Genomic DNA, 57,671 nt, shown 5'->3' with positions numbered 1-57,671 from the left:
CAAGCTGGCGTGGAGATTTCAGACTGAGAAACTCTTTAAGCTGGGAGGAATGCGGGTAATCCTTTAGTTTTATGCCGCCCATGGCAGCCTGAGAATTCCCAAGCAGTGCAAGGGAAACAATCATAATTGTAAATGTAAGTGCCATTTTGCGCATGTTAAAAGCCCCTTCTGCTAGTCTAAGATGTATAATTTGCGGGCAACAGAGCTCTTTGAAGTATATAAGCTGCGGAACTGCCTGAATGGAGAAAAAATCTTTAACCGATCTGATAATCTATTAAAATTATAACATATGAAAGGATGATTAAAAGGAAACAAATGATGGGAAACTTTTATGAAAATTCAAAAAGGGCCCGAGTAATTTCGGACCCCTTCGAAGTTGATTTTTATTAAGAATAAGAGCGCACTACATCTGAAAGGCCTGGAGAAGCCGTCCCAGTACCCACTGCTGCAAACTTCCAATCGCTTCCATGGCGATAAATCTCTCCAACTATTAAGCTGGTACTTCCGCTGTAGTTGTCAGTCAGGTTGTAATGAATCAGTTCCTGATTGTTGCCGGAGTTTACTACTCTGATGAAGGCATTTTGGATCATTCCGAAATGCTGCTTTCTCTTTACACTGTCATAAATGTTTACAACGAATACCATTTTGTGAATGTGTGCAGGCACTCTGCTTAAATCAATCAGCACCTGCTCGTCGTCTCCATCTCCTGCTCCTGTCAGATTGTCCCCCGTATGCTGGACACTTCCGTCGCTGCTTTTTAAATTGCCGAAGTAAATGACATCTTTATTGCTTTTAAGCTTTCCATTTTCACCAAGCATGATTACAGAAGCGTCACAGTCGATATTTGCTCCGCCGCCGCCTCCGAATAAAGATCCCAGGAGACCGCCGCCTCCGCTTTTTTGAACTGGATCCCAGCCTAATCCTACCATAATTTTAGATAATCCCGGATTTCCTTTAGTTAAGTCAACACGCTGGCCTTTTTGAAGATTTATTGCCATATCAATTCCACCTCGTCAATAATTTATATTTTATTTAAAAATGTGCAGCTGACTAACCCTGCTGCTTCATTTTTTTAAAATTGTCCTGGAGCTGTTCCAGTCTCCTGGTTCCTTCTTCCCGCAGACGTTTGTTTTCTTCTTCTATTGATTTTGTCTCCTGCATACCTTTCATGATGATATTCCAGGATTCCTCAATCGTTTCAATCTTAATGCTTGGACCGCCTGCCAATCTTGCAATATCAGCACTTTGGTTTGAAATATTCTGCGCATTGCGCACCAGCATTTCATTTGTCCGTCTGTCCAGCTCGCTCATAGAATCAGCAACAAGCTTTTGTCTTTTCGCTGCGACTGCCTGAATCAGACCGTTTTTAAAGATTGGAATAGTGGTTACAAAGGCAGAATTAATCTTACCGATAAGCTTGGTATTTCCTCTCTGAAGCAGCCGGATTTGCGGTGCTGTCTGAAGGGCAACCATTTTAGCCATTTCAAGATCATAAACTCTTTGCTCGAGTAAATCGACGGCATTTCTTAACGTATCAAGCTGCATCGAAGCCATCTGATCCCCCTGAGCCGCCCGCGCTTCCAGCTGTGGAAGCTGATTGGCCTTTAAATCATCGGCTTTCATTTGTCCTGCAACAGCATATTTTTCGAGCGTCAGATAGTACTGATAATTCTGCTCATACATTTGTTCAAGCATGGTTGTAGAATCGACCATTTCACTTTGGTATTTGGAAATTTCAACATACACTTTATCAATTTCCGCACCCATTGTCTGGTATTTTCCGAAAAGCTTCTCAATCATTTTTTCTCCGCGCTTGAAAAGCTTGCCAAATATGCCTTTAGGTCCCTGCTCGAAATCCTTCTTGTCAAATTTGTCCATGATTCTGCCGAGCTGCTTTAAAAGTTCACCTGAATCTTCAACCTTCGTTGTTCTCATGTTGCTCAATATCTGGTCAGAGAAGCGGGAAATCTGAACAGCAGGCTCTTTGCCGAATTCAAGTATTTGAATTTGATCCTTCTCATCAATGGACCTGGCCAGATTTTGCACCTCAGGCTCCTGTCTTAGAGCAAGCTTAATTTCTGAAACGTTATTTTCGGTTAATTTATCATCCTGCAGCTGGGCTGTTAAATTTTGTTCTGCTGATTTGGTCGGATTCATTTTCAATCACCCTTTAAATTTTTTAATAATCCTTGAAAGAGAACCTTTTTAAGAAAGGATGGCTCCTTAAATTCCTGTTCAAAAACAACATCCTCAAGCCAGTGAACATCATATAAATCTTCCTCAATGAAGTTTTCAATGTCGTTATGGCCCGGCGGATTATACAGTACAATATCTATCCCAAACTGATTAAGCAGCAAAAGGAGTGCTGCATCCGATCTTACCATCGTCCCGTTCAGTTCGTTATTATAGAGGATAATCTTAGGAACTTCCTGCGAGTAATCAAATTGCTGCATTAATTTTAGAATGCTCGGCGGAATTTGCAGGCTTTGGCTGAACAGATAAATCTTCAATTCTTCTTCCGATTCACCAGGCAGCGGCTTTAATCGCGGACGTTCACACATATTTCTAATGGCCTTTGCAATCCCATTTTGAAGACCGCCAGGAAGCTGCTGATACCTCCAATAGTGCCCTGAAATGATTTTTTCAGGGTCTAGTTTTCCTTCCCTGTTCAGTGCATTGCGATAATGGAACCGAAAATCATTGTTGACGCTGTTTGTAAAAGGAAATCTCCTTATCAGCAGACTTTCTTCATATTGGCTGATCGTTTGTATTCGATCCCAGTATTCCTTGCGGTTCCTGCTTACTCCCTGGATCTTTGAAAAAATGGACGGTATCATGACCCTTCCATCCTTCACCTCAAAGTTTGGACGGATCATGGCTTTCTCTTTAATTAAAATAAAAAGTTCATCATAAGTAGTTTTCAGGGTCACAGAAGAAGGAGTATACTCCCTAAGCTGCCAGGGTTTATAAAGGCCTGAACCCTCATGGTTAAGGATGGTTTCTATTTCCCTGGATGCCCTATAAGCGACTGTAGCACTCCTTCTTCTCTTTTCCTGCGGGAAAGGTTCAGGCTTTTTCTTTTCTGGATAATGATGTACAAAAGAATCCTGAACTTCCTGACCCATCTCTGCAAAAAGGTCTTCTCCTGAAGGAGAAAAATAAAGAATATCGCACCCGATTTGTATTAGGTAGTACAAAAAGTAATAATGACTCTTTTTCCCATTCCCGTACCAAAGGACTTTTGGCATGCCCAATTTCGGATCAATATCTTTAAGTTCTGTGCCAAAATGATTAGCGGACCACTTAATCACATCAACAAGCACTCTTCTTATATCCTGGTTTTTTAAGCCGCCCGTTTCCTTTTCAGAAAAAAGGTTCAGCATACTAATCATCGCTTCTCTTATTTTCCTGTGCAGAGAAGGTGAGGAAGATTTGAGCAGCAGCTGTTCTCCATCTAGAAAAGCAGCAAATCGGTTTATGGATAAATTCTGTTCCCGGTTAATATTAAGGACTTTTTGTATCGCCTGAAACTGCTGGTTATTAATGGTTTTATCCAGATGTTCTTCACTGAGGAGGAGAAGCCCTGAATTCTGTGTGTGAATTAGATCAAAAAGACGATTATAATATTCATCTTCATCAAGGGGAACTCCAAGAAATCTGGCAACAATTTGGCCAACATGCAGCGTTTGCTGTTCCTCTCTGTAACTTTCACGTTCATGATTAGGCTTTGTTAACTGAGAGCTCCAGTTCTCATATGTAACCTTTAAGATGTGAGTTTTAATTTGACTGTACGACAAGTTCAATTTTTATCCCTTCCCTCTATGAGCGAAAGATGCATTCTTATCATTTCATTCAAAAATTGCGTTTCAGTTCCCGGATAATGGCACGGGACAATAAATATGTAAACTTATTACCATCATATCATAGGAATACAGCCTTTTTCTAAAATGGTTTACTTTCTTTACGAATTAACAGGCAGAAAGTTTCATTTCAGTATTATTTTTCATTGCTGAATGAACTCAGATGGACTTTTTCACCTTTATTCCTGTCCCCGCATAAAGTGGAGTACCCTGGAAGAGGAAGGTGAATCAGCATGAGGCTGCTTTTTCGAAGAGTGAGATATCGGGGGATTGATCATGATCTGGATATAATCAGGAATACTTTATGTTCAAGTTCCTTTGTTTTTATAGACATCTTTTTCTTGTCAATGATCCTTGCCATCTTCTCTTTTGCCAGTTACCAGTCTATTTCCATCAGCAGTTTAATCTTTACAGGAAGCTATACTTTTTGCTTTTGCTTATTTATCGTTTTAAAAAAATGGCTGAGGGACCAGCCGGACTAAACTTTTTCTTTAATACTATTTGATATATTTTTTAGAATTTCTTCCCCTGCCGCTGTCCCTACATTAGCAGTAATCAAGTATGGAGATGTGATGGACTTTTCGGCTACGAGTTCTCCGTGGCTGGGGACAAATGCATAGTCGCAGTACTTTAAAAAGTCATGATCAAGCATGGAATCGCCTGCCCCAAAAACTATATTTATATCTTCCCGTTCCTGAATGAATTTCACTGCCTCGCCCTTACAGATGGGATTTGGCATAAAATACAGCTTCCTTCCCTGATGGGATATCCTCCACCCAAAGGATTCTGCCAGATCAGCAATTGCTTTTTTGGCTTCAGCTGTTAATTTTTCTTCAAGAATATAATAAAAGAAAAGATTTTCAGCCATTTTTATTTTCCCGTTCAGTTCCAGGCTTTTTAATCTGTCCATCATTTCCTCAAGCAAAGCACACTCCGTCTTCAGACGCTTTCGGACTATGACAGACCACTCCTCAAGAGGTTTTCCATAATAATGGATATTGGCACCATTGGATGTGACAGCGTAAGGAATGTTAAGGGCATCTTTAAAAATGAAAATACGTTTATATTGCTCATAAGTTCTCGTTGTAACAGGCACAAAGAGCATTTGAGCAGCTATCTCTTCCAGTAATCTTCGAGCTTCTTGTGTCATAAAGGCAATTTCCCTGCCATCTTTACGCTCAACACCTATTAAATCTTCTCCTGACTGCCCAAAATCAGCGAGTGCTTTATTTGAGTAGATCAGTGTCCTGTCCAAATCTGATGCAAACATCCTCATGAATTTTCTCCAGTCTTTTTAATTAATCCGCAGCAGGTATAACTCATATCAGGATAATGAATAACCTCAACATTCCGCTCCCGGGCCAGCATGACAATATGGCCAACATATGGACTTTCCGGATCTTTCATCAAAATTTTCCATGGAAGCCTTCTTAGAAGAACTCTGGTTGTTTCGCCTACTCCCGGCTTTACAAAGTTAATAGATTCAATATTAAATTCTTCTTGTATTCTCTGAATCTCTTCCATGCCCTTAAAACTTGCTTCCCCCGGGTTTTCCATAATCCTTTTCGCAAGTTCGAAAGCTTCCTGCTTAATAGCCGGGAACTCCTCTGCTACAGCTGAGAGATAATGGTTTGAAACATCTGCTTCTTCCAGCTCGCTATAATATTTGGCGCCATGGAAATCTTCCGGCCCAATTAAGGATTTATTGAATACTGTTCTGCTGACTAATCCTGAAACAGTTGAGTTGAGACAGGCACTTGGAATCAGAAAATCTTCCCTCGTTCCATATAGGGTTGTGCAATAACCAGGATCAGCAAGAACGGCCAAGGTATCATCGAGAATAACACCATAAGTTTCCTGGAATTGTCTGCAGGCCTTGGTTAATTCAATGGAAATAGCCCCTTTTCCTGTCCATCCGTCCACAAATTGAATTTCACATCCGGGATGTGAGTTCAGAATATGCTTTATGGCATTTTCGTCAATCCCCCGGTCCCTGATAATGGATATGCTGTAATGCGGCAAACTCACACCATAAACTTCAGAAAGATACCTCTTTATCAGAATTCCAACAGGTGTTCCGGCTCTCGCGAGAGAAACTAAAACAGTATTTTTTCCTTTTTTCTTCCAGATCTGCTCAGAAACCGCTCCTGTTGACAATGCTGTTTTCCGTTTATAAACATCAAGTGTCTCCCAAAACAGAGAAAGGTATTTTTCAGGCGGCTGATATTCAATAGGAAGTGTTTCACTATAATGCTGACCGGACTGAATGTTTTTTTCTCTTTGCTCAATGGATCCTTCAAGTGAATATCCGCTTAAATCCTTCAATAAAAAGACAACATCATCTTTACTATATGAACCAAATTTATCTGCTGTTTTATTCATTTTTTCCACCTCCGTTAAAGTAGACTACTTTTACATTTTTAATATATTTTTTTAATTGATTGATAAAAGGCATAAGGGAATCTTTTTCCGGTTCTCTTTCAAAAAACAGGAACACTTCTTCATAACAGCCGTCTGGAATGTTATAAACAAATTGTGCCATTTCAGGGTCTTCAGGATTTTGAAAGGAAATGCCGTATTGCGCTCCATAGTCTTTATCATTTCTTACAAAGATGGGACTGCGTGTTGTTGAGTGGAACTTTACGCCTTCCCCCATTAAGGAGGCAACCTTCATAGGGATATACATGAACTCCCCGGTTCCAAGACATAATGTATTTCTTCCATCCCGTTTTCGGGATAAGGATTGGCCGATCTCAGCTAATGACACACTTAATCCGGCCTGGCGTTTTGCATCCAGCCCGAATCGGCCCGAATCTTTTAAATAGGGAATATTTCTGATCTCACCGTTTAAAGTAACTGATGGTTCATTCGTCCGGCTTAATAATTCAGGGAATTCTTTACTTATATCAATATAGGAAATATGAGCAGTTTGTCCTGACAGCTCGTCTGCTGACTGACCATTATTCACTTTAGGAGTCCCATATACATCGATCTCCCCTTTTAGAAGAGACACATTGTTAATAATAATGCCCAGCTCTTTTTCCAAATCATCAAACAGTATCTGATCTTTTTGGGAACGCCAATCCAGGATGGAGACGACTGTATACATCTTTCTTGGAAAGCGTTCATGAATGGAGCGGATGATATTAATAGCTGTTTTACCAGTAGTCATTTCATCATCGACAAGTATAATCTCCCTCTTATTATCCAAAAGATCTGCATCTGCATAGCATCTGTGTGAAGTAGCATGAGAATGTTCTTCTTCAAATGTTATGACTGAATTCTGATCTGCCAGCTGCTCTCTAGTTGTATGAAAGTAATCGGCACGTTTAAATGATTGAAAGAAAGCATGTCCGAGTGCAGTTGCTGTTTCAGCAAATCCAATGATAACCGGGTTATAATCTTTATCAATAAATGGACTGCTGTTCATGAAATCTGTACCGTTTATAAAAGCGGATAAAAGCTCTGCGGCCTTTCCGGTCTCCACCTTTTTCGCCTTCTCCATATAAAGGCTGGCGAGCAATTCTCCTGTCAGGAGTCCAATCTTCGGGTCTATCGGTATATGTTTCCCGAGCACTTTGCTGACAAATAAGAAAGATCTTTTCTTGTTTATCCTTGCTGCCATGACAAATAAATCTTCAGGGAGCAGCTCATATGGGTTCTCGGTTATATGAATATCAACGGTTAATGAGTTGAGTATCTGAATTGAATGTTTCGTTTTTGAGTAGGTCAATGTATGTGATCTCATCCTGCAGCACCCCGTATACTTCTGATTTTAATAATATTTTTTTTGCCCAATACAAATGAGGTTTTATTTCATTCATTTTGTTTTGATAATCACTTTTCATAACTCCTATTTTTCCGCCGGCCTGACCGGCGATGCTCTGTGCATCCAGATACTCTTCAAGTGTTACCGTATTCAATGCCTGTACAGGCCTAATATGGGTTGGATGTATAATGGTTTTCCCAGTTAAGCCATTTGAAATATCCATTGCAATTTCTCTAATTAAACCATCCATATGCCGATCAATTAAGTCCGTTCTCATTTTCAGTCCATCCTGTCCGAGACGTTCCATGAATGGTGTTTGCCTTATTTGAGGCTTTAGAAGACGCTCTTTTGAGGAAAAGTATTCCCAGACCGGACCTGAAATGACATACGGCTGGTCCGCACGCAGGAAAATATTAATAATATCTGATATGCAATCTCTAATTACAGCAATATCGTAAACTGTCGTATCAGAATTTCTTCGTATTCCATAGAGTCCGCTAAAATCCGTAGCTCCAATTCTCACATTTAAAATCAGCTCAAAATATTGGTCCAGCACTTTCTTTATGCCGATCAGCTCTTCAAGCCTTGTTTCTTTTTGAATAATTTCTTTCGTCTCCAAAATCGGCATGGCATATAAACAATAACCCTGAGAATTAAGCTCTTTAATTTCTGTTAAAATTCTACTTCCTTCAGCGGGTGAAAACTTAGGCAGGACAAAGCCGGTCAGAAGATGCATGCCATTCGGAATTCTGCTCTTGAGTCTAACAAGCTGCTCATAGCTCCTGATTCGCACGAAGATCAAAGGGAGATCTTCTTCTTCACAAAGACCCTTCACAAGGTCTGAGCTTAAATTTTCCAATTCCGAACAAAGCAGACCCTCTGCCATTTCCACTTCTTCATCACCAATTGCATCTTCAAGGCATATGACCATGGATGAAAGGCCAGCATGTTTTTTTGACAGCAGATCCTGGTGAATATTTGGCCTTGTCGCCGGCATATATAAAGTTGCCCCAAGAGCATATGATAATAGCTCCCTGTCAGATCTCTTGTTAAAATAGCCAGGCTTTTTATAAAACATATTATTTATTTTTTCACCCGGCAGATCGGAAAATAGTCTCATTTTTGCAGCTCCATTCCTTCACTAAAATACTACTTTCTTCCTTTTTCATCCAAAAAAGATAAAAATAAAAGGGAGCGGACAAGTGTCTGTTCCCTTTCTAAATCTATGAAATTACATATTTAGTTCGATCCCTGATCTGCAGCTTCTTTTTTTGCATTCCTCGCATGCACAATAAAAGTAATAGCAAACACGATAACCAATACGATAAAGAAGTAAATATGGTCGATGTGAATACCAGCCGCACTCGCAAGCATTTTAGCAGCAATAAGAAGGATCAGGATATATGAGCTGGTTTCCAGCTCCGGTACCCTGTCAATCAGCTTCAAAAATACGCCAGCTACGCCACGCATCATGATAATACCAAGCATACCGCCTATCAAAAGCACCCAAATTTCCTGGCTGACTCCAAGCGCAGCCAATATACTATCGATTGAAAATGCAATATCCATCAATTCAACTGCAATGACAGTTCCCCAGAAAGTACCGAAAAGACGGATTAATAATCCTCTTTGATTGATGCCTTCTATTGCATGTTCATCGCCTTCCTCTTCTGCTTGCCTCTTATCAATAAAGTACTTAATGGCAAGCCAGGCCAGGTAGGCAGCACCTAAGACCTTGATATACCAGAATTCAATTAAAAATACACCGATGCCGATTGCAATAAATCTGAAGAAGTAAGCACCTAAAAGACCGTAAAAAAGAGCTTTCTTCCGCTGTTTTTCCGGCAGATGTTTTACCATTACTGCAAGAACAAGTGCATTATCAGCAGATAATAGGCCTTCCAGAATTACAAGTGTACCTATCAGTGCCCAGCTTTCCGGCTTTGATAAAGCTTCAACCCACATTTCCCAGTTAAAGAACTGGGAATATGTATGCAAAATAGATTCTAATATTTCCATTCTAAATTATTCCTCCCGGTGATGACTGCTTTTTCATATAAAAGACCCGGCATTGCCGAGCCTTATTAAGCAAATATACCTCTTATTTATCCTACCTGTAAACCAAAATCTTTTGCCAGTGCAGCCAGTCCGCCCTGATATCCGCTTCCGATTGCACTGAATTTCCATTCTCCGTTATGTCTGTATAATTCTCCAACTACAAGTGCAGTTTCAATTGAGAAGTCTTCACCCAGATCATAACGGATCAATTCTTCACCTGTAACTTCATTCAGAATTCTTGCATAGGCATTTGATACCTGTCCAAAGTTCTGATTACGGGCTTCCCCGTCATGAATGGTGATTGTGAATGTAATGCGCTGAATGTTAGCTGGGACATTAGCCAGGTCAATTTTCACCTGCTCATCATCGCCATCCCCTTCACCTGTACGGTTATCTCCAGTATGTACAACTGATCCATTTGCGCCTGATGTATTGTTGTAGAAAACAAAGTCGCTTTCAGAAGTTACTTTTCCAGTATCTCCAAGCAGAAATACAGAAGAATCCAAATCAAAGTCATTTCCGCCATCATATTTGTTCGTGTCCCATCCAAGCCCTACTACTACCTTACTCATTCCTGGATTTGTTTTTGTTAAGTCCACTTTTTGTCCTTTTGATAAGCTTACTGCCATTTCAAATCAAACCTCCATTATGTAGAATAATTGTATTTACGGTATAAATCATGAAAAGTTTCATAATCCATAAAAATATTTTTTCATATTCCAGAGTTTATTTCAATATTTTAACTCATCCATTTTGGCGGAGTATTTTTGTTCCAGTAAATTGACCCGAGTTCATGGTGGGCCTGAAAATGATCATGGTGTGTATGATAGTGAAAATTAAACCAGTACCCCTGCTGAGGTGGATGGTCCCTTCTTACATGGAAGCGAATGACATCTTCGTTTGTCCTGCTGTTGGTTATGTGGAAAATTTTTTCCGATAACCCGCCCCCAGGAGTTTCTGTAACCTTTAATTCAGCAAGGCTTTCTTCCGGAAAGTGCACTGCAACCTCCTGGATGGCTTTCTCAATTTCTGGAAGGATGACCTCGTTAAACTCATCTTCAATAACTGGGCCTATCTTTGCACCAAATTTCTCATACGATTGTGTCTCAGCCTCTATAAGCATTTGCCTGATAAAGTCCTCTTTATCGAAATAACTATTTTCCTCTTCAGCAAGTTCTGCGCCATTCTCTGAGTTTTCCACATCTGAAGCTCTGGAGGCTTTTAGCTGGTTCGTATTTTCATATAGAAATGCCTGAGAAGGTGTGACGAGGCCAAACGTTAAAATGGTAACAAGTACAACAAAGGATTTCCTCAGCCAATTCGGCATTTTTTTCGCCTTCCTTTCTCCTAAGCAAGGATTTTTTTAAATATGCCGCTTCCTTCAATATCAAGGACAGCTTGCCTTAAAACATCTTCGGGCTGTACAAGAGCAATCCGAACGTATCCCTCACCCCACCTTCCAAATGCGCTTCCAGGAGTTACGACTACACTCGCCCGGTTAATTAAGTCAATCGCAAAATCTTTGGAGGAGCTGTACCCTGAAGGGATCTCGGCCCATAAGAACATAGACCCCTCAGGCCGGCTGATATCCCAGCCTATAGTTTCAAGATTTTTTATAAATACATCTCTTCTTTTTCTATATGTCTCTCTCAAGTCCTGCAAAAAATCAGACTGATCATTCAATGCTTTCACCGCAGCTGCCTGTACCGGCAGGAATACACCATAATCCAAATTGGATTTGAAATTGGCAAGCAGCGCTATAAGCTGCTGATTGCCTGCGGCATATGCGACCCTGCAGCCAGCCATATTAAAGCTTTTTGATAGTGAATTCATTTCAATCCCCACATCAGCTGCCCCTTCAACAGACAAAAAACTTAAAGGTTTCTTTTCATAATAAAGTTCCGAATAAGCAAAATCATGCAATACAGCAAAACCGTATTTCTTTGCAAGCCGGATCGCTCGAAAAAAAATATCCTCTGTCGCCATTGCCGGAACGGGGTTGCCTGGGAAGTTTAAGATCATTAATTTCGTGTTTGCAAGGATTTCTTCAGGGATCTCATTAAAATCAGGGAGGAAGCTGTTCTCCTTTTTTAAAGGCATTCCGTACATTTGTGCACCAGCCATTGCTGCACCTGCAGCATAGGCAGTGTATCCGGGGTCTGGAACAAGGATATAATCTCCCGGATCACATAGAATCATCGGCAAATGTACCAGCCCATCCTGGGATCCCATTAAAAGCAGCACCTCTGAAGCAGGATCGAGATCCACTTCAAAATTTCGTTTATAATAGCCGCTGACTGCGGTATGAAATTCATGTGTACCTGTTAACGAGTACCCGTATTGTTCTGGATCACGGGCTCCTCTTGCCAATTCCTCCATAACAAAAGCGGGAGGGGGCATATCAGGACTGCCAATGCTCAAATCAATCACCGAAAACCCGTCTGAAAGTTTCGAATTCTTAATTTGGGCCAATTCCGTAAACACGCTCTCTGTAAAAGAAGCCATTTTTTTTGAAATAGGAAATTCCATCGTATCCTTCCTCGCTATGTATCTCGTTTCTATTTTTCTATTATACTTCTTTTCGAACCAAATTAAAATTGATTTCATGCATCGGCAAAAAGAACAATAGAAATATAGTAATGAGTTAATTGGCGGATTAATTAGGAGCAAAGCGGGGAATAATAAAACAAATCATGTTCTTCAAGTCCAGAAGAATGAATAAGGGGGAAATATCATGGATTGGTCTGTATTCTTTGTCATTGCAAGTCTTTTACTGATGGCTTACTTTGTTTATCTTGCCATTGCAGATTAAAATAAGCAGGTGCCTGATATTAACTGGCACCTGCTCTTATTTTTCAATAATGCCAAAATGAAATTTCGATGACTTTCTTTCAATTACTTTGAAGCCATATTGAGCAAACCTGGAACTTCTAAAGTGATCTTTCAGGATCACTCTTTGCCTCGCTGCTCGTTTTGCATGAAATATAACTTCTTCTGACAAATCCTCATAGACAGCAAAGTTCCTTAAAGCTTTAATCCCTTCTGACTCAATGATTTCTTCTTCAAACATAGGATCAAAATAGACAATATCGTAACTGTCCGAGGGCAGTTTTTTTAAATATGGAAGGGCCATTGATGTCTCAACATTAATTCTTCCCATGGCCTGATTCATAATCTCAAGCCCGGAGTCCCACTGCCTGAGCCCGTTCGCAACGAGAAAGGAAAGGTATTTATTTCCTTCAAGCCCTGTAACTTTACCTTTACTCCCCGCAGCAAAACTGGCTGTTATGCTGTCAGATGCCAGACCAAGAGTACAATCGAGAATACTGCTGCCTTCTTTAAGACCGGCAGCCTCAAGAAAAGGATCACTCTCACCTTTTAGGAGGCGCTTCACTCTGAACATGGCTGAACTCGGATGAAAGAAGAACGGCTGGTTTTCACCAATCGGATAAAGTTCCAGCCGCTCTTTTCCAACTACTATGCAGTCTTCAGGAACTTGTTTTTGAATCGCTCTTACAGACCTTTTATTCCTGTCGATGTATTCTGCTCCCAATTGTTCTGCAATGTTTTTTGCTTTTTCTATCATTGCTTCATTGGTGCGTCCGGATGTCGTAATTAGCATATATGTTCACCTGATTCCTAAAATTGCTATGAAAAAAGGGTGCCAGCAGACACCCCGTTTTTGTATAATTTAATATTCTCAGCAGTTCGCCTCAAAAGCTGCAAGAAGGTTCTCCATGATCGCTTCCATAGAGTGGTCTTCGATATCATGGCGGTGAATGAAGTGCACAACTTTCTTCCCTTTAAAAAGAGCCATAGAAGGTGATGAAGGTTCATATCCATCAAAGTACTCGCGCATTTTGGCTGTTGCTTCTTTGTCCTGTCCCGCAAAAACCGTCACCAGATGATCAGGTTTCTTTTCACTTCTTATAACAGCCTGTGTTGCTGCAGGGCGGGCAAGTCCTGCTGCACAGCCGCAAACTGAATTTACGACTACAAGTGCTGTGCCTTCAAGGTTTTCCATGAATTGCTCTACATCTTCTGAAGCCGTAAGCTCTTTAAAGCCTGCCTGTACAAGCTCCTGACGCATCGGCTTCACCATTTGCTTCATATATTCTTCATATGCCATTGACATAAGATTTGCATCCTCCTTAACGTACAGTTTGTAAAGTAAGCATACTATATCGTATGATCTTAATGCAATTTTTCTATGCCGGTTCTCGTCATAACTCAGCTAATTCAAAGAAAGCCGGTCCTAAAAGACCGGCATCCTTACTATATTTAAATTTTCATAACGCCACCTGTGCTGGCATTGGTGACTAGCTTCGAATAACGGGCAAGATACCCTTTTTTAACCTTTGGCTCGAAGCCCTTCCAATTGGCTTTCCGCTTTTCGAATTCTTCATCCGAAATTTCCAGATTGATTGTACGGTTATTCAGATCCAATTCAATGATGTCTCCATTCTCCACAAATGCAATAGGTCCGCCTTCAGCAGCCTCCGGTGAGATGTGCCCAATGCTGATGCCGCGGGAAGCACCCGAGAAACGGCCATCTGTAATCAGGCCGACTTTTGCACCTAAACCACGGCCGACAATCTGTGAAGTCGGTGCAAGCATCTCCGGCATTCCAGGGCCGCCTTTAGGGCCCTCATAACGAATGACAACAACATGGCCTTCCTGCACCTTGCCAGTAATGATTCCGGATAGTGCATCTTCCTGCGAATCAAAGCAGATGGCTGGCCCTCTATGGTATCCGCCTACTGACTCATCTACTGCACCCACTTTTATAATTGATCCCTCAGGAGCTAGATTCCCAAATAAAACTGCCAGCCCTCCGCGTTCAGAGTGCGGATTCTCCAGTGTCCGGATTACATTTTTATCCTGAATCTCACTGCCTGCTACATTCTCCCTTAGCGGCTTTCCGGTAACTGTCAGACAGTCACCATTCAAGGCGTCCGGCTTTTTAAGCAATTCATTGATGATTGCACTCACCCCACCGGCATTATGAACATCTTCAATATGATAATCTGACGCAGGAGCGATTTTGGCTAAATGAGGAACCCTATTAGCAATCTCATTGATTCGTTCAATCGGATATTCAATTTCAGCTTCGTGAGCAAGCGCCAATGTGTGAAGAACTGTATTGGTTGACCCGCCCATTGCCATATCCAGGGCAAATGCATTGTCAATCGCATCAATGGTAACAATATCGCGCGGTTTAATGTCTTGCTTGATTAATTCCATCAGCTGCTTGGCTGAACGTTTAACAAATTCTTTTCTTTCTTCTGATACAGCCAGAATCGTGCCATTGCCAGGAAGTGCAAGGCCCAGTCCTTCTGCAAGGCAGTTCATGGAATTCGCAGTGAACATCCCTGAACAGGAACCGCAGGTCGGACATGCTACCTGCTCGATTTCCAGGAGCTTTTGTTCGTCTATTTGGCCGGATTCGAAGGCACCTACACCCTCAAAGACCGAGCTTAAGGATAATGGCTTTCCGCTTGAATCTACGCCGGCTTTCATCGGACCGCCGCTGACAAAAAGGGTTGGAATATTAACCCTTAATGCCCCCATCATCATTCCGGGTGTGATTTTATCGCAGTTCGGGATACAGACCATTCCATCAAACCAGTGGGCAGAAACAACTGTTTCAAGTGAGTCTGCAATGATTTCACGGCTTGGCAGAGAATAGCGCATGCCGATATGGCCCATCGCAATTCCATCATCCACACCAATGGTATTAAATTCAAACGGAACGCCGCCTGCTTCACGGATTGCTTCTTTAACAATTTTACCGAATTCCTGCAAATGCACATGGCCAGGAACGATATCAATATAGGAATTGCACACAGCAATAAATGGTTTTCCGAAATCTTCTTCCTTTACTCCGGCAGCACGCAGCAGGCTGCGGTGCGGAGCCCGGTCTGTGCCTTTTTTGATCATATCACTTCTCATCTGTGAGCCAGTCATAGTATGTACCTCCCGTTTTACCCTAGATTCATAATCTCTTATTCTATGGAAAAGATTAACTAACCTCCTGCCCCCCAAATATTTTCTTTCCAATATAGACCCTTTTTCGGATAATTTCAATAATTATTACAAATTTAATTTAATTTTTCGCTTTAAATGAATGAAACTGTAATGCGTGTAAGTTCTAAATTAATCAATTCCAATAAAAAAACCGCTGCAGATCCTAAAATCTGAGCGGCTTTCTTAAAATTATTTATCACCTTTATTCCGGGATTCAGTCATTTGTTTCCAAACTGAACCCTTTGCTTCTTCTCCCTGCTCAATTCTCTCAATAGCCAGTTTGATCTGCAGACTGACTTCGAATTCCGGGTCGTCTTCAGCAGCCTTTAGAGCAGGCAGCGCACTTTCATCACCCACTTCGTAAAGAAACATGGCCGCACGCCAGCGTACAAGCTTACTGTCATCCTGCAGAGCTTCCTTCATGGCGTCCATTGCTTCTGCAAACCCTAAGTCTGATAAACAGTCTCCGGCTGTACGCCTTACAGTGACCGTTTTATCCTTCAATGCTCTGTACAGAAGCGGAAGGACGCTTTTATCTTCAATCATTCCAAGATAAACTGTCGCAAGTCTCCTGATTGAAGCCTTCTCGTCATTGAGAGCTTTTTCAAGAACAGGCAGGTCCTCCAGTTCGGGATTATCCATCTGTTCGAGTTTTTGATAACGCTCCCGCCAATCCGCGGAATCCAAATCTTCGACTGAAAGTTTCAGAAGAGAACGCACATGCTTATCCTCCGTTTTATCTGGGCTTTCAGCCATTTTCACAAGGGTCTGGAGTCTTCCCTCCGGATAGGCAGCCATTAGTTCCTCTACAATATCATGGCCAACTTGGTCAAAGTCTCCGTAGCGGACCCCAAATTCTTTCCACTTGCGGACCATGACAACATTATCAGCAGGATCCTGAGCTTTTGAAACAGCATTAATAAAGTTTTCAGGAAGTCCGAAGCGCTTTTCTTCCGTGCCGTCAGTCAGCTTCACCTGCATCGGAATTCCTTTGTACATTTGGACTAGTACCTGCACTTCACCAAAATGTTCATCAATGCCGTTTTCCTCAGAACCGTCATTTTCCACGTCTTCGCCAAAAGCAGACCGAACTTGAGGAAGCAGCTCTTTCCAGTCATATTTGGCATTTCTTTCTACCGCCAGGAAATCGGCAACATGGTAAACCCCTTTTATGCCTTCAATCTCAAGAATATCAAGGATGATCCTGGGAGCTCCTTCTTTTTTATCTTTTTTATAATTATTGGCTTTCCCCATTGGAAGCTCTTCATCAAGAATAACCTTCATTGTATTCGGACTTGGTGTTGGTTCGATTGCTTTTATTTTCAAAAGTATCACCCTTTTTTTTATATTCACGCTGGTAACTGATTTTATTTTAACATAAGGATAATTTCGAGGCATTTTAGCTGTTTTAACTATAAAAATAACCCGGTGATTCCACCGGGCATCTCATTATTCATTTTCTGCTGCTTCTGAAAGATAGCTCCATCTCTCTATCAGATATTCAAGTTCTTCATTCAGTTTCGATTCTTCATCTACTAAGGCCTGGCCCTTTTCAAAGTCACTGCCAATGGTGGCCATTTCTGAGGAAATTGCTTCGAGACGGGCTTCAGCAGCCTCAATCTTTCCCTCTATTTCTTCCCATTCTTTCTTCTCTTTGTAGCTCATTCTCTTCTTTTTCGGTTTTGTTTCCCTCGTTTTTTTAGGGGCATGGTCCATTTCCTGAACCGGTTTGGCATTTTCACTTTCAAGAAATTCACTGTAATTTCCATAGTAGGATTCGATTTTGCCCTCTCCTTTTAACACGAGCAGCTGCTCAGCCACTTTATCCAGGAAGTAGCGGTCATGCGAAACAGTAATGACTACGCCGGGAAAATCATCTAGGTAATCCTCGAGAACCGTCAGGGTTTGGGTATCAAGGTTATTGGTCGGCTCGTCAAGAAGAAGAACATTAGGCTCTGACATTAAGATTTTCAGTAAATAAAGCCTCCGTTTTTCCCCGCCGGAAAGCTTGCGGATTGGAGTGCCATGGGTATATGGCGGAAAAAGGAAACGCTCCAGCATTTGAGCCGCAGAAATGGTTTTTCCATCTGACGTTTCAACTACTTCAGCTGTTTCTTTGAGGTATTCGATCATGCGTTTACTCTCATCCATATCTTCGCTTTCCTGGGTATAGTAAGCAACTTTTACTGTCTGCCCAATAATGCGCTTACCTGAATCCAGCGGAATCCTGCCTGCCAGTATGTTAAGGAGCGTGGATTTTCCTGTCCCATTTCTTCCAATTATCCCTATTCTATCCCCTGGTTTTACGAGAAGATCAAAATGATCCAGAATTGTCTGGGAGCCATACTTTTTTGTAGCAGCTTCGAGTTCAAACACTTGTTTTCCGAGACGGCTGCCGCTTAGGGACATATCCAATTTTTCAGAGGATTTAACTAAAGAAAGCTGGCTGTCAAGGGTCTCAAACCGCTGGATCCTTGCTTTTTGCTTGGTGGTACGGGCTTTTGCACCTCTCCTGATCCACTCGAGTTCCCTTCTAAACAGATTTTTCTGCTTTTCTATAGTGGCTGCTTCATTTTCCTCTCTTATCGCCTTGGCTTCAAGGAATGCAGCATAATTCCCCTTATAGCTGTAAAGATTTCCGCCCTCAAGCTCAAACATTTTATTGGTAACCCGGTCCAGAAAATAACGGTCATGTGTCACTAGCAGCAGTGCACCCCTATATCTGCCCAGATATTCTTCCAGCCATTTAACCGATTCAAAATCAAGGTGATTTGTCGGCTCATCAAGGATCAGCAAGTCTGGTGACTGGATCAAAGCTTGCGCCAGCGCAACCCGCTTTTTCTGTCCGCCTGAAAGCTCACCGATTTTTCTGCCAAAATCCTCAATGCCCAGTTTAGTGAGAATCGTTTTGGCGTCGGTATTTACTTCCCAGGCATTAAGTGTATCCATTCTTTTTTGAAGTTCAAAAAGGCTTTCCTGGACAGCTGGATCTTCCGGGTGCCGGCTAAGCTCCAGCAGTGCTTGTTCATATTCTCTCTGCAGGACAAGTATTGGCGCATCTCCTGCAAATACCTGCTCGAGAACGGTTAAATCATAATTCAGGTCAGGCTGCTGTGCTGAATATGAAATGGTGTAATCTCTCGGTTTGACTATATCGCCGGAGTCTGGCAGGTCAACTCCCGCAATCACTTTCAGCAGTGAGGATTTTCCTGTACCGTTTACACCGATCAGTCCTGCCCTTTCTTTTTCGGCTATTGTAAATGATATATTGTTAAAAAGTTCTTTCTCACCATAGGTTTTTGTCACATTTTCCACAGAAATCATCTTCATGCTTGACCATTCCATTCTTTAAAAAATTGATGCAGAAACTGTTCCATTAGCTCATGCCGCTTTTCTGCCAATTCCATAGCAGTGTCAGTGTTCAGCAGATCTCTCAGCTTCAAAAGCTTTTCGTAAAAATGATTGATGGATGACGACCTGCCATTCCGGTATTCATCTTCAGTCATTTCTATTCTGATATCAAGGGCAGGATCATAAATCAGCTGTCCTTTTTTGCCTCCGTAGGCAAATGCTCTCGCAATTCCCACGGCACCGATCGCATCCAATCTGTCCGCATCCTGGACTATTTGGGCTTCTGCGCTTAAGATCCTGGTGTTATGGCCGCCTTTAAAGGAAACTGATTCAATAATTGCCTTAATGGAGCTGGATGCTTCCTCTGTTATTTTGAGTTCCTTAAGAAAGTCAGACAGTTTCCTGTCCCCTGCTTCCATAGAAGTGTTCAGCTTTGCATCAGGTATATCATGAAGCAAGGCTGCCATTTCAATTAAGAAAGGATCTCCTTTTTGTTCCTTTTCCGCTATGTAAAGGGCGTTTTTTCGAACCCGATCAATATGTTGCCAGTCATGCCCGGTTGAATCATCTCCGAGTGTATCCCGGACAAATTTTTCTGTTATATGTATAATATTTTCATTCATTATTTCACCCGCTTTCAAACTCCACTGTCCATTTTAACATTAGTACTAAAAAGAAACGATGGCAAGGTCTTACCCTTTAATGTTGTCCGTTGATTTCCGCTCCAGGCTGCTCGCTTTCCGCGGGGCGAGCGGTGAGCCTCCTCGACGCTCCGCGTTTGCGGGGTCTCACCTGTCCCGCTACTTCCGCAGGAGTCTCGCACCTTCCGCTCCAATCAACTCTGTAAATAATATACAAAAAGCATTAAAACTTGTGAAAAAGTGTCATTATAAAAAACAAAAAAGTGCAGAAAATCAGTATTTGATTTCCTGCACCAGAGCTTATATTAATTTATTCCAGGCCATTCAGCCAGCTGATGCCGAGTGTATGCTCTCCTGCGTGGACGCCAATGGTGGCTCCTAAGGAGTAGCATCCGAATTCAATACCCGCAAATTCTTCCTGGAGTTCCTTCTTCCATATTTCCGCTTCACCCGGATGCAAACCGTACAGGATGAATACTTCCTTCAGCGGGTTTCTCTCATGAGCGCTCCTCAAAAGCTTCACAATTTTATCTTTTGCTTTTCTCTCGCTCCTGGCCTTCTCCCTGACGCTTAATTCTCCATCTTGAACTGAAATAATCGGCTTTACATTAAGCATGCTTCCTAAAAAGAATTGAACCCCGGACATCCTGCCGCTTCTATGAAGCTGTTCAAGACTGCCAATGAGGACATATGTTTCGCCCGTATCACGGAGCATCTCAAGCTCGCTGATAATGTCTTTACTGTCCAGTCCTGCCTCTGCCAATTCCATCCCTTTAAGGATTAATCTTGTTAAAGGATATGATAGTATCTTGGAGTCCAGGCTGTATACCGGAATATCAACCAGCTGGGCAGCCTGTTCACTGGAAGAAACAGTGCCGCTAAGCTTAGCCGATACAAGCACAGCGATGACACAGTCATAATCCTTCTGCAGATTTTCGTATAAATCCCTGAAAGCGCCGATGGATGGCTGGGAAGTTTTAGCCGGGGTATCCAGGGTTTTTAATCTCGCATAAAGTTCTTCAGGTGATAAATCAATACCATCTGTATATTCTCTGCCATCCATAATGATAGTCATCGGAATCTGGTACAGGTCAGGGTGGTTTCTTAACTCATTATTTAAAAAAGCCGTACTGTCTGTTACCCATGCAATTTTCACCACTAAAGACGCCCCCTTATAAGATATTTATACGTATATGTATGTAAATAAGACTATTTGAAGGGCTGGTATTGAAAGAATTCTCTCCCAGCCCCTCGTTCTATGGCAGAAAAGGCTTGATTTTAGGAAAAACCTTTATAGCGGTATTATAGAAAACATCCTCATGATGCTCTCCAGGGATGAGCTCTTTTATAAATTCGATATAAGGGCCCACAGGCGCAAGAGGCCAATCGGTTCCAAAAAGCAATTTATCGTAAGAATCTGCGAATACTAAAGCATGCCTAAGATGATCCAAAAATCTTCCTTCACTGTGTTTCTTCAATTCTTTATCTGTTCCCACAATAAGGCCTGAAAGATCGGCATAGACATTCGGATTTTTATATATGATTTCTGCTCCGGTCAGCGTCCACGGATCTCCAAAATGAGCCATCATAAATTTGATATTCCGGTGTTTAACTGCAACCTCGTCAATAGCCAAGGGATGAGAATACTTAAGCAATCCCCTTTCAGAATAAGTATCCCCTGTATGAAATACTACAGGCACTCCATATTTTTCAGCGAGTGCATACACAGGTTCGTATACTTCATCATAGGCGTAGAAAGGATAATACCCCAAGTAAATTTTAATACCCACAACAGCAGGCTTTTGCAGATCTTCTTCGAGCCTTTCTAAAGCCTCTTCATTGATATCATATGGATTGATGCCGGCACAGTAAACAATATTAGCCGGCATCTTTTCTTCCAGGTCAATCCCCATCGGTGTTCTTGCTTCATAATCCGGAAAGCCCATATTATCTGTTTCTGTAAGTCCCATTGCGATGCTCAGAACTACATTGGCATTTTGGAACTCCTTCTGGTGCCCATTATATGAATAATCCACAAATGAGAGTTCCTCTGCAGTATGATGAAATGATTTTATATCAGAAAAATGAATATGTGCATCTATGACTTTCATAATTTCTCCTTTAACGGAATTCCAGATACCGCAGTTTATTAAATAATCGGCCATCGAAGCTTCTTTCATCAAATGCGATAAATCCCGGTTTGGCCAATGGGCCCGCCTTCCTTTCAGAAATAACTTCGAAGGCTTCTTTATTCATATATGCCCCCAGGAAATCAGTATCTTTACTTTTCATTACATACATTTTTTCAGGAGAGAGGGAGCTGCTGATACGGGATCCATTAATATCCACAAAGGATTGCTCCTCAACTCCGGCCTGATAGGCTGATTCAGCACCTTTGTCACTTAATGTAATCGTAAGGTCCTTTAATGAGTCTCCGGATAAGAAGATATCTGTGATCCACTTTTCGTTTAACAGATGCTTCCCTCCTGCATTGATCACTTTTACCCAATGGGCAAGAATCGGCACTCCCGGCAATAATGCGAAATACTGTGTATATTCAAGACCTTTCCAGTTGGAGTGTTCGACTGCCTTCGTATGAATGGCCAATACAGACCATTCGTTTTCATACGAATCTTTAACATTTAGAAATTCAGCAGAAGATTTCTGCTTCAATAGCGAAAACACACTCATTTGCGAAGGTACCGTTTTCATGCCTCCAGCCCAAGGATTCCACCATCCCTTGGCAACCGGTTCAGGAAAAGAGGAATCCAGCCATTCATTTCCTTTAAATGATAAGGAGAATAATCCAGGATAAAATTCCGGTGCGGCTTTTAAGCTAATAATGCCATTATCCATTGTATAAACAGTCTTGCCACTCTGCTTTTCTGTTAATATACGGATTTTCCCCCTGGGCATCAGCAGAAAATCATTTGCATGCGTCTTACCACTGTCAAGTGTCATCTCGGCTTTCACTAGAGATAAGGGTTTCATGCCTTCAATAGGGAAATTCGCTTTAAATAATTTTAGTTCCTGTTCCTGGCTGAAATTTGCGGATAGTTTTTTATCTTCATTTAAATAAATATCTATAGTGCCATTAAGATAACTCGAACGGTGGGTTTTAAGAATAAACTCTGCTGTTTCCTGTTCCTTTGAGACTGGGTTTCCCCCATTGATAACTAGCGCTTTTTCATTGCTTACTATTTTATCAGGTTCAGCCGTACCACCTGCAAATTGCTGCATTTCTTCCCAGGTCCGGAAGGCTCCTATGGATAAATAGCCAGGGGCCAATACCTTCTGATCTCCCGGTGCAAGACTGCCCGTCTCCTGCTGATAATAAAATTGCCACCCATCCGGATTAGATTTCGCACTTTTAGGCCAGCAAAATCCGATCGGCTCTCCGTTATGATTCGCGAAAAACCAATTTTCAGTTATGCTTTCACCTGGTATTTCCATGAACCCCAATTCTTTTACATCAGAAAACTCTATCACTTCATTCTCCAGCGGAAAATATGGATGCTGCATTTCATGATATAACGGCTGGCTTAAAAACAGGTTTTCATATTTTTTATCCCCTTCATTTGTCAGTTCAGACCAAATTTTCACAAGGCCTTCACCATAAAGGGAGGTATACAAGGCTACAAGAATTCCCGGAAAAGCTTCAGACTTGAAAACCAATTTGAAGGTGATGGCCGTATCATCTGTGAACCACTCTGCTGCCAGAGGCTTTGCCTTTGAAAATTCAGCAGAATAAGGCTTGCCTAGTTTAGGCACAAAAAATGAAAAAGGCTGGTTAACACTTTCGTTCCTGCCGGCTGTTATTTTATAATCCATTTTCCGGATATTCACCTGGCAGATCCCATTGCAGATATGCCAGTAATCCTTAGACTCTCCTCCGAACTTCTGACCAAAGCTTTTAAGGGGAATGCCCACCGTGCTGCAAGTAAAAGAGAGTTCTTCCCCGTTCTTCTTTAATGCCGATATCGACATTTCCGGCTGATAAAATCCATGTTTTTTCACGATAAAAGGCACCTTTAGCAGCTTACGTTCTTTTTTGTGGAGCTGTATTCGATACTCCCGCTTTTCTAATTCAACCAGATCACTTTGGGAGAAAGAAAGGTGAAATACTGCCTCATCCCCCAGGTTGTTTTCTACTTCCATTTCCAATTCTGCTTCCGGATTTAAAAAACTGAGATTTCCTTTAGAAGCGCCTGTTATTTTGGCTGGCTGCTTTGGAAGAAGCCCAAGGCGCAGTTCACATTCATCTCCATTTACCCAAACCTTTACATTCAATGAAGGATGAGTTTTCCAGACACTGGGCTCTTCACCTTCATGCACAATAAAAGTTCCGGTCATTACAGCGTCGCTCTCAGCTGTCAAATCATGCTCGAACATTGATTCGACCCTTCCCTGATTATTCCCTTCGGCTTTAAACGAAACGGGATTTCCTGTTTTATTTACAAGGTTGAGCTGAAAAGTCTGCACTTGATTTTCAATAACTTCATGATTGGCCATACATAGTTCTATTAGATATTCATTTGTTTCTATTAAACTAATTCCTCTGCCGGTTCTTTCAAATCTGACTCTTGCAGACACTTCCCCGCTTTGCCATTTATACTCATAAAATGTAAATCCATTTTCTTTGATTCCATCCGGCTTCACATCGATATCTCTCTGGCTGCTTCCATACCAATCAAGCTTCTCCAGGACAGGCTTTAAAAGCTGTGTCTGATGAACAGCGGGAATAAAGTTCATTAAATGGGTTGTATCATCCCGGTCTTCCCAGAAGAATCCGCATTTTTTGTAAAGCGGGACAGCTTTCACGTTTCCTGGCCATGTATATAAATCAAGGCGCGGCCAGCCCAAATCCATAGTCTTTTGCAGCGCTTTTTGCACCAGCATCTTTCCGATTTTCCGGCCGTGGTAATCCGGCCTTACATTTAATAAAGGGATATACAGGGATCCCCTATCCTCTTTATATTCCGATAGTCCGCAATAGCCTACGACCTCTTCACCATCAAGGGCTAAGTATAAAGTAATATTTCCGTTATTCGCTTCCTTCGTTTTCACTTGCTCTTCCGTCATTACACTGGTATCTCCGCCCCAGCTGTCTCTGCTTAAGTTCCACATTTTTGCGATTCCTGCAGCAAAGTCTTCATGATACTCTGTAATGATTAATCTGTCTGTACCTTGAATCATTCCTTTGTCCTCCTGACTAGGTTACGTCTTGTCTACCCTTCTCCAATTCTTTTTTCGCAATGATTTCCTTAATCATTTGCCTCTCCTCCTTTTGATCATATTCGGAATGTTTTTCCATTCCTTCTTAATCGTATTATCAGAGCAATGGATTGTAAATATAATTTTGAATTTTCCGTAAAAATTCTATACAAAAAACGCCTTGCTTCCACTGGCAAGGCGCGTATGTGTTAATATTGAATTTTTCTCAAAGAATCCATAGAAGCAGTCATATAATTGATCATTTCATTCAGATCATCTATCTGCTCTTCCTGGACAAGGCGGTTAAAGGAAATGATGGTTTCGGTTTCGGCAAGACCCTGCCTTTTTTCAGGGCTGTATTTCACTGTCTGTTCGATATTCCTTCCGCTGCCCCAAATTTGCTCCAGGACTTCTCTAATTTCCTGAAATTTGTTGTGTTCCATTTGATGCTTAATTTTAAAAATCACAGAAATCCGGCATCCCGCCAGCATTTCAGTTTTCCGTTGAGGCAATAGCTCAGCTGCAAGATTATCAATTCCCGCCTCCATTATAAAGGTACAGTAAATCTCGGCCAGTCCTTCAGCAAGATCTGTGAAAGTAAGATCATACCTGCGGCTCATTTTCGCTGAGTTTATATTATCATTCCGGTCAACTATTCTTATTTCTCCACTCAGATCCCGGTCATAGAATCCGCCTTCCATTACAACCTTCATATTTTCAAAGGCCGTTGGATCAAACATGGTTATCCCCCTTAAAATAGGCCGACTGCATTTCCATCTTCATCTACATCCATGTTCATGGCTGAAGGGGCTTTAGGCAAGCCCGGCATAGTCATCACATCACCGGTGAGTGCTACAATGAATCCTGCACCAATAGATGGCTTCAGTTCACGTATTGTAATCGTAAAATCTGATGGCCTTCCCAGTTTTGAAGGATCATCAGATAAAGAATATTGTGTTTTAGCCATACAAACCGGCAGGACACCCCAGCCAAAGCTTTCAAAGTCTTTAATCTGCTTTTTGGCTTTGGTTGAGTATTCAACATTATCTGCTCCATAAACCTTCTGAGCCACTGTTAGAATTTTTTCTTCAAGAGGCAGTGATAAATCATACAGATGATTGAACTTCACTGTGTTTTGGTCCAAAATTTCCAGCAGCTTCTCTGCCAGCTCAATTCCGCCCTGACCGCCTTTTTCCCAAACCTCTGTCAGGGCTACTGGCATGCCTGCCTCACTGCAAAGATCTGTAAGGGTCGCAATTTCATTCTCGCTATCGGAAATAAACCGGTTAATGGCCACTACATACGGAAGCCCGAAGCTTTCAAGTGTTTCAACATGCTTTTTTAAATTTGCAAACCCTCCAGTGAGTGCTTCAGTATCTTCCATGCCCAATTCAGCCTTTGACAAGCCTCCATGCATTTTTAAAGCACGGATTGTAGCGACAATAACCACTGCTTCAGGGTCAATGCCTTCGTTTCTGGCTTTAATATTCAGAAACTTTTCAGCGCCAAGATCTGCGCCAAAACCGGCTTCTGTCACTACATAATCAGCAAGCTTGGATGCTGCAGAAGTTGCAATCACACTGTTGCATCCATGAGCAATATTGGCAAACGGGCCGCCATGGACCAATGCCGGTGTATGTTCTATAGTCTGGACCAGATTAGGTTTGACAGCTTCTTTAAGAAGCAGGGTAAGAGCGCCTTCCACTCCAAGATCCGCAACTGTTACGGGCTGTTTATCATAATTGTAAGCTATAACCATTTTGCCCAGTCTTTCCTTCAGGTTCTGCAGATCGGATGCAAGGCATAAAACGGCCATAATTTCTGAAGCCACAGTAATATCAAAGCCATCCTCCCTTGGAACACCTTGTAAAGGCCCTCCCAGACCAATTACGATTTTTCTTAATGCCCGGTCGTTCAAATCCAGTGCACGCTTCCAGACGATTCTTCTCTGGTCGATATTTAGCAGATTTCCCTGCTGGAGGTGATTATCAATAAGTGCAGCCAAGGCATTATTTGCTGTTGTAATTGCGTGAAGATCGCCGGTAAAATGCAGATTGATATCTTCCATAGGCAGGACCTGTGAGTATCCCCCGCCTGTTGCACCGCCTTTAATTCCCATTGTCGGCCCCAGGGAAGGTTCCCGCATTGCGACCATAGCCTTTTTGCCCAGTCTGTTAAAAGCATCGGCAAGTCCGACTGTTACTGTGGATTTCCCTTCTCCTGCAGGTGTTGGATTAATGGAGGTGACAAGAATTATTTTACCGCTGTCATTCGTACTTAATTTCTTTAAGGCTGCTGCGGATATTTTTGCTTTATACTTGCCGAACAGCTCCAGATCATCCTCAACGAGGCCTAGTTTTTCAGCTATTTCCGTAATGGGTTTCATTTCTGATGCCTGAGCAATTTCAATGTCTGATTTCACGATCGGTTTCACATTCATTTTTATCCCCCCAGAATCCAATATGTATAGGTTCCTTACAGCTATATTGTACCATCACTGAAACAAAATATTGCCAATTACTTTTGATATTTTCGCATTTTCACACAGTAAAGCATTGATACAATTTCGAATCGTCTTTATAATAAGTTTAATTGAATTTTTGTACAGGGAGATGATCACTTGCCGATAAAAATTCCTAAGCTGCTTCCTGCCAGGGAGATCTTAGAGGAAGAAAATATATTTATCATGGATGAGGACCGTGCCAAACAGCAGGATATTCGCCCATTAAATATCCTCATCCTGAATTTGATGCCCGAGAAAGAAAAAACGGAAGCCCATCTTTTAAGACTTCTTGGAAATACGCCTTTACAGGTAAACATCTCATTTTTAAAAACTGCCACTCATCAATCAAAAAATACCAGTCCCCTGCATCTCGAGCAATTCTATACTACGTTTGAGCAGGTGCAAAAAAGAAAATTTGACGGGATGATTATTACTGGCGCTCCTGTAGAGCTTCTTGACTTTAAAGAGGTTGACTATTGGGAGGAGCTAACCGTAATAATGGAGTGGACAAAAACAAATGTTACCTCCACCCTTCATATATGCTGGGGAGCACAGGCAGCATTATTCTATCACTTTGGGATCGGAAAATATGAGCTGTCTGAGAAATGCTCCGGTGTTTATCTTCATGAAGTTCATGACAGAAGCGAAAAATTGCTGAGAGGCTTTGACGATATCTATTATGCTCCTCATTCACGAAATACCGATGTTTATAAAGAGCAGCTGCTGAATCACCCGGAAGTGAAGCTTCTGTCCTCTTCTGAGGAGGCGGGTCCTTTCATCATGAGCGCGAACGGCGGCAGACAAATCATGGTAACTGGACATCTCGAATATGAAGCCGGCACACTCGCAGAAGAATACACTAGAGACAGAAGCAGAGGTCTGCAGGTTCCCGTGCCAAAGCATTACTTTCCGAATGATGATCCCGGCAGAAATCCCCATAATATATGGCGGTCACATGCCCATTTAATGTTTTCCAACTGGCTGAACTACTATGTATACCAGGAGACTCCTTACGAGTGGGATTAATCATGCAGTGAGCGGAATAACTTAATATCCAGCCCAAAACATGAAAAGCCGGTTTTTTGCAGGGTTTCCCCTCTCAAAAACCGGCTTTTTCTTTATATAAAATTTCGTATAGTGTCAAGCGCCTTGTAAGCAAAGCGCTTCCGCTATTCATTATGATTGCTGGGCATAATACACTTCTTCGAATGGCTGAACCACTACAAAGCCGCTGCCTGAGAACTTCATTTGGATCGATTCTCCGCTCCCTCTTCCAAGAAACGTTTTAAAAGAGATATCTGTTACGAATTCCGGCTGCAGTGACCCTGACCATGCAACTGTCGCATTTGGGTCGGTATATACGGGATTATCAGGAGTAACCAATAGTGTCAGAGGCTCATAGTGAGAAGTAATAGCCACCATTCCCGTCCCTTCTAAACGGACATTGAACAAGCCGCCTGCAAGCATGCCTGCCATCCTTTTCATTAATTTAATATCCCAGCTGATGGAAGGCTCGAATGCAAGGAGATCATTCCCATTTACAAAGATGGAATCCCCCTCAAGATTCAGGATTGAAATCTTTTTCCCCTGATCTGCAAGGTACAGCTTTCCATTGCCTGTTGCTTTCATTAAAGCTGTGCCTTCTCCAGTAAGTGCCTTTTTGAACATCTTTCCTAAGCCGTGCTCGAGAATGCCTTCGCGCTCAAACTTTATCTGGCCGCGGTAGGAAACCATCCCGCCTGCTTTAGCCCAAATCTGGCTGGTTAAATTAATTTCGAGCATCCTTGGTGTTTCCAGTTCAAACAGCCCTTCCCCTTTATCCTGCTGTTTCGTCTGGTTTACAAACTCTTCAATTGAATATCTGCTCATTCTCTTATCATCCTTTCATTTCCCTGTTTTCAAGCATAAAGACCCACATAAAAGATAATGATTGCTTAAGCTCATCAGTCAGCGAGCCTTTTGAAAGCTGCTCTGATGCTTTTTTGTAAACACCCAGTTCATCAATCTTCAACCATCCATTTTCATTTGCAAGCTGTTCAAATTCCCACGGCATCATGGTATTGCAGATAACTTTTTCCTTATAAAGCCTGCGGTAGCTGTTAGCCCGGGGTGCGGCTGTGGGGCCAAGAATCCCTATACATGCCCTTCCGCCCGGCTTAACAATTCGCCGAATTTCCTGTAAAACATCCAGCGGGCTTTCAGTCCATTCCAATGAATTAATGGCAAGAATCGCATCAACCCCATTTTCCTCAAGGGAAAGATTTGAAATGTCTTCTTTCTTAAACACCGCATCAGTTTCTGCGTTTAATTTTTCAGCTTTATGTATCATCTCTTCTGAGACATCAATCCCAGTAACTCTATAGCCCGCCAAAGCAAGCTTGCAGGAACCGTAACCATCTCCACAGCCAAGATCACAAACAGCAGATCCATTTTTGACATGCTTTTCGAAGAAGGAGATGATATCCTTTCGGCTTCCTTCCTCCCACATTGCCCTGCTCTTTGCATTCCATGATTCCGAATTATTATCCCACAGCTTCTCTGCTTCTGCAGACCAATTAAAAGTACTCATTTTATCCCTCCGTTTATGAATACGATTGTTCAATAAAAAAGTTCCCAATATTTTAAATTCGCTAAGATCCTCAAAAATACCTCTGATTATAAAATGTTAAAAACGTCAACAATATTAATAGAAAATGAATAAGGAGAGTTTTGTATGAACGGCGAGCAGCTGACAGCAGTCTACCGCAACAATAATGGTGAAATAATTTCCTTCCAGACTTCCGGAGGACGAATTATTTCTTATCGCAAAGCACTAGCGGAGGCTGAGAACGGTGTAATTGAGGGTATCCATATTGATGAAAACGAAGACGGCTCTATGCAGCTGAATCCTTCCGATGCGTCATCTTTTGATGATTTCCCAAGCCTCTATTAATATTGCGAAACATGAAAAAACCTGACTTTAAGCAGTCAGGTTTTTACTGTTCTTCTTCATTTTTACGCTGAATTTCCCTCAGCACTCCGATGCGGCTGTCATCCTCTTCAAAAAATTGAACCAGGTCGCCAACCCGGTCGATGGCATCCCAGCTCAGGTGATGTTCGATGCCTTCCACATCTTCATAAATGTTTTCTTCTTTGACTCCAATAATACGCAGGAGCTGTTCTAAAAGTTCATGCCGATATACAAGCCTCTTGCCGATTTTTTTCCCTTTTGGCGTTAATATGAGCCCGCGGTATTTTTCATAAACAAGATACTCATCTTTATCTAACTTTTGAACCATTTTTGTTACTGAAGATGGATGCACAGAAAGAGCCTCAGCAATATCAGAAACCCTCGCATATCCTTTATCTTCAATTAACATATATATTTGTTCAATGTAATCTTCCATACTCGGTGTTGGCATTACGCAACCTCCTGCCAATTAGAAAAGCTCAGAGCGCCTGCCTTTCGGCGACATGCTAGGACCTCGAGCCGATGGCGCTCGGAGCTAGACAACTATTTTAGAAAAGCGCAGAGCGCATGTTCACTTTATATCTTTCTTAAATAAATATTAGACTTTAACGATTTTACTACAGTTGGAAAATGGAGACAAGGAAATATACTGCATCAGGCATATTCAGGCCTTTTGCGGGAAGAGAAATTTAACTCTGTTTTCCTGTCGGTCCCAGGATAATTTAGCAGAAAATGTTTTATCTTTTCCTTTGCTTGTAAATCCTTCGACTAGTTCTGTTTCTCCATCCTTTAATAGCTGTTTGAGCAGTTTTTGAGTTATTGTCTTGCCCATAATGCTTTTGGAAATAGTGAAAGTGCATTTGGTTTTATTATAATTGGAGCAGCCATAAAAGCTTCCTTTATCCACAACCTTACCTTCACACAGCATGCATTTGCCCAGATTGGCTGACCTTTTTTGTTTGAATTTCCCAGGGATGAATCCCTCTTTGTCTTCTTCTGAGAATGCCCACTTTCCTGCATTTTCAATGGAGGCAGAGATCAAATGGCCAACCATTTTATTGGTCTGCTCCATGAATTGTTTCGGGGATGCCTGCCCATCGGAAATGTCCTTCAGCCGCTGTTCCCATTTGGCAGTCATTTCAGGGGAAGCAAGTATTTCAGTTCCTATCGCTTCTATAAGGATTTTTGCTTTTGAGTTTGCATATACAAGATTCTTCTTTATATCAATGTATTTGCGCTCCTTCAGCATGGTAATGATTCCCGCTCTTGTGGCTTCCGTTCCCAGGCCTTCTGTTTTCATCAGAACCTTCTCGAGTTCCTTATCCTCGATCTGCTTCCCGGCCGATTTCATGAGTGTAATCAGCTGGCCCTCGGTATACCTCTTGGGTGGCTGGGTTTTGCTTTCTTTTACATCGGCCTTTAACACTGTTCCCTGGTCGCCTGCCTGCAATAAAGGCAGAATCGGTTCCTTTTCCTTCTCCTGCTGCGGAATCACTTTTCTCCAGCCCTCTTCAAGCTGTACTTTTCCCTTGGATAGGAACAAAGCTCTTCCATCAACAAGGGTTTTTATAGTTGTATATTCTGATACAGCTTTTCCATAATGTGCAGCTATTAAGCTCCTCACGATCAGATCATAGAGAATTTTTTCATCCTGTGATAATCTTCCCAGATCCGGCACCTGCTCCGTCGGAATGATGGCATAGTGATCCGTTACCTTTTTATCATTCACATACCGTTTATTCTGCAATATGGAGCTTATAGGCAGAGGGAATAATTCCTTATATTCCTCTTTTGATTCCATTTTTCTGAGGATTTCCGGAAACATTTCCGCTTCTCCTTCTGTTACATGCCTGGAGTCTGAACGGGGATATGATACGATTCCTTTTTGATAAAGCTTCTGCAGTACATCCAGTGTTTTTTTAGGCGGGAACTTGAACCTGCGGTTGGCTTCAGCCTGCAATGCCGAAAGATTATAAAGCATCGGCGGCAGGAATTCTTTTTTTTCAGCCTGCACATCTTCTACCTGTACCTCTTTATCTCTGCAAAATGAAGCAATCTTTTCGGCAAGCTCTTTGGTCTTAATTCTGGTCTCACCATCTTTTTCCCACTTGCCGGTATATTTTTTCCCGTTCACTTTAAATTGTGCATTTACCTCCCAGAAAGGTTCAGAAACAAAATTTTGAATTTCCTGCTCTCTTTTTACGATTAATGCAAGAGTTGGGGTCTGAACCCTTCCTACAGAAAAAACATCCGAGAAACCTTTCTGCTGCAGGAGAAGACTGTATAAACGCGAAGCATTCATCCCAACGACCCAGTCGGCACATGCTCTCGTATAGGCTTCATAATATAAGTTCCTTGTGTCACTTTCATCCAGAAGGGCAAGGAAGCCTTCCTTTATGGCCTTAGGAGTCAAAGAAGAGATCCAGAGCCTCTTCATGGGCACTCTTGATCCGGTAAGCCTAAGAATGTTCCGGATGATAAGCTCTCCTTCTCTCCCTGCATCGCCCGCATGGATAATTTCTGTTAAATCAGGATTAGAAGCAAGCTGTTTAATTATATTAAATTGCTTTGCTTTATCCTTTGTCACTTCATATTGAAATTGCTCCGGAATAATCGGCAATGTGTCCAATGACCATTTTTTCCAGTCCTTTTTGTATTTTTCAGGGGCAGACAGCTGGCATAGGTGGCCTATAGCCCAGGTAACATGAGCCCCCTGGGGGAATATATCATTTGGAAAGATCTCGATATATCCCTGGTGTTTCTTCATTTTAAAAATAGAAGCCAGCGTCATACCCTGATCGGGCTTTTCCGCGATTATCAGTTTCATACTTTAGCTCCCTTTGTGGTGTAGAACAAAATATAGACATCTATTTTAATATTAACCTAAAAATTTAGCAAAGGGAGTTAAAATACCTTTATAGTTATGAAATTTTTAAAACATTCGTGTTCCGCTAAACAAATAAAAAGAAGAACCCCCAATTAGGATTCTTCTCCTTCTTAAACCTATTAACTTAGTATACAAAAAATCGGCATTTGCCGATCATTCTTTATGATAGCGCTTTATCGTAAGGTTCTTTTGAATGTACCATTTATCTTCTGTAACAATGTTTGAGACGGTCAATATCATAGATGGTATTTTCTCGACACTAAAAACGATAATGCCTAATTGGTCATTCATAATGATAAAAGACTCTCCATGCGAATATTGCGGGAGATCCTTGCCAACCTGCAGAATGGAGCTTATAATGGCCTGCTTCTCTTCCGCTTCAATTTGGATGTTGGGTGAAAACCTCAAAATCCAATCCTGATCCTCAATCGAAAACCTGTACATTTTCCTCACCCTTTAACAACAAGATAATTAATAATTCATATGAGAAAAACGATAATTTATGTTATCAGATCGCAGCAGAAACTTTGTATTTTCCTCCCCAGCGCACAAAAGTAAAAATATTTAAAATATTTTATTGTTTTTTGTAAAAAAGGTGTTCAATTCCTTGACTGAAAGTGCCCATTCGTGTATATTATAATCATCATTTAACAGAATATATTTCCGTTATTAGCTAAAAATATCTGCTTTATGTTTTGTTAGGTGGTAATATTCATCTAAGGCACCTGTGGTGTCTTGAAAGGCTTAGGAGGAAAAATAAACATGCAAAACGGTAAAGTAAAATGGTTCAATAATGAAAAAGGTTTCGGTTTCATCGAAGTTGAAGGCGGAGACGATGTATTCGTACACTTCACAGCTATCCAAGGTGATGGTTTCAAATCTTTAGAAGAAGGCCAGGAAGTTTCTTTTGAAATCGTTGAAGGAAACCGCGGACCTCAAGCTGCAAACGTTGTAAAACTATAATTCAAATATAACGATAAAAAGGCTGGCATCTGCCAGCCTTTTATTTTTGTCCTGAATTTATCGCAGTCTAACGGGCAGTAAGACCCCCACTTTATAACTCAGAAGAATCAATTGGATAGCAGGGGTCAAACTGCCCGTAAAGGCCCGATTGGTTCAACTAACAATCAGTGGGGATAAAGCCTCCCACTGATTGAAGTTTCACTTTAAGAAAGCTTGCTTCCTATCGATTTTATTTTCTCACCGACAGTGCACTCTGTAATGCAAAATCGATGGGCATATCTGCGCCCTTTTTCATCTTTATGATGTTTATGAAGGAAGCAGTCTTTGCAGTAACTGGTTATCAGCTCCTCCACTTCATTGATAATTTCCTTTCTGCTCAAAACGGTTCACGCCTTCCTTATTTGCGATTATATGATCTGCATTTTGCTGTTAATAAATTTCCCTTGCAGTGCCTGGCTTGCCAGCTTATCCGCTTCTTTATTTTCATTGCGCGGAATGGATTTATATCTTGGCAGTATGCCCAGCTTTTTAATCTTTTCTTCTATCCGGTCAAGCCAGCGATTTAGATTTTCTTCATAACAAGGCCATTCACCTTCAAGCTGTTTTAATACTACCTGGGAATCCCCCTTAAATTCACAGGTCATATGATGAACGCCCATTTCCTCAAGCAGATTCAGGGTGTAATAAATTGCTGCATATTCTGCCTCATTATTATTATCCATCTCATCAAAAAGCTCATTTGCCCGCACACGGTACTTTTTTTTGCCCTGTTTAAAATAAATGACCGCACCGAGACCGGCCTGGCCGGTATCTTTATTAAAGCCGCCATCAAAAAATACAGTAATATCATGAGGGTCCTCTTCAACTTCCATAAGAAGCTTTTTCATTTCCTTTGTGCTCCAGGAAGTGCCGGCTTCATCATAATAAATTACCTCTTTGCCCTTGCCCGACTTTTCAATATCTTCACCAGCCTGCAAAGCAGTTTCACCATCGATCAGGTCAGAAGTAAATAAAATATCCTCAGTTCCTTTAAGTTTATATTTCCATTCTAATTTATATTTCATTGAGGTCAGCCTTTCTGTACTTTATTAGCTGGTTATCATTATTAGAACTGTTTGCAATAGTTGAACTTATTATACTTTCCTTTGTTTATTACTAAATGAGTATATTTCAAGGTATAATGGTCAATGACATTTTTATATTCTGCGGTTCGAAAACTCCCGCATTAACAAAACTAGGAGGAATTTGATGTTTAATGAATGGTTTGGATTACTTTTTGCAATAATTAATTTCATTTTAGTATTGGCGATGTACCGCCTGTTCGGAAAGACTGGTCTTTTCGTGTGGATCGGCTTCTCCACTGTCATGGCCAATCTTCAAGTCGTAAAAACAATTGAAATGTTCGGACTGACCGCCACTTTAGGCAACGCTATGTATGGTACAGCTTTTCTTGTTACAGATATCTTAAATGAGAAGTATGGAAAAGAAGAAGCGAAAAAAGCTGTATGGCTCGGTTTCTTTACTCTTCTGTCCATGACCCTAATCATGCAGATGGTATTATTGTTTAAACCGCATGAAACGGATTTTGCACAGGAATCTCTCAGCACTCTTTTCTCGGTTCTGCCGCGAATTGCTGCCGGAAGCCTCGCTGCCTATATAGTCAGCCAATTTACAGATGTTTATATCTTTACCTACTTAAAAAAGAAATTTCCAAAAGACGGCCAGTTTTGGATCAGGAATAATGGCAGCACCATGATCAGCCAGCTATTGGATACCCTTGTATTTACAAGCATTGCCTTCCTCGGTGTATTTCCCCTGGAAGAATGGATTCAAATTTTCATCACAACTTACTTGCTGAAATTTATAGTAGCTGTACTTGATACCCCGTTTGGCTATATTGCTAAACGTTTCCCAGTAAAAGATTAGGATGCCGCTTAGGTATCCTTTTTCTGCAGTATCAACTATTTTTGTGATAAACTACATTTAGTTTACCCTATTATAGTGTTAAAATCAGGAGGCAATTCAATTGATTGAAGTATATATCGATGGAGCAAGTGCGGGAAACCCTGGTCCCAGCGGTGCAGGCATATTCATAAAAAATAATGGCCAGGTTGAACGCTTTTCCATCGCATTGGGCTGCATGGAAAATCATGAAGCAGAATACCGTGCATTTATTCATGCACTGAAACTATGCATTGATAAGGGATATAAAACTGTTTCGTTTCGAACGGATTCACAGCTTGTTAACCGTGCTGTTGAAAAAGAATTTGTAAAAAATAAAAAGTTTGCCCCACTGCTTGAAGAAGCTTTGGAGCTTACAGGAAAATTTGATTTATTTTTTATGAAGTGGGTTCCCAGCTCTGAAAACAAGGCAGCGGATGAATTAGCAAGAGCTGCCATTCACAAAAACAAAGTGAAAGGTCAGAAAGATCATGAATAGGTCAGTAATATTTGCAGATGTAAGCCTTTTACTGGTTGCCTTTGTGTGGGGAACCACCTTTGTGCTTGTACAAAACGCCATTGCTTTTCTTGAGCCATTCTCTTTTAATGGTGTCCGTTTTTTCCTGGCCGCTTTAATTCTGGGCGGATGGCTTGCTATTTTTGAAAGAAAACAGGTAAAGAAAATGGATAGAAAGCTTTTAATATCCGGAGTTATTATGGGCTTGTTTTTATTTATAGGCTATGCCTTCCAAACGATCGGCCTGCTGCACACAACTTCTTCAAAAGCCGGCTTTATTACGGGGTTAAGTGTAGTAATGGTTCCAGTCTTTTCTTTAATGCTGCTAAAGATCAAACCGGGATTCAATGCCATTATCGGCGTTTCAATCGCGACGGCCGGACTATATTTTCTAACCATGACCGATAATGCCCCGCTGAATATTGGTGATGCCTATGTATTAATCTGCGCTGTCGGCTTTGCCCTCCATATTATCTTTACAGGTAAATACAGCAGCAAATACCCTGCCCTGCTATTAACGGTTATCCAAGTAAGTACGGTGGCCGTATTATCAGTCATTTTCGCATTGATCACTGAAGACTGGCAGCAGGCATTGGAGACAGAAGTTTTATTTAAAGCCAATGTGGTAACTGCCCTTATTGTGACTTCACTTTTTGCTACCGCTATCGCATTCTTTGCACAGACGGCATTTCAAAAGTACACAACACCAACAAGAGTTGCCCTGATTTTCGCCATGGAGCCTGTGTTTGCAGCAGCTGCAGGATTTATGTGGGCGAATGAAAGACTTTCGTATAGTGCCCTGGCCGGCTGTCTGCTTATTTTTGCGGGAATGATTTTTGCAGAACTGCCTGCTAAGAAAACGTTTTTATCCTTCAGAAAAAAGACAGCTTCGTAATTTGAAAAAGGCGTGTTCTCTAAACAGACACGCCTTTTTAGATGATTGCTTTTTCTTTTACAAATTTTATTGCTTCCCGCCTGCTGGTAATATTCTTTGAAACCAAAGTTTCCAGCAAAGAAACGTAGAAACTTCCGTCAAATGATTTCTGTGCCTTTAATGTCAGTTCTATTGCTGCATTGGCCAGCTCGTCAGAAGCATTGGTATAATGTTTGCCAAAGTAAATGAAGCCAACTGCGTCCTCCCTGAATTGAAAACCTTTACTTTGCAAAAAATGCAAATATTCTTCAACTGTCTTCATTGTACTTACCCTCTTCCCCTGCTCCTCCTGTATTCTTAAATCTTAACTGATTTTTCGACAATTATCTACCTTTTTTCGGCATGAAGCAGGGACACTGTAAGCTCAAGTGAGCACCTATTTTTTCTTTTTAGTAAGAAGGTAGCCAAGTGTTCCGGTTAATACACCCAGGAGTGCTCCGCCTAATACTTCAGCAGGCTGGTGGCCAAGCATTTCCTTCAGCTTTTTTGGACCTTCTTCCTCAAATTTTACAGTTTCATCTTTGTGAATTTTATCAACCAGCTCACCCAGACTGTTTACCTTCAAGGTAAGCTCACCTGTCTGGCGCCTTATACCCTGTGCATCATACATAACGATCAGGCCATAAACCAGTGATAGAGCAAAATCCACCGTCGGTACCCCGCGCTTTAAAGCAATGAACGTGGTTAAAGATGATACGCCTGCCGAATGAGAACTCGGCATGCCTCCTGTCTGGAAAAATAAATCCGGACGCAGTTCTCCCTTTTTCACATAGTGGATCGGAATTTTCAGGCCCTGTGCCAGCCCTATACTTAAAAGAGCAATATAAACTCCCTTATTCATAAAAACTCACCTCATCTTTAGTGTTAAGTATGCAGACTTTTATTATTCCTCCTTCAAACGCTAAATAGATTGGATTTTATGGAGTAATTTAAACCGGATCTGAAGAAATAATTCACCGCATCAGTTGCTAAATTGTACCCTGCCTGTACATGATTAAAACCCGAAGACTTTAACAATAATAAGCTTATCAAATGAAGAATTGCTGGCCTTAGGAGGTGAATCAGATGAGTAAAAACGGACATACAAACAGAGGAAAAAAAGCACCTGGCGTAAACCCGCAAGGATACGGACAGGATGCTGAATTTGCAGAAGAGCCTAAAAGCAAGCTGGAGAATGCAGCGAAGAAGAAAAATACTAAATAATATCAGGATGGCCGCCACGTGCGGCTTTTTTCGATGTATGACTAAAAAAACTCCAGGCTTAGCCTGGAGCTTTATTTATGCATACTCCTTTTTAATATCAAGGAATCTGTGAAGGCCGCGGAATTCAATTTCAGTGAATTTCTCGAGGACCTTTTCACGGTTCATTGTGAATTGGGCGAGGTCAAGAGGGCATTCAACAGGAACGTCGCATTTTATTTCGGCCAGCTGCCTGCTCAAATGGAGCATTTCAAGATCCTGTTCGATCTTGGCACGCTGTCCCTTAGTTAGCTGTTCAAGATTTTCTAATACGCCTTCAATATGCTCAAATTGCTGAAGCAGCTTCAGCGCTGTTTTTTCGCCAATTCCTTTTACCCCCGGGTAATTATCACTCGTATCTCCCATGAAGGCTTTCAGGTCAATCATCTGCTTAGGTGTAATTCCTTTTTCTTCATAAAACGTCTCCGTCGTATGCACAAGGTAATTGCCGTAACCTTTTTGCAGTAAAATGACAGAAATATTGTCATCCAGAAGCTGCAGCATATCCTGATCACCTGTAAGGATCAGAACTTCCGCTTCCTGGCTTGCTTTTTTTGCAATGGTTCCAATGCAATCGTCAGCTTCAAATCCTTCAAGGCCAATATTAGGTACATCAAAGGCTTCCACCACTTCTTTTACCAGATCGAATTGAGGCACAAGTTCATTCGGAGCTTCTGGACGGTTTGCTTTATAGGCACCAAACATTTCCGTTCGGAAGGTTTTGCTGCCCATATCCCAGCATACTGCTACATGTGTCGGATTAAAGGAAGAAACAGCTGTTAAAAAATGTTTAACAAAACCATAAACTCCGTTTGTAGGAATTCCTTTAGAATTTATCATAAATTGACCGGACATTGCTGTTGCAAAATAAGCTCTGAACAGCAGCGCCATTCCATCAACAAGCAGCAGTGAAGGTTTATTCTCGTTCATGTCTCAGCCTCCCCATTATAATCATAACAACTATTATAACATGGGAAACTCTCCATTTCTCTTGAAAAGTTTTACAGAATCAGTCTGTTTCCCTGATCAATTCCACTCCTTGTTCTTCGAGTTCATAGTAAGTCGCGATTCTCGCTTTGCGGATATTATCATTTAGCTGAAATGAATAAGCAGTTCCATCGGAAAAAGTAAAAATTAATTCATCATCTGACATAACACCCATTTTATTTATAACCGTTTGCCTTGCCTGCTGAATTTCGGACCATTCATAATGCTTCTCCTGCAAACTGAGTAAGGTGTTGAAATGCACACCATTTTTATCGATATAGTGATAATAATCAAAACTTAAAATTGCCATCAATAGCGAAATTAAAAACCCTGCTCCCACAAAAACTTTTCCAAACCAGCCGAATTTTTCTGCGCTCTTCATCCAAACTCCCAATATGATAAAAACACCCACAGCTGCCAGACCAATGCTAAATGTCAAATAAGCTGATTTTGGCGCTTCGAATACCCAGGTTCCTTCAGGCCTGTAAAATTGAGCCTGAAATGGCGAAAGTAAAAATATTGGAATAAATATTGCAGATAGTATAAGAATGATTCCCGTTGTGACCAATATTTGCGTTATATCGGTTTTTTGTTTTTTGGTTATGGTGTAACCAGAAGTATTCATATTTTCCCTCCAAAATTTCTAATCTATCAAACATTTTAAATTATATAACAATTTAAACAGTAAAAAAATCCCTTTTTTTAAAGGGATTTCACTATTTTTCGACAGTTCCTATTTTATTGCTGTCATAAGAGATCCAATCGCTGAAGCTTCCGGCATATAATTTAACATGTTTATAGCCGGCTTCCTTTAAAGCAAGAAAATTAGGAGCCGCCGTTACACCAGAGCCGCAATAAACAATAATGGGTTGGTCTTTATCAATACCTGCAAATCGATTCTCCTGTACTTCCGCATCTTTAAATCTTCCATTTTTATATGCTTCAAGCCAAACTTTATTGATTGCTCCAGGAATATGGCCCGCTTTTTTATCAATTGGCTCTTCCAGCCCCAGGTATCTCTTTTCCTCTCTCGAGTCAATTAATACAGCACTTTCCTGATTACCTGCAACGCTTTTAACTTCTTCGTATGAGGCAAATATGTCAGGCTGCAGATCAATATTAAAATCCGCCCGCTCCATGCTGGGAACTTCTTTAGTCAAAGGATAATCGCTTTCAGCCCAATCCTTATATCCGCCGTTCAATACCAAAACTTTCTCATGCCCTAAATACCTGAGCAGCCACCAGAACCTTGCGGCAAAAGCCCCTTCTCCGCCGTCATAGGCAATAACTGTGGTATCTCTGCTGATCCCGGCTTTCTCAAGGACTTTTTTAAGTAGAGCTGGATCCGGAAGGGGATGACGGCCTCCGTGTTCTGCTACCGGACCTGACAGATCTTTCTCCAGATCAAAATACACTGCATGGGGAATATGGCTATGATCATATAAGCTGCGCCCTTCACCTGGCGATCCAAGTTTAAAACGGCAGTCGGCAATTCGGATATTGGGATCATCCAGTTTGGAAAATACCCATTCCTTTTCTGCTAGATACTTCATTTAAGGTTCTCCCCTTTTCTCTTTTCAATCAGGTGTATTATATGTTCCTTTGGTGTCCAGCAATTAAATTGATAGTCAGGCTTTGTCTCATAGCCCAGCCTGCTGCAAAAATAAAACATTCCGGCTTTACGTTTTTCAGGCTGGAAGTTTATGCAGGTTGCACATGCATGAAAAGAATTCTTCTCCATTTGTCTCCCTTTTCTTCTCAGAAATGATTTTAAACCTTCAGCAATTCCCAGAGCCATTCATTCAATCCGGATACCTTGCCTTTTTCTTTAGGCATTGAGTCAGCTGCTGCATAGAGCAGTTCCCTTTCTGACTCCAGTTTCTCCGCCATTTGCATTGCTAAATGCTTTTCGATTATCCTCCCGCTTTGTTTAGCATGAACCATGGTCTGATAAAAGCGGGTGATCTCATCCTCGGGCTTTATGCAAAAGAGACCTGTATACAAAAAATCCCCTTTTACATTACTTTGCTTAAGCAGCTGCCTTGATATGAGGCACGCCCTTACTGCCTGAATCAGCAGCTTTTGTTTCTTAAACGTAAGATTCTCATTTGTTACCGCTTCACCGAGATTCCGGGAAAAAGCCTGAGTGTAATGATGGAATAACTTAAATCTTGAAAACTCTTCTTCCGCAATACTCCTCAGCCTTTCTGAAAAGCCGTTCATATCCTTGTAAATAATAGGTGAGTATGCCCATTCAAATATACTGGGATTGGATTTCTGCATAAGGTCAAATGCTTTAAAGATATCCCAGCCGTGTGCATCATAAGGGGTATCTGTATTGATAACATCTTTTGCGCGTTCAAGGGAAAGATATGTTTTCAGATTCTTATGTTTGAAGATGAAGCGGATATCATAATCCGAATCCGCATCATCTGTCCCCCACGCCCTGCTCCCCGCTTCACAAGCAAAAAGGATATCGATATTATATTTCTCTTCTGCTGTGCACAGCCATTTGTCCATGTGAAAAGCAGCAACCTTTCCAAGTTAGTTTTCGTACTGTGCAATATTCCTCTCAATTTCTTTCAGCTCTTCAATTGGGAAATCATCTTTTAAAGCAGCCGTAATTCCTTCATAATATTCGTTGTTCTGTTCAATCAGCGAATTGAGCAGCCGCTCGAATTCAGTCATCAGCTGGCTGCTGTAATGGAATTTCAGCCTGCTGCTTTCAGCCTGCAGATAACGGTCTGCAGGTTCCTGCAGGTTCTTCTCCAGTTCATCAGCTAATTGCTTGCGCTCATTTTTTTCAAAAAATGCTTTTGGATTTTTAAAGTAGGACAAAGCTTTTTTAAATTGGTTCGGGTCTTCATTGGAAAATGCTGATTCAAATTCAATACTTTCCATTTTTAACGGCTCATATGTGCTAAAAGTCATATCACTGTTTACATTGGAGGCTTTTTTGGAAATAGTCTCCTGCTGCTGAGCGATCAATTTGGATATATAGGATTCAAGCCTTAATGTTGTTGCACGAAGCTCCTGGGCAAAATCAAATCCAAAGCTTGCAAGGAATTCGTCCAGTGCCAATTTAAGCATTTTCTTTAAATTCCTTCCGTCATCTTTTAGAACTGAAGGATTAAATGCCTCCTTAACAAAGTCATAGAAACGAAGAAATACCCTCTGCTTGATGTAAAAGACGAGCTCATCTGTTTCCTGTTCAAGCCTTTGGGAAAGAAGTTCAGGTTTTTGTCCGCTGATAATCGCAGTAATATCCTTATGTTCTTTCTCAAGCTGTTTGAGTTTTCCGATCCGGACTTCTTTATTTTCCTGTGAGGAAGAAATATAAGACCTCAGCTGGGCTAGCAGGCGCTTCCACTCTGTTTCTGCTGATGAAATGGAAATATTCAGCAGATCCTGATTAATAAAGGAGTAAAAGCTTTTTTCAAATGAACTGATATTGGATACTTCCTCTTTACTGCTATCCAGCTTCTCTGCAAGAGCTTGAAGGCTTGAAATGCCAGACAAATTAGGACGGCGGATTCCGTATTGCACCAGCTGTTCTTCAACGTACTGGAGAACCGAATCTTTTTCCTCCTCATTATTGGCAAGGTCAATGGCATTGACAATAAAGAACATCTTATCAAGGGAGAAGGTATCCTTAACCCTTCCCAGCTGGATAAGGAACTCTCTATCCGCTTTTGAGAAGGCATGATTATAATAAGTGACAAAAAGAATAGCATCCGAGTTTTTAATATATTCAAATGCAACCCCGGTATGCCTCGCATTAATCGAATCAGCGCCGGGTGTGTCAACCAGGGTAATTCCCTGCCTTGTCAGTTCACAGTCAAAGTAAACTTCAATCGTTTCAACAAAGCATGATTTTTCTTCATTGGCAACATAATCCCCAAACTCATCCAAGTAAGCTTTAATGATTTTTCCCAGCTTATCTGTGAAGAAATGGTACCCTTTCATAAATGCATTAAGAAATGCAAAGTGTGTCTTTTCACTCGCATCAAAATCCTGGTTTTCCCCAGTGATCTTCTTAATTGCGGCGGCAGCATCATCGAAGTTTCCTGCTGAATAATCAAACACCTTCAAGGAATGATTGATATCATTTAAAAGTGTATGTGAATCTTTAACCTTAACAAGAACGGTTCCATGTTTATTTTCATCTGTAACAGGCTTAATCTTGTTGATAGCAGCTGTCGTCGGATTCGGTGAAACAGGAAGAAGCTTATTCCCGATCAAAGCGTTGGCAAAGGAAGACTTCCCTGCACTAAATGCACCAAAAAGGGCAACTGTAAATTCTTTGCTATCAAGCCTTGATGCTTTATCTGCCAAATCAGCTGCAAGCTTTCTGAAGCCCGGGAGCTCCTTTACTTCATTAGCAGTATATCGAAGCTTTTCAATAACAGGCTGTACTGCAACTGCAGAAACCGCTTCCTTTTCAGGCTCTTCATCAGGTGACTGTTCAGATTTCCGGGTTGCCTGTTCTTTCTCAGCTTTATCTTCATTCAGGAAAACAACTTCAGCTTCATCAACTTCTTCTGCTGCAAGCATATGGGCTTTTTCCTGAAACTCATGAGTATTAAATTCACCAGTCAAATAGACGTTCATTCCCGCTGATGCCTTATTAATTTTTTCATGGATGGCCTTTAACGCATTTAATGCTTCAGCGTAAGCATTAAGGGTGTGAATTTCATTGACCAGCGCAGTTTGTTCCTGGCTGTTATTTTCTTCGAGTGCTTCTAGAAGTGCATTCTTTAAAGAAGCTGCGTTCTTTTTGGCAATTCTCTTTACAGCCTCAGCTGTGTCGTTTGTATATTGCAGAACATAATCACCTGAAACCATTGCCCCGGATTTTACCGTTTCAGCTAAAACAGCTGGTTCAAAGTTAAGCTTGAAACTCTGAACTTGTGCAAGTTTTTCAGAATCATGGATACTATGCTTCTTGAACTGCTGTAAAAACAGCTCCTTTATATGCCACTCCAGCTGAGATTTAACATTTTCTGATAAATCCTCATAGAAGCGGTCAAGCCTCAATGACCTTTCCTGCTCCGTTTTCTGTTTGCTGAAAAACAGGCCAACCTTAAAGGAGGGCTGGCACGATTCAAGATATGATTCAGCCAGTTCCCTCGTTTGGAAAGGCATTAAATAAGCATTTTTCAAAATCTCATCTAATTTACCGGTTACCTCTATATCAGCTTCATGTAAGGAAGAATTCAGCTTATTTAACTGGTTCTCCAGGTCTTCCAGTCTGCCGGGAAGCTGCTCCCTGTCATCCTGATCAAGTTCTGCCAGTTTTTCTTCCCAGTCAGCTTTTTCAGCTGCATGAGAGTCTCTTAAAAACTCAAGATGATCCTCTGTTAATTTCTTCAAAGAATTAAAAACAGACTGAGGCAAAAGTTCTTCACGATCAGCGATGCTGCTGTTAATAAAGCTCTGAAGTTCCTTAAAATCGTTTGCCTGATGGTTCTCGTCTTTTAACGTGGTGTAAAAAATCCGGGCAGGCTTTACTCCCCAGGATGCAAATGAATCCTTTACACTTTTTTTGAATTGCTCAAAGCTGAGTTCTTCATCGCGATGTTTATCAATTTGATTGATAACAAGATAAACATCTTTTCCTGCTGCCGTCAGTTCTTTCGTAAAAAGAAAATTTAATTCTGACTGAACATGGTTGTAATCCATTACATAAAAAATGAGGTCAGCTAAATGAAGAGCAGATTCAGTAGCAATTCTATGCGCATCATCAGTGGAATCGATTCCGGGTGTATCCATAATCACTGCCTTCTTTGGCAAGCTGGCGGCAGAATGGCTTATTTCAATGGAATGGATAGAATCGCCATCTTTGCAATAGGATTTTACCTGTCCGTAATCATATGGAGCAGGATAAAGCCTTGGCTTTCCTTCCTTAAAAATTACTTTTGCATAATCTTCCTCACCTGATTTGACTTTGACCAGATTGGCACTGGTTGGAATTGGCGAGGAAGGAAGAAGATCTTCACCTGCCAGCCTGTTGATCATGCTTGATTTTCCGGCAGAAAAGTGCCCGCAAAAAGCGATGGCAAATTCCTGGTTCGTTAGCTTAATCACGAGATCCTTAGCTCTTTGGGCTGTCTCGGCATCTCCATTTCTCTGGGCAAATGTATATATAGCAGTTATTCTGTTTATTAATTCAGTTTGCTGCAATCCTGGTTGCAAAATCGTGTCGGCCATTTCCATTAATCCCCTTGTAACTATAATTTACATCCTATTTTAAATGATTTTTGTTTATTTTCCTATACAGGATGGATTAATCTTTGATTTTTCTAATTTTTATCAGCAAATCAGTTTCTGCTGTTATTCTATGTTCTATTTTCAAATTACTGCTTATAAATTGTTTGTCTTACAATTTAGCCCGTTGATTTCCGCTGCAGGCACTCGCTTTCCGCGGGGCGGGCGCTGAGCCTCCTCAACGCTAAGCGTCTCCGGGGTCTCACCTATCCCGCTGCTCCCACTGGACGTTGAATAAGCTTCCCTGAAAAAACACCGCACGAAGAAAATGCGATAGCATTTTCGAGGATCTCGCGCCTTCCGCTCCAATCAACTCAGTGCATTCATGTATTTAACTTCTAAAAACCTATTTAAACAGACGATATGAAAACAAAAACCAGGCATAGATAGCCTGGTTTCAATAAGTAGTTATTATCTTGTATGTGGTCTAGCTACGTTATTTAAAACATGTTTCATAACAAGTGAGTAGGCAGCAATTGTGCCGGCAACGAATAGAATTGTCATATGTAGCAGCACCTTCCTGTTGGAATGATATTGAGAATAATTTTCAAATTCAATTAGAAGTTTATCACGAACGATAATCATTTTCAATAGGGAATTTAAAATTGTCAAACTTTTTTAATATCTTCTTTAAGGTCAGGCCGTAACCGTAAAAAGGCTTCTTCGTATTCTGTCAATTCCTTCAGTGCTTTTTCCTCTTCTGGTATTCTGACAGAAAGCACCATTATGTTTAGCAGAGTAAAAACAGCTGCCGTTATATAAGCCTGATATATTAAAGGAATCAAGAGAAATTCAGCAGCTACAATGGCATAGTTGGGATGCTTTATAAACCGGTATGGCCCTCTTCTGACTACCTTAGCTCCCGGCAGGACGATAATTTTTGTATTCCAGTATTTCCCCAAAGAAAACAGCGCCCATATCCTCCCCGCCTGGGTAAGGAAGAACAGAATCAGCAATATGGGCCAAAAAGGCGACAGATCTTTTTCAAAGATAAATACTTCAAGAGGATAGCAGACAAAAAATAAAGCGTGAACCGCAACGATCCAAGGATAGTGCCGCTGGCCAAATTCCAGTGCTCCCCTGTCTTTCATCCACTTTTCATTACTCCGGGCTACAGCAAGCTCTGCTGCCCTTTGCAAAATGATGAAGGTAATAAAAATTAAGAACAGCATGTATTCACTCCCATTCCAGCAGCAGTAATTCCGAGCTGAATCCCGGTCCGAGTGCAGTTGCCAGCCCGATATCTCCCTGTCTGCCGATCTTCATAAACCTTTTGAGTACGTAAAGAATAGTTGCAGATGACATATTACCGAACTCCCTTAATACATCAAGTGAAATCTCTGTCATACAAGGGTCAAATTGCAGCGATTTCTGATAAGCATCAATGACTTTTTTTCCGCCGGGATGGGCAACAAAGTGGTTTATCTCTTCCATTTCTATGCCTTTTCCCCTTAGAAACTCCGTTACATTGGGCTTTAGCCATCCCTCTATTATGGATGGGATGTCCTTTGAGAAGACCACATATAAACCCTCATTCTTCACTTCCCAGCCCATTACATCCAAAGAATTTCGCTTGGTTGTTGATTGGGTTCCCCGAATTCCGGGAATGGACGACAGCTTTTGAAAATCCCTTTGTACTTTATCACCTGTTATAAGCGCACATGCTGCACCATCAGCAAATAGAGAGGTCCCGATAAGATTGCTTTTTGACCGGTCATTGCGCTGAAAAGTCAAACTGCATAATTCTATACTTAAAACCAGTACCTTCGCTTCAGGGAAAGCCAGACAATACTCATAGGCTCTTGAAAGCCCTGATGCCCCGCCTGCACATCCCAGCCCCCATATCGGAATTCGTTTCGTATGCTCAGAAAATGGAAGCTTATTCATGATTCTTGCTTCAATACTTGGAGTGGCAATCCCTGAACTTGAGATAGTAAAGATGGCGTCGATCTCATCGCACGGAAGGTTTCTGGTCAGGAAAAGATCATTTTCCAGGCAGCGCTTTATTGCCCTTGTTCCCAGTTCAATAGACTGCTCAATATATGTATTGTTTCGTTCTTCAAATGATTTATCTGTTTTGAACCATTCCAGTCCCTTTGCAAAGTGCCGCTTCTCAATTTGGCCGTTGTGGAAAGCTTTTAATAGCCGTTCAATATCCTTAAAGGAACCGGAAAATAAATCTCTGGCAAAATCCATTACCTGATCTTGTGTCAGAACATGTTCAGGTATTGCCTCCGCTACTGATACAATTGCTGGCATAGATGACTCTCCTTCTATTTCTTTCTGTTAATTTTTCCAAATAAAAGCAATTTATGTTTCAAAATTGGATAAAGAGCAAAAAAAAAGCTTCCCCCATTAGGAGGAAGCAATGTGTTTTGAAGGAGTTGTTGTGCATCTTTATTATAAATGAATCATTAAATGAATAGCATTACTAAATCTTTTCCAATTAACATTTTGGGTGCCGCGCCAATCCATGAAGTGCAGGCCCTTGGGCAGTTATTCTGATGCATCCAATCCATTATGGTTTTTATGATGCTTTTGAACTTCTATATATATTTTTTTCGTCACCAGGATACCGCAAGCAGCACAAACTTCTTCTTCATTATATAAAAGCCGGCAGTTATCACAATAATATTTCTCCATCCCATTACACTCTCTTTCTTCCGAGAAACATCGCTTCGGAAATGTAAAAATACCGATAGAATATTATATTGATTTCCAATATTATTGTGATTGCCGCAAAGAAGAATTATAAAGCCTTCTGCTCCGCAAGAGAAGCACGCTGAACTGCTTTTTTTCCTTTAACAACATTGAAAACGATATTTAAAAGGATGGCCGTCACACTGCCTGCCACTATCCCGTTATCCGTCAGGATCCGCACACTCGAAGGCATTTGCGCGAATAGTTCAGGAACGGCTGTTACACCCAGCCCCATCCCGACAGAGCAGGCAATGATCAATAAATTTTCCTGGGAGGAGAACTCTACTTTGCTGAGCATTTTTATTCCATAGGCGACTACCATACCGAACATGGCAACCATTGCGCCTCCTAATACTGGAGTTGGAATAATGGTTGTCAATGCACCGATTTTCGGAACCAGTCCAAGCAGTACAAGGAACGCACCTGCTGTATATATAACATTCTTTGTTTTTACGCCTGACAGCTGAAGAAGTCCGACGTTTTGAGAATAGGTTGTATAAGGAAATGCATTAAAGACAGCACCAAGAATAATGGCAAGCCCTTCTGCACGATATCCATTCGAGAGGTCCTTTTCTTCCAATTTCTCTTCACAGATATCTCCCAGTGCAAAGTATACGCCTGTAGATTCAACTAAACTGACCATTGCTACTAGAATCATAGTCAGGATGGCTGTCACCTCAAAGGTCGGCATACCAAAATAGAAAGGTGATGGCATATGGAACCAGGAAGCGTCTCCAACAGCCGTGAAATCGACCATGCCCATAAAATAGGATGCTATGGTTCCTGCAGCCAATCCCAGCAAAATGGCAATCGCCCGGATAAAGCCATTAAAGAAACGGAAGAGAATAATAATGAACAGCAAAGTTCCAAAAGCCAATGCGATGTTTGTCATCGAACCAAAATCCGGGCTTCCCTGTCCGCCGGCCATATTATTCATGGCAACAGGAATTAACGTAATCCCGATAATTGTAACTACTGACCCTGTCACAACAGGCGGGAAAAATTTCACCAGTTTTCCAAAATACTTTGAAACAGCTACCACAAAAATACCGGAAACCAGTATAGACCCATAGATTGCCGGTATTCCATACTGTCCGCCAATCGCAATCATTGGTCCAACAGCCGTAAATGTGCAGCCAAGTACGACCGGCAGCCCAATTCCAAAGAATCTGCTGCGCCATACTTGAAGCAGTGTTGCAATTCCGCACATAAAAATATCAATTGAAACCAAATAGGTAAGCTGTTCCCCGGTTAATCCCAGTGCCCCACCTACAATCAACGGTACAATGACCGCGCCTGCGTACATGGCAAGGACATGCTGAATTCCGAGCGAAGCAATTTTAATAGGATTCTGATTCATCGCAACAATTCCTCCATTTTCTCTGATGTTTTTTCAAAGCTGATCATGCCATTTTCAAGAGAGTCAATAATTGCTAAAGATTCGACCCGGAATCCATTCTCTCTCAGCTGCTGTCCGCCATTTTGAAAGCCTTTTTCAATAACAATTCCTATCCCTGCGACTGCTGATCCCGCTTTTTGGGCTATTTCGGCAAGACCTAATGCAGCCTGTCCATTCGCTAGAAAATCATCAATGATCAGAAGATTATCCTCTTCTGAAAGATATTTCCTTGAAACAGAGATTTCACTTGTTTCTTCCTTTGTAAAAGAATAGACAGAAGCTGTAATCAGGTCATTTACCAGAGTGAGTGATTTTCTTTTTCTCGCAAATACAACCGGGACATTCAGATGAAGTCCCGCCATTACAGCTGGTGCAATCCCTGAAGATTCGATTGTCAATATTTTTGTAATCCCGCTGTTTGAGAATCTATCTGCAAATTCTCTCCCGACTTCATGCATAAGCTGAGGATCTATTTGGTGATTCAGAAATGAATCCACCTTTAAGACTGAAGGTGATAAAACAACCCCTTCGCTTTTTATTTTTTCAATGAGCATATCCATTTTGCGTCCTCCTCTGTGATAGAAAGCCTTCAGGTCCATAAAAAAAGCCTGAGGCCCATTGCATTCACAACATAAAAATGAGTGAAGCAATGGCCTTCAGGCTGGAAGTTTAGCTGCAGGCAAACAGGGATGACAAACAAACGCCCTGGTCATTGCTCACTCATAGTCGAATTATTTACGGTAATCCGGTAGAAACTTGCGAGCCATATCCTCGCGATTATATGAGTGAATGTTATTAATTTATTAACATTATAACATCATTTCCTGATACTTCAACAAAAACCTTCATACAAAGACGAACCAAAATAATATTTTTTCTATAATCGTTCGTAAATTGGACAGTTTATTATTTTAAGTATGATTTTTTTCTATAATTAGTACCTCTTTTGAAGACAAATGTAAACCTTCACATTTATTTCACAATTTACAACTATGTTTTGTGATTTAAATCACTTAAATATCAATTTTTCACCATTATCATAGTGTTTAAGTTACGAATGAACAATTTGTGAACTCACCAAAAGCATCTAGAATCTTCCTAAATGTTTTGTATTATGAAAGTGTAATCATTTACTTTTTCCAATTTTCGAAAGGAGTGAAGGAAAATGGCGAAAACGGAACTCAGCCGCAAAACAAAAACTGAAATAGAGGATAGCTCTTCCTTAAAGGGAACGTTAGCTTCCGTTTTCTTATTGGGATTCTTCCTGATCATTACATGGGTAGGCGTTTATCTATTATTTATCAGCCGCTTTTAAAGTTAGAAAGGGGAAAAAGCCATGCATATGCATAAGTTTGAAAAAGCCTGGCTCACTTTTGGAATCGGATCGCTGCTTGTTTTTTTAACAGTACTGGGAGTCAGCGCATTTTACCTGGGCAATCAGCCTCCAAGCTGTTTGGCAACCATTGATCCTGAAAAGGTCGATACTACCGTTCCATTTAATGAGCCTGGATTGAAAAAGGTAGAAGGAAAAGATTGGGATTACGAATTGATATACGTAGCATCTGCGTTTTCCTACAGCCCAGCTGAAGTAGAGGTCCCATATGGAGCTAAAGTGAAAATTATCGCTACAACCAAAGACGTTGTCCACGGTTTTGAAGTTGCTGGATCGAATATCAACATGATGCTTGAACCCGGATATATCAGTGAACATGTGACAACATTTGATAAAACAGGCGAATACTTAATTGTATGTAATGAATATTGCGGTGTTGGTCACCACATGATGTCGTCTAAAATTAAGGTGGTGGAATAATGTTTAATCCTTCAGCAAAATTAAAAGTTGACCCTCGTGACGCAAAATTGGCAATGGCTCACTTTTTCGTTGCTTTTACAGCTTTAGCAATAGGCGGCCTAGCCGGATTATTGCAGACTTTGGTCCGCTCCGGTAAATTCGAGCTCCCGGCAGGCATCGGGTATTACCAGATCCTCACGGTTCACGGTGTTGTATTGGGACTTGTACTTACTACTTTTTTTATAATGGGCTTCCAGTTAGCTGCAACAAGCAAAACATCAGGGACCCTTACAAATAAACAGCGCATTACCGGCTGGATCGGTTTTTGGCTGATGACAGCGGGAACTGTTCTTGCAGCTGTTATGATTCTGCTGAATGAGGCTACAGTTCTTTATACTTTCTATGCTCCTCTTCAGGCACATGCATTGTACTATATCGGTTTAACACTTGTCATAGTGGGAAGCTGGATTGACGGGGCAGCAATCATTATGAAGTATGCAGAATGGCGCAGGAAAAATCCTGGCCAGCCGAGTCCGTTATTAACCTTCATGTCATTGGTCAACACGATGATGTGGATTGTGGCAACAATCGGTGTAGCATCCACCGTTATTTTCCAGTTTCTTCCATGGTCGTTAGGATTTGTAGAGACCGTAAATATCGGTGTCAGCCGAACTCTATTCTGGTATTTCGGGCATCCGCTTGTATACTTCTGGCTATTGCCGGCTTATATGGCCTGGTATGTTGTCATTCCAAAAGTCATCGGCGGAAAGATTTTCTCTGATTCATTGGCACGTATGTCTTTTATATTATTCCTGCTGTTCTCAATCCCTGTCGGATTTCACCATCAATTAATGGAGCCGGGAATTGATCCGGCATGGAAGTTCCTGCAGGTTATCTTAACATTCCTGGTTGTCATTCCATCTTTAATGACTGCATTTTCTTTATTTGCTACTTTCGAAAGCTTTGGCCGTTCAAAAGGGGCCACAGGGTTATTTGGATGGGTTAAGAAACTTCCTTGGGGAGATGCGCGATTTGTCGTTCCATTCATTGGGATGGTAGCCTTTATCCCTGCGGGTGCAGGCGGGATCGTCAACGCCTCCCACCAGATGAACCAGGTAGTTCATAATACAATTTGGGTAACCGGTCACTTTCACTTAACAGTGGCAACATCTGTAATGCTTACATTCTTTGGGGTTTCCTACTGGCTTATTCCTCATCTGACTGGAAGAACATTAACCAAAGCAATGAATAAATTAGGGATCATCCAGGCAGTTATCTGGTCAATCGGAATGACATTCATGTCCGGTGCCATGCATGCTGTGGGTCTGCTTGGAGCACCGCGCCGTTCATCCTATTCAGAATATGGCGGAGCAGCACAAGCAGCAGAATGGATTCCATACCAGGTTGCACAGGCAATCGGCGGATCTATCCTCTTCATTGGCATAATTTTAATGATTTATATCTTTATCAACCTTGCATTCTTCGCACCAAAGGGCGAGCAGGAATTCCCTGTCGGAGAAGCGGCTGATGAGGCGGAAAAAGCGCCGATGGTATTCGAAAACTGGAAGCTGTGGCTCGGAATTACTGTTGTTCTTATTCTATTTGCCTACACTATTCCATTTATCGATTTGATTCAAAATGCACCTCCAGGGGCTAAAGGATATAAGTTATGGTAAAAAAAACACTCCGGTCTAAATTTGACCGGAGTATTTTAATGATCTAACTTGCTCTCAGCTGTCATTCCCGCGTTTTTCCTTCTTGCAGGCAAATTCACAATAATAACCGAACTGAGTATCAGCAAAGCACCGCAAATCTGGACTGCACTGAGATTTTCCCCGTAAAGAGTCACTCCTAAAAGCATGGCCACGACTGGTTCCACTGTAGCGATCACAGCTGCTTTGCTTCCATCTGTTTTTTCCAGTCCCCAAGTGTAAACAAAATAGGCCAGAACCGTAGGCACAAACCCTAAACCAATACTAAGAAACAAAACTTCAGCGTTCAAAAAAACTGAAGCTTTGGTCCATAGCTTTGTTACCGGGATCAGAAATACCGAAGCAACTAGGAATGTATAAAGCGTAACTGTAAAGGGATGATACTTTCTTAACGCAAATTTCCCGAAGATTGTATAAAGTGCATAGCCAAACCCGGCACCTAATCCCGTTAAAATGCCAACCAGTGTAATATCACTGCTGCCCGCTGATATTCCGGCAACTAAAATGCAGCCCACAAGAGTGCCTGCCACTGCTGAAATCTTTCTTAGATTTATCCCTTCCTTTAGGAACAGGTAAGATAATAAAGTCACAAATGCCGGAGCGGTGTAAAGCAGAACGACTGCCAATGAAATGCTGATCTGGTTCATCGCTGTGAAATAACAATAATTAAAAAAGACAATGCTCAGTATTCCGGTTCCAGCAAAAAAACGGATGTCAGCGGCAGATTCCAGTTTAAAACAGTTCCGGAAACGCATCATTCCGATTAGAACGAGAAATATAGCTGCAAAAAACACTCTTACAGCCACAATTTCCATAGCTGAGAATCCATATTTCCCGAGCCCTTTAACAAATACTGCAATAACACCCCATAAACTTGCTCCTAACGCAATCATTAGAAATGGAAGTAATTTCTTCATTTGGTCTCTCCATGAAGTAAGAGGATGGCTGAGGCCACCCCCTTACTAAAATTATGTTCAAACATTTATTTCAGCTGATACACCTTGCCGTACTTATCATACAGATAATCAATTAAATGCTGGGCATTCAGGCCTTCTCCCGTTACATCATTTAAAATTTCAAGCGGTTTTTTCATCTTGCCGAACTGGTGCACATTCTTAGTGAACCATTCTTTGATCGGAAGTAAATTACCCTCTTCAAGCAATTCATCATAATTTGGCAAGTCCTTTAACATACTGTTTTTCAGCTGTGCTGCATACATGTATCCCAAAGCGTATGAAGGGAAATAACCGAAGCTTCCCCCTGCCCAGTGAACATCCTGAAGAACGCCTTCTCCGTCATTCTCTGGCTTTACTCCCAGGTATTGTTCATATTTTTCATTCCAGATCGCTGGAAGGTCTTTAACTTCAATTTCATCGTTAAACAAGCCTTTTTCAATTTCATAACGGATGATGATATGAAGCGGATATGTTAATTCATCTGCCTCAATACGGATTAAAGATGGCTTTGATTCATTAATTGCACGATAAAAAGAATCTATTGAGACAGCATCAAATTGACCGCTTGCATATTCTTTAAGAAGTTCATAATTCTTTTTCCAGAATGAAAGATGTCTTCCAACAAAGTTTTCATAAAATAGTGACTGTGATTCATGAATTCCCATGGATGTGCCAGAGCATAGCGGAGTTCCTACCAGGTCAGAAGAAATATTTTGTTCATAAAGAGCATGCCCGCCTTCATGAATCGTGCCAAATACAGCTGTCCGGAAATCAGTTTCATCATATTTGGTGGTTACTCGGACATCACCGGGATTTAAACCTGTTGCAAAGGGATGAACGGTTTCATCGAGACGTCCCGCTTTAAAGTTATAGCCCATTTGATCAAGAACTTTAAGGCTGAAATCCCGCTGTTTGTCCTTGGAAAAATGTTCAAATAAAAAGCTGGTTTCCGGTTTATTCTGTGAGTCAGAAATCTGCTGAACAAGCGGAACAATTTTTTCCCTCAGCTGCCCGAACACCTGATCAAGCGTTTCAACGGTGACACCAGGTTCATACATATCCAGAAGAGTATTATATTTATTTCCTTCATATCCCCAATAAGAAATGAATCTTTTATTCATTTCAACAAGCTTTTCCAAATAAGGCTGGAACATTTCAAAATCTGAGCTTGCCTTTGCATCTTCCCAAATACTTTCAGCCCTGGATTGCAGGATGACATATTCGGTATATTCCTCCGCAGGAATTTTTTTATTCCGGTCATAATCCTTTTTACATTCTTCCAGTGTTTTCACAGTTACTTCAGAAAGATTTTCCCGGCCGGAGAGTTTCGCTATGTATGCTGCCATTTCCTCAGAAGTGGACATTCTGAAAACTTCTGAAGAAATCATTCCAATCACTTCGGAGCGCTGTTCCATTCCCTGCTTGGGTGCGCCTGTCCTCATATCCCAATACATCAGCCCGATCGCTTCATTATAGGCCGTCATTTTTTTGACATAATCCAGGAATTGCTGTTCTGTCTGTTTAAGTGATTCTGTCACAATTTTTCCCCCTTTGTATCTATTACAGTTTCATTTTATCATATTTTTCTGAAAAGGCAGTCTCTATAAGCTTTTTCTTACCTTTGCTCTTTGGCTGTTTTTCTTTTTCACCTGGCTGTCAAAGAGTTATAATGGTGGAAAGTGAACTAACCGGAAAGTGAGATAGCATGAAATATTTGATTTATTTTATCGTTATAGCAGCATTTATTGATACATTTTCTCAGCTTCCTATAATGAGCCCCTTTGCGATGTCATATTATCCATCACCCGCCTTTGCGGGAATGATTGTTGGGATGTATTCCTTCTCGAATATGATAGGCAATATTTTAGCCGGCTATTGGATAGATAGAAGCGGAGCAAAAAGGGTTCTTGTGTCCGGTCTATCATTAACCGGAATCATTTTAGTCCTGTATACCTTTACTGATTCACCCCTCCAATTAATCTCAGTAAGATTTCTTCACGGGTTATTTGGCGGATTCCTGGTCCCTGCGGCTTTTACAATCATTTCAAACCTCGGAACTTCAGACAAACAAGGTAAAAAAATGGCTGTATCAGGCGCAGCTGTCGGCTGTTCAGCCATTATAGGACCCGCTTTTGGGGCAGTCATTGCTTCTAATTACAGCATAAACTGGGTCTTTTTAATTATAGCGGCAACAATGATCAGCAGCGCAGTCATTGCCTTTGTGTTTCTGCCTGCAGAGACTATGAAAAATGTAAAAAAAGAGAGCTCCCATGAGAAAATGCTTCCATTACTTAAAAATCCTATGCTCACTGCAAGTTATTTAGGAGCCTTTTCTCTTATGTTTGCTCAAGGGACACTTGCCTATCTTCTTCCTCTTCAGGTAGAAGCGATGCAAATTGATGCGATGTACAGCGGAATATTATTAAGCACTTTCGGAATAACTGCAATTCTTATTTTTCTGCTGCCCATTAATAAAATTTTTGATAAATATAAGCATCACAATAGCATGCTTTCTGGCATGGTGATCATAGGAATTGCATTAATCCTGCTAAGTTCAGCATCTTCTCTTGGATTCATGTTTTTATGCATGGTTCTTTACGGCACCGGGTTTGCTCTTCTATTCCCATCCATTAATGCCCTTATAGCCAATCATACAACTGAAAAAACAAGAGGAAAGGCATTCGGCCTCTTCTATGCCTTTTTTTCTTTAGGTGTGGTAGCCGGTTCCACCATATTAGGTTTCTTGAGAGTAACATTCAACATAGGTTTTTTAATCGCCGCAGCCATTTTATTGTTAACTGTATGCGGCATGTCCATATACTTTAAAAAGAGAAGTCCCCAAATATTAAAAAGCGGGAGTGACTGAAAATGAAAGAATTAGTAGGCAGCTGCGCTGTTTGCGGGAAAGACCTATACTGTCTAGATGGATTCTTCAATGGAGTCCATAATGAAAAAAATGAAACTATCTGTTTTGAATGTATGGAGAAACAGGAAGAATCCGCAG

56 protein-coding genes and 1 riboswitch (1 of these 57 running past the window's edge) are annotated in these 57,671 nt (G+C 41.2%); of the genes, 11 read left to right on the top strand and 45 right to left on the bottom strand.

The genetic code is table 11. From position 1 onward, the window contains the following. The 23 genes from BK139_RS16645 to BK139_RS16525 all read right to left on the bottom strand — a co-directional run. Positions 1-154, bottom strand: partial view of an anthrax toxin lethal factor-related metalloendopeptidase gene (locus BK139_RS16645; protein ID WP_076260932.1) — the start only. 548 nt of this gene lie to the left of the window's left edge; 154 of the gene's 702 nt are visible here — the first part of the coding sequence; it begins with the start codon at positions 152-154; its stop codon lies beyond the left edge, outside the window. A gap of 232 nt (positions 155-386) precedes the next feature. Next, positions 387-998: a TerD family protein gene (locus BK139_RS16640; RefSeq protein ID WP_035331391.1), complete on the bottom strand. Its 612-nt coding sequence runs from the start codon at positions 996-998 to the stop codon at positions 387-389. A 52-nt stretch (positions 999-1,050) separates the two neighbouring features. After that, positions 1,051-2,157 carry a toxic anion resistance protein gene (locus BK139_RS16635; protein ID WP_076260929.1) on the bottom strand — a complete coding sequence of 369 codons (1,107 nt, stop codon included), beginning with the start codon at positions 2,155-2,157 and terminating at the stop codon, positions 1,051-1,053. A 2-nt stretch (positions 2,158-2,159) separates the two neighbouring features. Next, positions 2,160-3,803 carry a YceG family protein gene (locus BK139_RS16630; RefSeq protein WP_440231662.1) on the bottom strand — a complete coding sequence of 548 codons (1,644 nt, stop codon included), beginning with the start codon at positions 3,801-3,803 and terminating at the stop codon, positions 2,160-2,162. 535 nt (positions 3,804-4,338) lie between these two features. After that, positions 4,339-5,136, bottom strand: coding sequence for an HAD family hydrolase (locus tag BK139_RS16620; RefSeq protein WP_076260924.1), 798 nt, complete (start codon positions 5,134-5,136; stop codon positions 4,339-4,341). Beyond that, positions 5,133-6,242 carry a cysteine protease StiP family protein gene (locus BK139_RS16615; RefSeq protein ID WP_076260921.1) on the bottom strand — a complete coding sequence of 370 codons (1,110 nt, stop codon included), beginning with the start codon at positions 6,240-6,242 and terminating at the stop codon, positions 5,133-5,135. Before BK139_RS16615 ends, BK139_RS16620 begins: the two co-directional genes overlap by 4 nt. Continuing rightward, the gene (locus tag BK139_RS16610; protein WP_286149042.1) at positions 6,235-7,608 is read right to left on the bottom strand and encodes a phosphoribosyltransferase family protein; all 1,374 of its coding nucleotides are present in this window, start codon (positions 7,606-7,608) and stop codon (positions 6,235-6,237) included. The genes BK139_RS16615 and BK139_RS16610 overlap by 8 nt, the downstream gene beginning before the upstream one ends. Continuing rightward, a complete protein-coding gene (locus BK139_RS16605; protein WP_076260915.1) occupies positions 7,538-8,749 on the bottom strand; it encodes an HpcH/HpaI aldolase/citrate lyase family protein in 1,212 nt (403 codons plus the stop codon). The genes BK139_RS16610 and BK139_RS16605 overlap by 71 nt, the downstream gene beginning before the upstream one ends. A gap of 119 nt (positions 8,750-8,868) precedes the next feature. Beyond that, positions 8,869-9,648 (bottom strand): TerC family protein, encoded by a 780-nt coding sequence (locus BK139_RS16600; protein ID WP_076260912.1) that lies wholly within the window; start codon positions 9,646-9,648, stop codon positions 8,869-8,871. Positions 9,649-9,734: 86 nt separating this feature from the next. Continuing rightward, positions 9,735-10,316 (bottom strand): TerD family protein, encoded by a 582-nt coding sequence (locus BK139_RS16595; protein WP_076260909.1) that lies wholly within the window; start codon positions 10,314-10,316, stop codon positions 9,735-9,737. A 110-nt stretch (positions 10,317-10,426) separates the two neighbouring features. Continuing rightward, positions 10,427-11,014: a YpjP family protein gene (locus tag BK139_RS16590; RefSeq protein WP_076260907.1), complete on the bottom strand. Its 588-nt coding sequence runs from the start codon at positions 11,012-11,014 to the stop codon at positions 10,427-10,429. 20 nt (positions 11,015-11,034) lie between these two features. Further along, positions 11,035-12,216 carry an LL-diaminopimelate aminotransferase gene (locus BK139_RS16585; protein WP_076260904.1) on the bottom strand — a complete coding sequence of 394 codons (1,182 nt, stop codon included), beginning with the start codon at positions 12,214-12,216 and terminating at the stop codon, positions 11,035-11,037. 319 nt (positions 12,217-12,535) lie between these two features. Then, on the bottom strand, positions 12,536-13,309 hold the full coding sequence (locus tag BK139_RS16580; protein WP_076260901.1) for a class I SAM-dependent methyltransferase: 774 nt from the start codon (positions 13,307-13,309) through the stop codon (positions 12,536-12,538). Between the two features lie 78 nt (positions 13,310-13,387). Beyond that, entirely contained in the window at positions 13,388-13,822 is a 435-nt protein-coding gene (locus BK139_RS16575; protein ID WP_076260899.1) for a BrxA/BrxB family bacilliredoxin, read from the bottom strand. A 146-nt stretch (positions 13,823-13,968) separates the two neighbouring features. Further along, on the bottom strand, positions 13,969-15,639 hold the full coding sequence (gene ilvD, locus BK139_RS16570) for a dihydroxy-acid dehydratase (protein ID WP_076261072.1): 1,671 nt from the start codon (positions 15,637-15,639) through the stop codon (positions 13,969-13,971). Between the two features lie 264 nt (positions 15,640-15,903). Continuing rightward, on the bottom strand, positions 15,904-17,040 hold the full coding sequence (locus BK139_RS16565; RefSeq protein WP_076260896.1) for a conserved virulence factor C family protein: 1,137 nt from the start codon (positions 17,038-17,040) through the stop codon (positions 15,904-15,906). 123 nt (positions 17,041-17,163) lie between these two features. After that, complete coding sequence (locus BK139_RS16560) at positions 17,164-19,044, bottom strand: ABC-F family ATP-binding cassette domain-containing protein (protein WP_076260894.1); 1,881 nt, start codon at positions 19,042-19,044, stop codon at positions 17,164-17,166. Continuing rightward, positions 19,041-19,691 carry an HD domain-containing protein gene (locus tag BK139_RS16555; protein ID WP_440231670.1) on the bottom strand — a complete coding sequence of 217 codons (651 nt, stop codon included), beginning with the start codon at positions 19,689-19,691 and terminating at the stop codon, positions 19,041-19,043. Before BK139_RS16555 ends, BK139_RS16560 begins: the two co-directional genes overlap by 4 nt. Positions 19,692-20,016: 325 nt before the next feature. After that, positions 20,017-20,865, bottom strand: coding sequence for a DegV family protein (locus BK139_RS16545; RefSeq protein WP_076260885.1), 849 nt, complete (start codon positions 20,863-20,865; stop codon positions 20,017-20,019). Between the two features lie 97 nt (positions 20,866-20,962). Continuing rightward, the gene (locus BK139_RS16540) at positions 20,963-21,817 is read right to left on the bottom strand and encodes an amidohydrolase family protein (protein WP_076260882.1); all 855 of its coding nucleotides are present in this window, start codon (positions 21,815-21,817) and stop codon (positions 20,963-20,965) included. A gap of 10 nt (positions 21,818-21,827) precedes the next feature. Next, positions 21,828-24,902 (bottom strand): GNAT family N-acetyltransferase, encoded by a 3,075-nt coding sequence (locus BK139_RS16535; protein WP_076260880.1) that lies wholly within the window; start codon positions 24,900-24,902, stop codon positions 21,828-21,830. Between the two features lie 227 nt (positions 24,903-25,129). Further along, the gene (locus tag BK139_RS16530) at positions 25,130-25,660 is read right to left on the bottom strand and encodes a hypothetical protein (RefSeq protein WP_076260877.1); all 531 of its coding nucleotides are present in this window, start codon (positions 25,658-25,660) and stop codon (positions 25,130-25,132) included. An 11-nt stretch (positions 25,661-25,671) separates the two neighbouring features. After that, positions 25,672-27,360: a formate--tetrahydrofolate ligase gene (locus BK139_RS16525; RefSeq protein ID WP_076260874.1), complete on the bottom strand. Its 1,689-nt coding sequence runs from the start codon at positions 27,358-27,360 to the stop codon at positions 25,672-25,674. A gap of 180 nt (positions 27,361-27,540) precedes the next feature. On the opposite strand from BK139_RS16525, the gene metA reads away from it, so the two are divergent. Continuing rightward, positions 27,541-28,449 (top strand): homoserine O-acetyltransferase MetA, encoded by a 909-nt coding sequence (gene metA, locus BK139_RS16520; RefSeq protein WP_076260871.1) that lies wholly within the window; start codon positions 27,541-27,543, stop codon positions 28,447-28,449. Between the two features lie 150 nt (positions 28,450-28,599). On the opposite strand, the gene BK139_RS16515 is transcribed toward metA, so the two are convergent. Together BK139_RS16515 and BK139_RS16510 are read right to left on the bottom strand one after the other, a co-directional pair. Continuing rightward, positions 28,600-29,292 carry an AIM24 family protein gene (locus tag BK139_RS16515; protein ID WP_076260868.1) on the bottom strand — a complete coding sequence of 231 codons (693 nt, stop codon included), beginning with the start codon at positions 29,290-29,292 and terminating at the stop codon, positions 28,600-28,602. A gap of 7 nt (positions 29,293-29,299) precedes the next feature. Next, positions 29,300-29,992 carry a class I SAM-dependent methyltransferase gene (locus BK139_RS16510; protein ID WP_076260865.1) on the bottom strand — a complete coding sequence of 231 codons (693 nt, stop codon included), beginning with the start codon at positions 29,990-29,992 and terminating at the stop codon, positions 29,300-29,302. A 144-nt stretch (positions 29,993-30,136) separates the two neighbouring features. Between BK139_RS16510 and BK139_RS16505 the strand changes: the two genes are divergently transcribed. Continuing rightward, entirely contained in the window at positions 30,137-30,355 is a 219-nt protein-coding gene (locus BK139_RS16505) for a DUF3892 domain-containing protein (RefSeq protein ID WP_076260863.1), read from the top strand. Positions 30,356-30,398: 43 nt separating this feature from the next. Here BK139_RS16505 and mntR read toward each other — a convergent pair whose 3' ends face one another. From mntR to BK139_RS16490, 3 genes are all read right to left on the bottom strand, one after another. Next, positions 30,399-30,824: a transcriptional regulator MntR gene (gene mntR, locus BK139_RS16500; RefSeq protein ID WP_048009428.1), complete on the bottom strand. Its 426-nt coding sequence runs from the start codon at positions 30,822-30,824 to the stop codon at positions 30,399-30,401. Between the two features lie 213 nt (positions 30,825-31,037). Continuing rightward, complete coding sequence (locus BK139_RS16495; RefSeq protein ID WP_076260860.1) at positions 31,038-33,200, bottom strand: DNA topoisomerase III; 2,163 nt, start codon at positions 33,198-33,200, stop codon at positions 31,038-31,040. Between the two features lie 213 nt (positions 33,201-33,413). After that, positions 33,414-33,704, bottom strand: coding sequence for a hypothetical protein (locus tag BK139_RS16490; RefSeq protein ID WP_048009432.1), 291 nt, complete (start codon positions 33,702-33,704; stop codon positions 33,414-33,416). Between the two features lie 318 nt (positions 33,705-34,022). Here BK139_RS16490 and cspD point away from each other — a divergent pair, with 318 nt between their 5' ends. Further along, a complete protein-coding gene (gene cspD, locus BK139_RS16485) occupies positions 34,023-34,223 on the top strand; it encodes a cold-shock protein CspD (protein WP_009791749.1) in 201 nt (66 codons plus the stop codon). A gap of 203 nt (positions 34,224-34,426) precedes the next feature. Here the strand turns inward: cspD and BK139_RS16480 are convergent, their stop codons facing one another. Beyond that, a complete protein-coding gene (locus BK139_RS16480) occupies positions 34,427-34,603 on the bottom strand; it encodes a zinc-finger domain-containing protein (protein ID WP_076260858.1) in 177 nt (58 codons plus the stop codon). A gap of 27 nt (positions 34,604-34,630) precedes the next feature. Further along, complete coding sequence (locus BK139_RS16475; RefSeq protein WP_048007862.1) at positions 34,631-35,287, bottom strand: reverse transcriptase-like protein; 657 nt, start codon at positions 35,285-35,287, stop codon at positions 34,631-34,633. A 184-nt stretch (positions 35,288-35,471) separates the two neighbouring features. Between BK139_RS16475 and BK139_RS16470 the strand changes: the two genes are divergently transcribed. The 3 genes from BK139_RS16470 (at position 35,472) to BK139_RS16460 (ending at position 37,576) form a co-directional block, all read left to right on the top strand. After that, on the top strand, positions 35,472-36,149 hold the full coding sequence (locus BK139_RS16470; RefSeq protein ID WP_076260855.1) for a queuosine precursor transporter: 678 nt from the start codon (positions 35,472-35,474) through the stop codon (positions 36,147-36,149). Between the two features lie 100 nt (positions 36,150-36,249). Next, entirely contained in the window at positions 36,250-36,663 is a 414-nt protein-coding gene (locus tag BK139_RS16465; protein ID WP_076260852.1) for a reverse transcriptase-like protein, read from the top strand. Next, on the top strand, positions 36,656-37,576 hold the full coding sequence (locus tag BK139_RS16460) for a DMT family transporter (protein WP_076260850.1): 921 nt from the start codon (positions 36,656-36,658) through the stop codon (positions 37,574-37,576). The genes BK139_RS16465 and BK139_RS16460 overlap by 8 nt, the downstream gene beginning before the upstream one ends. A 37-nt stretch (positions 37,577-37,613) precedes the next feature. Here BK139_RS16460 and BK139_RS16455 read toward each other — a convergent pair whose 3' ends face one another. Beyond that, the gene (locus tag BK139_RS16455) at positions 37,614-37,877 is read right to left on the bottom strand and encodes a DUF6123 family protein (protein ID WP_048007866.1); all 264 of its coding nucleotides are present in this window, start codon (positions 37,875-37,877) and stop codon (positions 37,614-37,616) included. Between the two features lie 114 nt (positions 37,878-37,991). Beyond that, positions 37,992-38,456, bottom strand: coding sequence for a divergent PAP2 family protein (locus BK139_RS16450; protein ID WP_035333569.1), 465 nt, complete (start codon positions 38,454-38,456; stop codon positions 37,992-37,994). A 224-nt stretch (positions 38,457-38,680) separates the two neighbouring features. Here BK139_RS16450 and sspL point away from each other — a divergent pair, with 224 nt between their 5' ends. Next, positions 38,681-38,818: a small, acid-soluble spore protein L gene (sspL, locus tag BK139_RS16445; protein ID WP_026581140.1), complete on the top strand. Its 138-nt coding sequence runs from the start codon at positions 38,681-38,683 to the stop codon at positions 38,816-38,818. Between the two features lie 75 nt (positions 38,819-38,893). Here sspL and BK139_RS16440 read toward each other — a convergent pair whose 3' ends face one another. The 11 genes from BK139_RS16440 to BK139_RS16395 all read right to left on the bottom strand — a co-directional run bounded on the left by BK139_RS16440 (position 38,894) and on the right by BK139_RS16395 (position 50,767). Beyond that, positions 38,894-39,784: a 5'-3' exonuclease gene (locus BK139_RS16440; RefSeq protein WP_076260848.1), complete on the bottom strand. Its 891-nt coding sequence runs from the start codon at positions 39,782-39,784 to the stop codon at positions 38,894-38,896. Positions 39,785-39,863: 79 nt separating this feature from the next. Further along, entirely contained in the window at positions 39,864-40,466 is a 603-nt protein-coding gene (locus BK139_RS16435) for a hypothetical protein (protein ID WP_048007869.1), read from the bottom strand. A gap of 91 nt (positions 40,467-40,557) precedes the next feature. Continuing rightward, on the bottom strand, positions 40,558-41,394 hold the full coding sequence (locus tag BK139_RS16430; protein ID WP_076260845.1) for a sulfurtransferase: 837 nt from the start codon (positions 41,392-41,394) through the stop codon (positions 40,558-40,560). Continuing rightward, complete coding sequence (locus BK139_RS24430; RefSeq protein WP_076261070.1) at positions 41,391-41,582, bottom strand: hypothetical protein; 192 nt, start codon at positions 41,580-41,582, stop codon at positions 41,391-41,393. Before BK139_RS24430 ends, BK139_RS16430 begins: the two co-directional genes overlap by 4 nt. A 29-nt stretch (positions 41,583-41,611) precedes the next feature. Further along, positions 41,612-42,361, bottom strand: coding sequence for a nucleotidyltransferase domain-containing protein (locus tag BK139_RS16420; RefSeq protein ID WP_076260843.1), 750 nt, complete (start codon positions 42,359-42,361; stop codon positions 41,612-41,614). 24 nt (positions 42,362-42,385) lie between these two features. Then, positions 42,386-46,051: a dynamin family protein gene (locus BK139_RS16415; RefSeq protein ID WP_076260841.1), complete on the bottom strand. Its 3,666-nt coding sequence runs from the start codon at positions 46,049-46,051 to the stop codon at positions 42,386-42,388. A gap of 665 nt (positions 46,052-46,716) precedes the next feature. Next, positions 46,717-47,280 carry an isoprenylcysteine carboxyl methyltransferase family protein gene (locus BK139_RS16410; RefSeq protein ID WP_076260839.1) on the bottom strand — a complete coding sequence of 188 codons (564 nt, stop codon included), beginning with the start codon at positions 47,278-47,280 and terminating at the stop codon, positions 46,717-46,719. 4 nt (positions 47,281-47,284) lie between these two features. After that, on the bottom strand, positions 47,285-48,367 hold the full coding sequence (locus tag BK139_RS16405) for a type III polyketide synthase (protein ID WP_076260837.1): 1,083 nt from the start codon (positions 48,365-48,367) through the stop codon (positions 47,285-47,287). Positions 48,368-48,604: 237 nt separating this feature from the next. Next, positions 48,605-48,751 (bottom strand): hypothetical protein, encoded by a 147-nt coding sequence (locus BK139_RS24070; RefSeq protein ID WP_175609143.1) that lies wholly within the window; start codon positions 48,749-48,751, stop codon positions 48,605-48,607. 106 nt (positions 48,752-48,857) lie between these two features. After that, complete coding sequence (locus BK139_RS16400; protein WP_076260835.1) at positions 48,858-50,168, bottom strand: nucleobase:cation symporter-2 family protein; 1,311 nt, start codon at positions 50,166-50,168, stop codon at positions 48,858-48,860. Continuing rightward, positions 50,165-50,767 (bottom strand): xanthine phosphoribosyltransferase, encoded by a 603-nt coding sequence (locus tag BK139_RS16395; RefSeq protein ID WP_076260831.1) that lies wholly within the window; start codon positions 50,765-50,767, stop codon positions 50,165-50,167. The genes BK139_RS16400 and BK139_RS16395 overlap by 4 nt, the downstream gene beginning before the upstream one ends. A 143-nt stretch (positions 50,768-50,910) precedes the next feature. After that, positions 50,911-51,012, bottom strand: a riboswitch (purine riboswitch). A 360-nt stretch (positions 51,013-51,372) separates the two neighbouring features. Between BK139_RS16395 and BK139_RS16390 the strand changes: the two genes are divergently transcribed. Genes BK139_RS16390 through BK139_RS16380 form a run of 3 tightly spaced genes read left to right on the top strand, consistent with a single transcriptional unit; the run spans position 51,373 to position 53,675 of the window. Then, on the top strand, positions 51,373-51,522 hold the full coding sequence (locus tag BK139_RS16390; protein WP_035333553.1) for a hypothetical protein: 150 nt from the start codon (positions 51,373-51,375) through the stop codon (positions 51,520-51,522). A gap of 21 nt (positions 51,523-51,543) precedes the next feature. Further along, the gene (locus BK139_RS16385; protein ID WP_076260829.1) at positions 51,544-52,020 is read left to right on the top strand and encodes a cytochrome c oxidase subunit II; all 477 of its coding nucleotides are present in this window, start codon (positions 51,544-51,546) and stop codon (positions 52,018-52,020) included. After that, a complete protein-coding gene (locus tag BK139_RS16380; RefSeq protein ID WP_076260827.1) occupies positions 52,020-53,675 on the top strand; it encodes a b(o/a)3-type cytochrome-c oxidase subunit 1 in 1,656 nt (551 codons plus the stop codon). The genes BK139_RS16385 and BK139_RS16380 overlap by 1 nt, the downstream gene beginning before the upstream one ends. Positions 53,676-53,710: 35 nt before the next feature. Here the strand turns inward: BK139_RS16380 and BK139_RS16375 are convergent, their stop codons facing one another. After that, positions 53,711-54,628 (bottom strand): DMT family transporter, encoded by a 918-nt coding sequence (locus BK139_RS16375; protein ID WP_076260825.1) that lies wholly within the window; start codon positions 54,626-54,628, stop codon positions 53,711-53,713. 65 nt (positions 54,629-54,693) lie between these two features. Continuing rightward, positions 54,694-56,205: a carboxypeptidase M32 gene (locus BK139_RS16370; protein WP_076260823.1), complete on the bottom strand. Its 1,512-nt coding sequence runs from the start codon at positions 56,203-56,205 to the stop codon at positions 54,694-54,696. 167 nt (positions 56,206-56,372) lie between these two features. Between BK139_RS16370 and BK139_RS16365 the strand changes: the two genes are divergently transcribed. After that, positions 56,373-57,533: an MFS transporter gene (locus BK139_RS16365; RefSeq protein WP_076260821.1), complete on the top strand. Its 1,161-nt coding sequence runs from the start codon at positions 56,373-56,375 to the stop codon at positions 57,531-57,533. Positions 57,534-57,671 lie beyond the last annotated feature (138 nt).

The organism is Paenibacillus sp. FSL R5-0490, assembly GCF_001956215.1.
GTDB lineage: Bacteria > Bacillota > Bacilli > Bacillales > Cytobacillaceae > Cytobacillus.
The sequence above is the reverse complement of the archived record's forward strand: the minus strand, read 5'-3'. Positions and strand labels throughout refer to the sequence as shown.

Excerpts from the sequence above, each read along its gene's own strand:
- BK139_RS16640 (WP_035331391.1), bottom strand. The coding sequence starts at position 998 with ATGGCAATAAATCTTCAAAAAGGCCAGCGTGTTGACTTAACTAAAGGA.
- BK139_RS16635 (WP_076260929.1), bottom strand. The coding sequence starts at position 2,157 with ATGAATCCGACCAAATCAGCAGAACAAAATTTAACAGCCCAGCTGCAG.
- BK139_RS16620 (WP_076260924.1), bottom strand. The coding sequence starts at position 5,136 with ATGAGGATGTTTGCATCAGATTTGGACAGGACACTGATCTACTCAAAT.
- BK139_RS16615 (WP_076260921.1), bottom strand. The coding sequence starts at position 6,242 with ATGAATAAAACAGCAGATAAATTTGGTTCATATAGTAAAGATGATGTT.
- BK139_RS16610 (WP_286149042.1), bottom strand. The coding sequence starts at position 7,608 with ATGAGATCACATACATTGACCTACTCAAAAACGAAACATTCAATTCAG.
- BK139_RS16605 (WP_076260915.1), bottom strand. The coding sequence starts at position 8,749 with ATGAGACTATTTTCCGATCTGCCGGGTGAAAAAATAAATAATATGTTT.
- BK139_RS16600 (WP_076260912.1), bottom strand. The coding sequence starts at position 9,648 with ATGGAAATATTAGAATCTATTTTGCATACATATTCCCAGTTCTTTAAC.
- BK139_RS16595 (WP_076260909.1), bottom strand. The coding sequence starts at position 10,316 with ATGGCAGTAAGCTTATCAAAAGGACAAAAAGTGGACTTAACAAAAACA.
- BK139_RS16590 (WP_076260907.1), bottom strand. The coding sequence starts at position 11,014 with ATGCCGAATTGGCTGAGGAAATCCTTTGTTGTACTTGTTACCATTTTA.
- BK139_RS16585 (WP_076260904.1), bottom strand. The coding sequence starts at position 12,216 with ATGGAATTTCCTATTTCAAAAAAAATGGCTTCTTTTACAGAGAGCGTG.
- BK139_RS16580 (WP_076260901.1), bottom strand. The coding sequence starts at position 13,309 with ATGCTAATTACGACATCCGGACGCACCAATGAAGCAATGATAGAAAAA.
- BK139_RS16575 (WP_076260899.1), bottom strand. The coding sequence starts at position 13,822 with ATGTCAATGGCATATGAAGAATATATGAAGCAAATGGTGAAGCCGATG.
- ilvD (WP_076261072.1), bottom strand. The coding sequence starts at position 15,639 with ATGAGAAGTGATATGATCAAAAAAGGCACAGACCGGGCTCCGCACCGC.
- BK139_RS16560 (WP_076260894.1), bottom strand. The coding sequence starts at position 19,044 with ATGAAGATGATTTCTGTGGAAAATGTGACAAAAACCTATGGTGAGAAA.
- BK139_RS16540 (WP_076260882.1), bottom strand. The coding sequence starts at position 21,817 with ATGAAAGTCATAGATGCACATATTCATTTTTCTGATATAAAATCATTT.
- BK139_RS16535 (WP_076260880.1), bottom strand. The coding sequence starts at position 24,902 with ATGATTCAAGGTACAGACAGATTAATCATTACAGAGTATCATGAAGAC.
- BK139_RS16530 (WP_076260877.1), bottom strand. The coding sequence starts at position 25,660 with ATGTTTGATCCAACGGCCTTTGAAAATATGAAGGTTGTAATGGAAGGC.
- BK139_RS16525 (WP_076260874.1), bottom strand. The coding sequence starts at position 27,360 with ATGAATGTGAAACCGATCGTGAAATCAGACATTGAAATTGCTCAGGCA.
- BK139_RS16515 (WP_076260868.1), bottom strand. The coding sequence starts at position 29,292 with ATGAGCAGATATTCAATTGAAGAGTTTGTAAACCAGACGAAACAGCAG.
- BK139_RS16510 (WP_076260865.1), bottom strand. The coding sequence starts at position 29,992 with ATGAGTACTTTTAATTGGTCTGCAGAAGCAGAGAAGCTGTGGGATAAT.
- BK139_RS16505 (WP_076260863.1), top strand. The coding sequence starts at position 30,137 with ATGAACGGCGAGCAGCTGACAGCAGTCTACCGCAACAATAATGGTGAA.
- mntR (WP_048009428.1), bottom strand. The coding sequence starts at position 30,824 with ATGCCAACACCGAGTATGGAAGATTACATTGAACAAATATATATGTTA.
- BK139_RS16495 (WP_076260860.1), bottom strand. The coding sequence starts at position 33,200 with ATGAAACTGATAATCGCGGAAAAGCCCGATCAGGGTATGACGCTGGCT.
- BK139_RS16490 (WP_048009432.1), bottom strand. The coding sequence starts at position 33,704 with ATGTACAGGTTTTCGATTGAGGATCAGGATTGGATTTTGAGGTTTTCA.
- cspD (WP_009791749.1), top strand. The coding sequence starts at position 34,023 with ATGCAAAACGGTAAAGTAAAATGGTTCAATAATGAAAAAGGTTTCGGT.
- BK139_RS16475 (WP_048007862.1), bottom strand. The coding sequence starts at position 35,287 with ATGAAATATAAATTAGAATGGAAATATAAACTTAAAGGAACTGAGGAT.
- BK139_RS16470 (WP_076260855.1), top strand. The coding sequence starts at position 35,472 with ATGTTTAATGAATGGTTTGGATTACTTTTTGCAATAATTAATTTCATT.
- BK139_RS16460 (WP_076260850.1), top strand. The coding sequence starts at position 36,656 with ATGAATAGGTCAGTAATATTTGCAGATGTAAGCCTTTTACTGGTTGCC.
- BK139_RS16455 (WP_048007866.1), bottom strand. The coding sequence starts at position 37,877 with ATGAAGACAGTTGAAGAATATTTGCATTTTTTGCAAAGTAAAGGTTTT.
- BK139_RS16450 (WP_035333569.1), bottom strand. The coding sequence starts at position 38,456 with ATGAATAAGGGAGTTTATATTGCTCTTTTAAGTATAGGGCTGGCACAG.
- sspL (WP_026581140.1), top strand. The coding sequence starts at position 38,681 with ATGAGTAAAAACGGACATACAAACAGAGGAAAAAAAGCACCTGGCGTA.
- BK139_RS16440 (WP_076260848.1), bottom strand. The coding sequence starts at position 39,784 with ATGAACGAGAATAAACCTTCACTGCTGCTTGTTGATGGAATGGCGCTG.
- BK139_RS16435 (WP_048007869.1), bottom strand. The coding sequence starts at position 40,466 with ATGAATACTTCTGGTTACACCATAACCAAAAAACAAAAAACCGATATA.
- BK139_RS16430 (WP_076260845.1), bottom strand. The coding sequence starts at position 41,394 with ATGAAGTATCTAGCAGAAAAGGAATGGGTATTTTCCAAACTGGATGAT.
- BK139_RS24430 (WP_076261070.1), bottom strand. The coding sequence starts at position 41,582 with ATGGAGAAGAATTCTTTTCATGCATGTGCAACCTGCATAAACTTCCAG.
- BK139_RS16420 (WP_076260843.1), bottom strand. The coding sequence starts at position 42,361 with ATGGACAAATGGCTGTGCACAGCAGAAGAGAAATATAATATCGATATC.
- BK139_RS16415 (WP_076260841.1), bottom strand. The coding sequence starts at position 46,051 with ATGGCCGACACGATTTTGCAACCAGGATTGCAGCAAACTGAATTAATA.
- BK139_RS16410 (WP_076260839.1), bottom strand. The coding sequence starts at position 47,280 with ATGCTGTTCTTAATTTTTATTACCTTCATCATTTTGCAAAGGGCAGCA.
- BK139_RS16405 (WP_076260837.1), bottom strand. The coding sequence starts at position 48,367 with ATGCCAGCAATTGTATCAGTAGCGGAGGCAATACCTGAACATGTTCTG.
- BK139_RS24070 (WP_175609143.1), bottom strand. The coding sequence starts at position 48,751 with ATGGAGAAATATTATTGTGATAACTGCCGGCTTTTATATAATGAAGAA.
- BK139_RS16400 (WP_076260835.1), bottom strand. The coding sequence starts at position 50,168 with ATGAATCAGAATCCTATTAAAATTGCTTCGCTCGGAATTCAGCATGTC.
- BK139_RS16395 (WP_076260831.1), bottom strand. The coding sequence starts at position 50,767 with ATGGATATGCTCATTGAAAAAATAAAAAGCGAAGGGGTTGTTTTATCA.
- BK139_RS16390 (WP_035333553.1), top strand. The coding sequence starts at position 51,373 with ATGGCGAAAACGGAACTCAGCCGCAAAACAAAAACTGAAATAGAGGAT.
- BK139_RS16385 (WP_076260829.1), top strand. The coding sequence starts at position 51,544 with ATGCATATGCATAAGTTTGAAAAAGCCTGGCTCACTTTTGGAATCGGA.
- BK139_RS16380 (WP_076260827.1), top strand. The coding sequence starts at position 52,020 with ATGTTTAATCCTTCAGCAAAATTAAAAGTTGACCCTCGTGACGCAAAA.
- BK139_RS16375 (WP_076260825.1), bottom strand. The coding sequence starts at position 54,628 with ATGAAGAAATTACTTCCATTTCTAATGATTGCGTTAGGAGCAAGTTTA.
- BK139_RS16365 (WP_076260821.1), top strand. The coding sequence starts at position 56,373 with ATGAAATATTTGATTTATTTTATCGTTATAGCAGCATTTATTGATACA.